This is a genomic window from Flavobacterium frigoris PS1 (genome assembly GCF_000252125.1).
GTDB classification, from domain to species: domain Bacteria; phylum Bacteroidota; class Bacteroidia; order Flavobacteriales; family Flavobacteriaceae; genus Flavobacterium; species Flavobacterium frigoris_A.
In genome coordinates, this window is the sequence record NZ_AHKF01000020.1 from 115,344 (window position 1) to 173,014 (window position 57,671).

The following is a 57,671-nucleotide window of genomic DNA, read 5'->3' on the forward strand; positions in this document are numbered from 1 at the left end:
GTAAACTCATTTCGCAACCTCCACCAAAAGTCATTCCGTGAGGCGCAACCACTACTGGAATTCCAGAGTAACGCACACGCATCATGGTGTCTTGGAACATTTTGATAGCCATGTTCAATTCGTCATATTCTTGCTCAACAGCCATCATGAATATCATCCCGATATTAGCACCAACAGAGAAATTCGCTGCTTGATTCCCAATAACCAGACCTTGATATTCATTTTCAGCCAAATCGATTCCTTTATTGATCGCTTGTAAAACATCGCCACCAATGGTATTCATTTTAGACTTAAATTCTAAGTTCAAGATTCCATCTCCTAAGTCTTCTATAATTGCACCGCTATTGCTCCATACTTTTTTGCTTTCGCGAATGTTGTTCAAGATGATAAATGAATCTTGACCAGGAACTTTAGTTTGTGATTTTGTAGGGATATTGTAGAAATAAGTAGCCCCTTCTTTAATAGAATAGAAGCTTTTGCTTCCGGCAGCTAGCATATCATTTACCCAAGCAGCAGGAGCAAGGCCTTCTGCTTTCATGATTTCAATTCCTTTTTCGACACCTATAGCGTCCCAAATTTCGAATGGACCATTCTCCCAACCGAATCCAGCTTTCATAGCATCATCGATTTTGTATAATTCATCTGAGATTTCAGGAATTCTATTCGAAACATAAGCAAACATACCGGCAAAACTTTTGCGATAAAATTCACCCGCTTTGTCTTTTCCTTTTACCAAAACTTTAAAGCGATCAATTGGTTTATCAATTGTTTTTGTTAGTTCTAAAGTAGCAAAGGATGCTCTTTTAGCCGCTCTGTATTCCATAGTTTCTAAATCCAAAGTCAGAATTTCTTTTCCTTCTTTTTTATAGAAACCTTGTCCCGTTTTACTACCAAGCCATTTGTTTTCCATCATTTTATTGACGAAGTCTGGCAGTTTGAATAATTCGTGTTGCTCGTCATTTGGACAGTTTTCATAAATTCCATTAGCAACATGTACCAAAGTATCTAGTCCAACAACATCCACTGTTCTGAAAGTAGCTGATTTTGGTCGGCCAATAACTGGTCCAGTCAATTTATCTACTTCTTCAATGGTTAATCCCAATTCTTTAACCAAATGGAATAAACTTTGAATTCCGTAAATACCAACACGGTTTCCAATGAATGCAGGAGTATCCTTGGCTACAACTGAAGTTTTACCTAAGAATTTCTCTCCGTATATAGTAAGGAAGTCCAAAACTTCAGTTGAAGTTTGTGGTCCGGGAATAATTTCAAATAATTTTAAGTAACGCGCAGGGTTGAAAAAGTGAGTTCCACAGAAATGTTTTTGGAAATCTTCGCTTCTTCCTTCACTCATAAAGTGAATCGGAATTCCAGATGTGTTTGAAGTAACCAAAGTTCCTGGCTTTCTGAATTTTTCGATTTGTTCGAAAACCATTTTCTTGATGTCCAAACGCTCTACTACCACCTCAATAATCCAGTCAACAGTAGCAATTTTTGCCATGTCATCCGTAGTATTTCCAGTTGTAATTCGGTTAGCGAATTTCTGACTGTAAATAGGAGAGGGTTTTGACTTCAAGGAGTTCGCTAAATGCTCGTTTACCAATCTGTTTCTAACGATTTTACTTTCTAAAGTCAGACCTTTTTTAGTTTCGGCATCCGTAAGTTCTCTTGGAACAATGTCCAAAAGTAAAACTTCAACTCCAATGTTGGCAAAATGGCAAGCAATTCCTGAACCCATAATTCCGGATCCTATCACTGCAACTTTTTTAATTGTGCGTTTCATACGTGGTTTATATTTATTTTATATTAAATCCCAAAAGCTATTGGGAATATTGACATTCTTAATTTTATTTCAGACTGATAATACTATCACTCTCTGAAATCTCAGTTTGAGTAAATATGTTTTTCTCTTGAATCAGTTCGTTGATCGTCTCAGCTACTTCAATGAAATGTTTTAGTTTTTCGTCAGAGATATGCTGCTTCACAGTTTCATTAAACTTCAAAACGGTATTCTTAGATAACTCTCTTTTCTCTTTACCAAAATCAGTTAGGTAAATTAAAACACCGCGACCATCCTCTGGATTTTTCTTTCTGATGATGAGTCCTTTGTCTTCCATTGATTTTAATGTTCTGGTCAAGCTCGTGGCTTCCATCCCCATTTTTGGTCCTAAAGCTGTCGAGGGAGTTCCTCCCTCTTTATCAATGCTCAGCAATGCAAAACCAGTAGCCATACTGGCATCGTATTTTGAAGCTTCCTCGTTATACATTCGTGCAACCGCTTGCCAAGTAGCGCGAAGGATGTAATCTATTGTTTTGTCTTTCATAGGTAACTATATCGATTTCAAATATAATAAAAAAAATACTATGCACGCATAATAAATTCAATTTTTTTTTCATAAAAAGTATTAAATATAGAAAAATACCACTGAATTAGAGTCAATTGATTGGTTATTTAAGGTATTTTTAGGGCATGTCCTTCCTTAACCCCGATTGTTATCGGAGGGCAGGTCGGGCTGTACGTTGTATCTTTTATATCGCTATCGTGCTATAAAAGGATGCCACTTCCATCCCTCATGCAGCTACATTATGGAAAGAAGAGTAGGATTTGTCGATTAAATTAAAAAATGATAAAAGTGTTTTAGTCTGAAATAATATTGAGGAAGGAATCGGTATTATAATATAGTTGCAAATTTATTTATGGGATGATCGCTTCGTAATTATGGAAAGTTTGAAGATAAATTTTGCGGTCGCTTTCGTGGGTATGTATTGCAAAAGTTATTCATAGCATCTCAAAATAATTCGAAAGCCCCAAAAAAACAATTAACCAACTTTCAAAAAAAGACATAAAAAAACCACGAATCGCAATTCGTGGTTTTTCATTTGGTTTTTACTTAGTTGTAAATTTTATAGAATAAGTCAATGTATTTCTGCATCACTATTTTTCGTTTCAGTTTCAAAGTAGGAGTCAATTGTCCACCTTCGATTGACCAGACATCTGGTGTGAGTTCAAATCGTTTTATTTTTTCCCAGTTTCCAAATTTTGCGTTTAAGCCGTCAATTTCTTCTTGGATTCGTGCGATTACTTTTTCATTAGTAATGATTTCCTCATTACTCACTCCCGCATCGATGCCGTGAATTGCAGCCCATTCTTTTACAAAATCAAAATTGGGTTGGATAAAAGCGGCTGGCATTTTTTGTCCATCACCAATAACCATAATTTGATCAATGAAACGCGATTGTTTCATCGTGTTTTCAATAAGTTGTGGTGCAATGTATTTTCCTCCTGAGGTTTTAAACATTTCTTTTTTACGGTCGGTAATTTTCAAGAAGCCTTCCTTGTCAAATTCACCTATATCACCAGTATGGAAATAGCCATCAATAATTACTTCACTGGTTAGTTTTTCGTCTTTATAGTAGCCCATCATCACGTTAGGACCTTTGCAAAGGATTTCGCCGTCTTCGGCAATGATTACCTCTACGCTGTCAATTACTTTACCTACAGTTCCTACTTTGAAACCCTTATTTCTCATGTCATTTACGGAGATCACAGGAGAAGTTTCTGTTAATCCGTAACCTTCCATTACCGGAATTTCGGCAGCAGCAAAAATACGTGCTAATCGTGGTTGTAGTGCAGCACTTCCTGAAACCATTAAATCTAAATTACCACCTAAGCCTTCTTTCCATTTACTGAAAATTAACTTTCGTGCAATTTTAAGTTGCATTTCATACCAAGTACCATTAGCACCATAAGGCTCAAATCGCAATCCTAAATCAATAGCCCAAAAGAATAGCGCTTTTTTAATTCCAGTTAATTCAGCACCTTTTGCGTAAATCTTGTCGTATACTTTTTCAAGAAGTCTAGGAACGGCAGTGATAACCGTTGGTTGTACTTCTTTTAGATTGTCACTAATTTTGTCAATCGCTTCTCCAAAATAGATGGATACACCGTAATATTGGTATAAATACAAAATCATTCTTTCAAAAATATGGCAAACAGGTAGAAAACTTAAAGCTCTACTGCTTCCGGCCTCAAATGGAATTCTTGGAGCACTGTTTAGCACATCAGAAACGATGTTTTTATGTGAAAGCATGACTCCTTTCGGTTTCCCTGTTGTTCCTGAAGTATAAATGATAGTTGCTAATTCGTCTGTTTTAACGTTATTTTTACGAGCTTCAACCTCGTCTTGGTTGCTTGTGTCAAGACCAAGAATAAGTAACTCATTCCAGCTTTTACAACCTTCAATGGTGTTGAAAGAATATACTTCTTTTAGTCTGGGAACCTTATGTTTGATTAGGTTTACTTTATTAAGCACCTCTTCATCAGATACAAAACAATAAATTGCTTCAGAATGATTTAGAATGTATTCGTAGTCATCCTCAGCAATAGTAGGGTAGATAGGAATAGTTTGCGCTCCAGTTTGTAAAATACCAATATCCATGATGTTCCATTCCGTTCGGTTATTGGATGATATAAGAGCTATCTTATCGTTTTTTTGAAGGCCCATTCTCAAAAGTGCCCTCGAGACGGCATTCGCTTTTGCGATATATTCTTGTGTCGAAGTCTTTACCCAAACCCCATCTTGCTTTGTTACTAAAGCGTCAGGAATTGAAGTGAATTTATCTTGCTGATAATAAGGAAAATCAAAGAGTCTGGTTATAGAAGTCATTAATCAAAATGTTGAATTGACTCGCAAATTAAATAAAAAATAGTGAAATTTTTTGTTTTTCAAAAAATAATTGTAAAAAATAACGACATTATTAAAAATTAACGAAATCGATTTCTTTTAGAACTGTTTAAGTGGTTGATAATACGATATTATATGTGATTTTGGACCAATTAGCTAGTTCTGTTAACGAATCTGTATAGTCTTTACTTCTTTCTCCTGAAATGAACATTTTCTTCTTTTGGAAGTGGATAGAGAAGTGTGCATAAGTCCATTGCGCATCATTTTCGCTTTTGTTTTTATACCAAAGTGAGTAAACACCATAGTTAAAGCCCTTCTGGTATTTGGGAGTGCCGTTTTCAAAACATTCCATTCCCCAATCTATATTTGTTTTTGACAAATCATGCAGTTGAAAAACCCCTGTTCCATCAGGATTGAGTTGGACTATTGGCTCTGCTTCTCCTGAAAATAAATAGGTTCCCGTTATGGGATAATCAATAGTTGTAGTGATGTAATGTACGCCGTCTTTGGTTGTGATTTTTTCTGCTTTTTGAGCATAACTGCCAACATTAGAAAGAACTAAGGCTGCAATGAGAAAATTAAGGTGTTTCATACTAGATTTGATTTTAAAGACCGAATCAAATCTAGGTAAAGCTATTTTTTTGAGCAAATATTATCGCATAAAATAACTGTGAAAAGGAAGTTTTGGTCGTTTAATATCGTACTCTGTTTTTATCTAATTTTCTACCTATTGCTTTTGATATGAGATTCAGTCGACATGACTAATTGGTTCGTTTCCTAGTATTTGCTTGCCGTTTTTCTTGTGTTTTTAAGTTTTTAATCAGACGATTAAGATTCTTTTTTTTTAGCGGTGCTCTGTTCTGAATGCAATAGGTCGTATGATAAATGTGAGATTGCAGGAAATTAATTTGCATTTCGTTCCAGTCATCCAAGCTAAGATTCGGATGGAAATATCTCAATTCTAAATACAGGATGTTCCCAAGGTGTTCAAATTTATCTGTTCCCAGATATTCAAGATCAGCATCTGCAAGAATACATTCTAATTTGGTCTTGGGTTTTTGCGGAATAATAGTGGCTCTAATGATTCCGGCAATAGTTTCAATTTCTTTTTTGCTATATCCGTATTCAGGTAATATATTTTCAGCCATTCGAACACCTTCTTCCTCGTGTCCCTCATAAAATCCATTAATAAATCCGGCGTCATGGAGTAGTGCTGCCGTTTTAAGAAGTAGGAGTTCCTCTTCAGTGATATGCTCATAAAATGCAATTTGTTCTGCTAATTCTAGCACATGTTGAGTATGTTTCCAGCGATGGTACATTAGAAAGGGTGACAATTGCTTTTTAAGATCATCCAAAACGTTACAGTACAATGCATTCCAGTTTTTCATGTTTTGATAGTATTAGAAGAGGGTAAAAAGCGAAACGCCAAGAGTTACTTTATCTATTTGCCAGATTATTAAAATGATTAATGTTTCTGCCTGTTTCTTAAAATTCCTCCACTTGCTTCTTTGATGTACTGAATAAACATAAAGGCGGTGGGATCTAATTTTCTTATTTCATCTTTGATGCGCAGTAATTCAAGTCGGGTTACTACAGTGATGATGATATCACAGTCTGCTTTTTGGTCGAAGTTGTCAGGTAAATAGCCGCGCTCACCTTTTATAATGGTAATCCCTTTTCCAAATTTTTTCACAATCAAAGCTTTAATTTCTTCACTTTTAGACGAAATGATATTTAAGGATGTGTATTGTTCTAAACCGTGGGCTATATAATCAAGCGATTTAATGGCTGAGAAGTAAGTAACTATTGAATATAAGGCAGTGGCAATACCAAAGGACCAGGCTGCCGCCAAAAACAACAAAGTGTTCATAGCAAAAATAACTTCAGATACGTTTAGTCCAATTTTCCGCGTCGTTAACATGGCCAGAATTTCTACACCATCAGCAGTTGATCCGCTGCGGATGCACAAACCCATTCCGATGCCAATCAAGCAACCACCAAAAAGCGCAATTAAAAGCCGATCTGTGGTCACAGCATCAATATCAATAAAAGTCATACCTGCAGCTATTAGTAAAAAAGTCATCAAACTTTGTATAGCAAATGTTTTACCCAGCAGCATTTTACCTAAATATAAAAACGGTAAATTAAAGCCTAATACCAGAATTCCAAATGGTAATTGTGTGATTTCATGTACAAGAATTGAAATGCCTATTATGCCACCATCAAGAAATTTATTAGGAATCATAAAGCCTTTTAACGCCAAGGTAATAAACGCTACACCCACTAAATTTAGGAGAATATTTTTTGGATGAAATATTTCTTTCCAGTCTATAGATTGATGGGCAATATTCATGAGGATTATTTTGGATTAAAATCCAATAAATGTACCACTTTATTTTAAAAATAAACAGTATATTTACCTAATAATTAGATAGTTGAGTTGTTTTTTTTTTTTTTTTTTTAGTTTTTTGGTGCCCCAGCCATTTTTTAAATTAATAGTTTTCTATAGTAGAATTTATTAACCTTTAAATAGAGTAATCATGGCAGATGTAATCGTAACGCTACATGTTGACACCAGTAAAATTTCAGAAAAAAACGTGGATTCTTGCAGCAATTTTGGGCAAGGACTAGGAATTAGCAACGAAAACTTTTCAATTTCGGCAAAGGTTGGGGATACTATCATCTGGAAAGGAGTATCCAGTAATGCACCAAAAAAAGACCTAGTCAATATTACTAAAGTACATCATCACAGTGGTAATAATGTTTTTAAAGATAAGGACTTAAAAGGGCATGGCCACCCTGAAAAAGTTTCTGCAGCTGTTAAAAAGGACACAAATGGGGACCATGAAACCTATACTTTGTTTTTTACCGTTTATAATGGTGAAGTAAAACGTGGAGGTCAGTACCATATAGATCCCAAACTAGCAATCAATCCATAATGGAACCGAGTCTTTTTAAATATTACTTCAAAGCCTCCCTTTTTTTTCTTTCTTTTCATTTATCTATGTTTGCCCAAGAGCAAAAAGTGGCTGATAGTCTTGTTGAAATTTACAGGCAAGGGAACCTTGGAAATATTGAAAAGCTTGAATTACTACGAAATTTATCTTTTAATGAAGTAAACGATCTCAACTTATCTCTAAGATATGCTGAAGAGCTAATTAGGCTATCAAAGTTAGAAAATAACTATTTATACCTACACAGAGGGTATTTTCAAAAAGGAACTAAACTGAGAATTACAGGAGATTTACAGCGGTCCTTAGATGCTTTTTTTAAAAGTGAACAAGCTGCTACCAAAGCAAAATATATTGCTGGACAAGGAATTGCATTTTCTTCTATTGCAGATGTATATTCGGTGATGGGAAACTCCAAAAATGCAGGGGAATACTATGATAAGGCAATCAGATTGCTGAGAAAAACGACTAATACTATTGGCTTAGCTTCAGCACTATTAAACGCAGGCGACGAATATTTAAAAGATAAGAAATATGATTTGGCCTTAGCTTACTTTGAAGAGTCTGGGGTTCTTTTCAAGCAGGCTGATTACTTAATTGGCTCGGCTTATAATTTAGGAAACATTGGGATGGTATATGCTGAGCAGGGGAAAAATGATTTAGCTGAAAGCTACATAACTGAAGCCATAAAAATTCTGGAAGACCTGAAAGATTATTATGCGATTTCAGATTATCTAACCTATATGTCAGATATTTATTTGAAGAAAAATGAATGGGCTATTGCAGTCAACTACGCTCAGCGGAGCTTATTGTTAGCGCAAAAATATGGTTTAAAGGAGCAAATCAGCAGCTCAAATCTTAAACTTTCAGAACTATATCAAAACTCAGGGAATGCCAGCGAATCATTAAAATACTATAAAGATCATATTGCATACAGGGATAGTGTCACCAATCTAAAATCAGTACAGCAAATGGCTGACTTGAGAACTAATTTTGAAGTTTCAAAGAAACAGTCCGAAGTCGATTTACTAAATCAAGGAAAAAAAAATAGGCAGATTTTAGCTACTTCGTCCCTTATTTCCCTACTTCTTGTTTTTTTACTTGCATTGGGAATGTATAGACGGTACAAATTCATCAAGAAAACCAATGTCATTATTGAAGAAGAAAAGAATCGATCTGACAGTTTGTTGCTTAATATTCTTCCGGTAGAGACCGCTTTTGAATTAAAGAAAAACGGAAAAGTGTTGGCTAAAAAATTTGAATCAGTTACGGTATTGTTTACTGATTTTGAGAGTTTTACTCATTATGCAGAAAAACTTTCGCCAGAGAAATTAGTCGAAATTGTAGATTATTATTTTTCCAAATTCGATGCAATTATAGAAAAATATAATCTGGAGAAAATCAAAACGGTAGGTGACTGTTATATGTGTGCGGGGGGATTGCCTTTTCCAACAAAAGACCATGCATATAGAATGGTGCTTGCTGCTTTTGAAATGGTTGAATTTGTTAGGGATTCAAAAAATAACAATCCACTAAATCACACTCGTTTTGAAATCCGCATCGGAATTAATTCAGGCCCAGTTGTTGCCGGTGTCGTGGGAACGAAGAAATTTGCTTATGATATTTGGGGCGATTCAGTCAATATCGCTTCCCGCATGGAGTCTAACTCAGAGTCCGGGAAAATTAATATATCTGAAAACACTTATGAGTTGATTAAAGACGCCTTTGATTGTGATTATAGAGGCGAAATTGAAGTTAAAAACAGAGGAATGATGAAGATGTACTTCATCAATGATTCGAAGCATAAAATGATCTAAATGCACTTAAAACGATTCTCTTGTTACTGCAATTCCTTTACAAACCGTGAATTCTGAAACTAAAATGAAAAATTATATAAAAGCCAGAAGTTGTATATGTCGTATTTTTGTAATGTATAAATTCTGTTTAGTAGTGCTGCTACTAATTTGACAGGTTGGCAAAATGGCATCAAGTACATAGAGGTTTTCCGACCTTCCGTCTATGACCAACGAAATGGTACACGAGCTTGATACCCATTGATTAGTTTTAAGGATGGTACCGCTAAGCAGTTTTTTTTATAAAAATTATGGAATGGAGTTCAGGTGACGTGCAAGGAAAACGCCCATGCTAAAGCAAGATTGAAGGAGATAACCGCCAGTAGGTGCATCCAAATCTAGCATTTCTCCAATACAATAGTGATTGTCCATCATTTTTAATTGAAAATTTTCATCCACGGAATTCAATTTAATACCGCCAGTTGTTGATATGGCTTCATCCAATAATGCAGCTCCAGTTATTTCTACAGGGAGTTTTTTGATGTTTTGTGCCAAAAGTTCCGAATTCAGGTAGGTTTCTTTCGAAAGATAGATTTTCAGAAGTCCAATTTGCGCAGGAGTCAATTTGAGCTCTTTTTGTAATTTTTCGCTCGTCTTTTTTATGTTTGATTTTCTGATCTTTTGAAGCAAATCATCATAACTTAATGTTGGTTTTAGATCCAAAAAGATAGTAGCCTTTTGCTTGCTGTTAAGCTCATCCCGAATTTGTGGGCTAACTGCATAAATGGCATTGCCCTCTAAACCAAAACGTGTAATCACAACTTCGCCTTTTTGAGTTTTACTTCCGCAGCTTAGGGCTATATTCTTCAACGGATTTCCTTCAAAGCTATTTATGAAATCGGTATTCCAGTCAACACAGTATGCACAATTTGAGGCTTTAAAAGGAACAACATCGACCCCTTTTTTATGGAAAAGGTCGAGCCAAGTCCCGTCAGACCCAGTTATTTTCCAACTTCCTCCGCCCATGGCAAAAATAGTATGATCAGATTTGATAGCTATATCAGAATTAAAAACAAGATCATCATTCGCATTCCAGCCTGTCCAATTATGTTGAAATTGGATAGCTACATTTCTTTTGTTGAGGACATCAAGAATTGCATTAAGCACTTCAATAGGCTTGATTCCGCTTTCAGGATATACACGTTTGCTGCTGCCTATGTATGTGGGGATTCCCATTAGATCAATCCATTTTTGAAAATCGGCGTTGTCAAAATCGAGTAAGGCTTCCTGGATAAAATGAGATGGAGTATAACGTTCTATCAGTTGCGCTATGGGTTCAGAATGGGTGAGGTTAAATCCGCCTTTTCCGGCCACAAGGAATTTTCTTCCAAGGGTTTTGTTTTTCTCGTAAATGCTAACATTGAACTTCTGCGGATCAAGAAATGCGGCGAGTAAAAATGCTGCAGGTCCTCCTCCAATAATTGAGACTGATTTCTTCACCCTGCAAAAATACTCTTTGTTTAAGGATTAAAGCCGTAATCCTTTTTTTATTAGTTGTTATGATAGCAAAACGGCATGTAATCTAGCGCGGTTTTGTTAGTCTGCCGTACTGTCAATTTAGATATAGGATTCCACTCCGTTCCTTCCGCTCCGATTTCCTTAGTACGTTTGAATTAACAGTTTTTAAATAGAGAATGGTACATCAACAGAAATTGTGTAACGCAGCTAGGAAGGTTTGTTAGATATAAAATGGAAAGAGCTGACTTTTTTTGTGAATAATAGTTTTCATTTGAATAATTGTTAATAATAAGTTAAACAAATCTTCTGCAATCAATATATTGCCGTTTAAAAAGATATTTTTGATTTTTAAAACTATAAATAACCAGTAAGTGAATAAAATTCTCATTTTAACCGCTGTCGCCGCGATTATGCTCGCGCCAACACCACAATTTGCGCAGTCTAAGCGCAAAAAAAATAAGAAAACGGAAGCGGCTGTAACGCCTCCTGCAGAAAAAAAGTCAGAAAGTACTATCAAAGAATACAGCAAGGTAATTACAAAAGACGCAATTTCTGATAAGGGATTGTTTACGGTTCACAAAGTGGATAAGAAATATTATTTTGAAATCCCGAATATCCTCTTAAACAAAGACATGCTTTTGGTAAGTAGATTTTCAAAACTACCTTCTAATTTAGGTGGTGGTTATGTAAATGCGGGTTCAGAAACTAATGAACAACTAATTGTATGGCAACGTTTTCAGGATAAAATACTCATTAAGCTAAAATCTTATAAATCAATAGCTAACGATAGTTTACCCATCAGTATTTCGGTGAAATCAAATAATTATGAGCCTACCTTGTTTGCCTTTGATATTGCCGCATTTAGCAAAGATTCAGCTAACACCGTAATTGATGTGACTAAATTTTATAGTACAGATGTGAAGTCTATTAGCGGATTGTCGTCAGCTATGAGAGAAACATATAAGGTGAAAGGGTTAGATGATTCGAGAAGCTTTATTAATGCGATGCGCAGTTTTCCAATGAATATCGAGGTTGTTCAGGATTTTACCTATAACGCTTCAAAACCACCAGTTTTAGAAGATTCTGAAACGATCAGCATCCAGATGAACCAATCGATGATTTTGCTTCCGGAGCAGTTGATGCAACCCAGATTAGCCGATTCAAGAGTAGGATGGTTTACCATAAGCCAATTTGATTACGGAAGTGATGAATTAAAATCAGACAGCAAAACGTATATCCGTCGTTGGAGGCTGGAGCCCAAAGATCCTGAAGCTTATGCCCGCGGAGAATTAGTAGAGCCTGTAAAACCAATCGTTTATTATTTAGATCCCGCGACTCCTGAAAAGCTGCGTAAATACATCAAAATGGGAATCGAAGAATGGCAAAAGCCTTTTGAAGGAGCTGGATTTAAAAATGCCATCATAGCCAAAGACGCACCAACAAAAGAAGAGGATCCTGATTTTAGTCCGGAAGACATTCGTTATTCTGTGATTCGTTATGTTGCGAGCACAACCCGAAATGCGGTAGGACCAAGTGTTACTGATCCTAGAACGGGAGAGATAATCGAGAGTGATGTGATTTGGTATCACAATCATTTGCGCTCTTACAGAAATAGGTATTTATTAGAAACTGGAGCTGCAAATCCATCCGCACGAACTTTACATACCAGTGACGAGGAAATGGGAGATATGATGCGTATGGTAATTGCACATGAGGTAGGTCATGCCCTTGGTTTTCCACACAATATGGGGGCTAGTTGTGCCTATGAAACTGAAAGCTATAGAAACGGTGCGTTTACGCAAAAAAACGGTATTGCAGCCAGTATAATGGATTATGCGCGATTCAATTACATTGCGCAACCTGGAGATAAGAATATTCGTTTTATACGCCAAATGGGAGCCTATGATCATTATGCTGTTAATTGGGGATATAGGGTAATTCCAAATTCAAAATCTCCTCAAGCAGAGAGTACCACATTGGATAAATGGATTTTGGCAAAAACGGGTGATCCAATGTATAAATTCGGGAAACAGAGCAGTAGTTTTGATCCAACTTCACAAACAGAAGATATAGGTGACAATTCGATGAAAGCCAGTACCTATGGTCTGAAAAATTTACAGTTTGTTGCGGCTCATTTGTCTGAGTGGACCAGTGATGTAACCAATAATTATGAAGATTTAGATGAGTTGTATAAGGAAATGTTGGATGTTTGGAGCAGGTATGTAGGACATGTTGTGACTAATGTGGGTGGAGTGCATGAAAACCTTCAAAAGCCTAACCAAAAAGGGAATGTGTATGAAATTGTTCCCAAAGCACAACAGCAACAAGCGATGCAATGGTTGCAGGACAATGCATTTAACTCACCAACTTGGTTAGTAAATGTATCTACATTAAAAAACATAGATTATGCGGGATACACGGAACTGTTCAGAAACCTGCAAGCGCGCCATTTAAATAATGTTTTAAGTTTTGGCCGTATTGGTAGATTGATGGATGCTGAAATAATGGGGACTACTAATTATAAAGCACTTGATTTGCTCCGTGATATGAGAAAAGGGATCTGGAAAGAAGCAGTTACTGGTACAAATGTGGTCATTTACCGCAGAAATTTACAACGCGCTTATATTGAAAGGATGAACTATTTAATGACCGAAGAAATAAAATCAGATAAATCAGAGGGATATTATAATGTATCGCAATCGGATCTAAGATCTTTGGTAAGAGGAGAACTTAATGTTTTAAAGGGAATGCTCGTGATTGCAAAAAGCAAAGCCCTAAATACCGAAACGAAATACCATTATGAAGACAGTATTAAACGAATTGAACTTATTCTAAATCCTAAGTAGTTTAAATTTAGAAGCAACAAAAAAAATCCGCTACTGGCGGATTTTTTTTGTTGAGGTAATAAAAACACTTTTGTACTGAAGCACTTTTATGCTTTAGAATTGAAAAGTGCTGAATTATTATTTTGATGTTTCAATTTTCTAACTATTTTTGTTAGTTAGCAAAATAAATTAGTAACAAAAAAAAGGTAATGATGAAGAAGTCAATTGTAATAGCGTGCTCGGTTCTGGTATTACTGAGTTGTAAAAAAGAGGATAAAGTTCAGGAAATAACAACGGAAGTGGCATATGCTACTTTTGGAGATAGTATTTCAGATAAAAACGCCTTGTCAAAAGAAGAGATATTAGCCAAATTTAATAAGTTATCTCAAGGAGATACGATTGATGTAAAATTTAAGTCTAAAATAAAAGAAGTTTGTCAGCAGAAAGGATGTTGGATGAGTTTGGATTTAACGAACGATAAAGAAGTGTTTGTTAAATTTAAGGATTATGCTTTTTTTGTTCCAAAAAATTCAGGGAATGCAGAAGTTGTAATTAGTGGAAAAGCCTATGTAAGTGTTGAAACTGTTGAGGATTTAAAACATTATGCAAAAGATGGAGGTAAGTCTCAGGCTGCTATTGACAGTATCGTTGCGCCAAAAACAAAGTATTCGCTTATGGCTGATGGTGTTTTGATAAGAAAATAAATGAAAAACAGTATTCTGTATGACATCTGTTTATTTGATATCGCTCGCTATTCGAGCTGTCGCTCAAATAAAGGTGTTTAAATCTGTATTAGATACTTTGTTATTTTTGCATTTTAAGAAAGATATGAGAGCGTAAATCAAAGCTTAGAATTAATTTCAAAAATCCGCTATTAGCGAATTTTTATTTTCATGAAATATAAAAAGAACCTCGCCAAGGAAGTACTTTTTAGATTATTAAAACGAATGTTTTATTCTACATCTACACATAGTTGAAAAGCGCTAATACTGCCAAATGGACTAATAGCGACAGATTTTAATTAGTGCAAATAAGCGACTTTCTTTCCGATTTTTAATTTGTGAATAATTGCAGTTATTTTCAATCTTCTTAAATATTTTCTCCATTTGAAGTAATTGTTTGTCCATATTCAAATAACACTGGCGCAGGGTATGAACTTTTATCCTGCGACTCAAAGTCTCATGTTTTTGCGCAGTTCACGCGATCGATTTGTTTTTTAGAGTCACTCTTTAGAGAAAGGAGTTCTTTTAATACTAATTAAAATCTAATTATAAAACATATATATTTGACTGTTAGTTATTTAAAATAATATTAAATTAAATATTTCCAAAAAATAAATCTTGGTTTTTGAAATAAAAATGGGCAGCGCAACGGTCACTAAAGTTCGATTTATGCGTTAACATTTGTTTAGGGGAGCTTTTAGTTGTACGTTTGCCCCCCATCAAGAATAAAATTCACAAACAAAATAACGAAAAAGTTGACGGCTTTGCATTTGATCTCAGAGATCAGATGATAGAGTCGAATATTCTTTTATGAACTTAAAGGAATATTAGGTAGTGCAGGACATGTTGAGAACTACATTAATGCAGCGCAAGGAAAAAACCAACCCTGGTTAGGACTGTTTTAGGGGAATACCTTATTTAACAGGACCATTGATGCTGATTGGGAAATGCGCTTCAATCTTAATATCGTTTATTACTTTTAATTAGAAAATAGAGATATTATGGAGGAGAAAAGAAAAATAAAAATTAAGGTTGAGGACCTAACACTGATTTTCGGTAAACGTAAACAGGAGGCTCTTGCTCTACTTGAAAAAGGGATTTCAAAAGAAGAAATCCTGAAGAAAACTAAATGTACTGTTGGGGTCAACAAAGTTAGCTTTGAAATTAAAGAAGGAGAGATTTTTGTTATTATGGGCTTGTCCGGTAGTGGGAAATCTACTTTAATCCGCTGTTTGAACCGACTTAACGAACCTACATCCGGTAAAGTTTTTTTCGATGATCATGATATTACCCGCGAGACAAATAAAGAACTGCTGGAGACCAGACGTACACAAATGAGTATGGTATTTCAAAAGTTTGGTCTGCTGCCACACAGAACTATTCTTGAGAATGCTGCTTTTGGACTAGAGATCAGGGGAGACGAAAAGCAGGAACGGGAAGAAAAAGCCTTGCAGGCACTTGAAACAGTGGGCTTAAAAGGGTATGAATATCAATATCCATCGGAAATGTCAGGAGGTATGCAACAAAGGGTAGGTTTAGCGCGTGCTCTGGCAAATGATCCGGAAGTTTTGCTAATGGACGAGGCATTTTCTGCACTTGATCCACTGATAAAATCGGATATGCAGGATGAATTACTGGCCATACAAAACAAGTTGCAAAAAACAATCGTATTTATTACTCATGATTTAGACGAAGCTATGAAAATAGGTGACCGTATCGCTATTATGAAAGATGGGGTTGTGGAACAAATTGGAACTGCGGAAGATATTCTAACTGGCCCAGCAACTGAATATGTTGAAGCCTTTGTTAATAAAGTAGATCGAAAAACTATTATTACAGCTGAATCGCTGATGTTTAAAAAGATTACGCTAGTCCAAATTGCCAAAGATGGACCTAAAGGATCGATTCGTAAAATGCGCGACATTGGAGTTGACATTCTTCCTGTAGAGGATGAAAAAAGAAGATTTCTTGGTTATGTCTGGTTGCGAGACCTGCTAGAATTAGAAAAAGAAAAAGAAATGTCTATCGAGAAGGCACTGAAGAAAAATGTCCCTAGTGTCTATAAATCCTATTCTGTAGAAGATATGCTGCCCCTGATTATAGGGACTAAATACCCTCTGGCTGTTATAGAGGAAGATACCGGGAAATTACTTGGTCTGATATCTCAAACTTCTCTGATTATTGAAGCTACGCGATTTGAAAAAGAAGAAATAAGTGAACTAAAAGAACGAGCAAACGAAATGTAATATGGAAAAGTTAATTGATCTTGGTAAATATATAGAAATAGGAATTAATAAGTTAGAAAAGAACTTTTCCGGATTGTGGGAAGCTATTGATGGTGTCATTTCCTGGACGGTTGACAGTATGAATGACGTATTGCTGGGCATCCCTTTTTATATCATTATTGCATTTGTAGCCTTGGGGGCTTATTATGCTAATGCTGGAAAAAGTGCCTTTAAAATAGAAGGATTAAAAAAAGGAGCAGGATTAGCAGTATTTGCCGTTTTTGGATTATTGTTGATTTTTGCGATGGGCTATTGGGAAGAATCCATACAAACAACCACCTTGGTTATTGTTTCCACCCTGATTGCGTTACTTTTTGGAGTTCCGTTAGGGATTGTGGCCGCCCGAAGCACAACAGCTGACGTTATTATCAGACCCATACTTGATTTGATGCAAACCATGCCAGCCTTTGTTTATCTGATTCCGGCTATTTTCTTTTTTAGTGTAGGAAATACGCCTGGAGTTGTAGCTACTGTGATTTTCTCGCTGCCGCCCGCTGTTCGTTTAACTAGTCTAGGAATTAGAAATGTTGCAGAAGATGTGATTGAGGCAGGACGCGCTTTTGGTGCAACCGAGAGACAAATTTTATTTAAAATACAATTGCCTTTGGCAAAACCAACTATTTTGGCGGGAATCAACCAAGTTATACTATTGGCTTTATCGATGGTGGTAATCGCTTCGATGGTAGGAGCTAAAGGACTGGGAAGTATTGTTTACCAGGGAATTCAGCAGAACGACATTGCAAAAGGTTTTGAATCTGGATTGGGCATTGTGATATTGGCGATAATTTTAGACAGAACGACACAAGCTATCGCAAAGAAAAAATAAGAGTAATAAGAATAATAATAAATAAATATAATTATGTTGAAATTGAGAAAGTTAGGAATCTTACTTGGAGTTGCACTATTAACTGTTTCAGTTAGTTCATGCAAGAACGGTGAGAAGAAAAAAGAAGAAGGCGAAAATAAGAAAGAAGTTAGCATCTTTTATCCCAATTGGTCTGAAGGAGTTGCGTTTACTTATTTAGCAAAAGCAGCACTTGAATCACACGATTATGAGGTGACATTAACCAATCTGGCACCAGGTTTGATATACGGAGAATTGTCGAAAGACGACTCAAAAGGGGATGTATTTCTTGATGCATGGCTTCCCAATACACACAAAGATTACTGGGCCGATTATGGTGATAAACTGGTAGTATTAGGTGAAGCATTTAGCGAGGGTACAACTGGTTTAGTTGTTCCTACTTATGTTACAATTAACTCTATTGAAGAGTTGAACGCCAATAAAGATAAATTCAAAGGTGAAATTATTGGTATTGGCGGTGGCGCTGGTATTCATGCTAACACGGTTAAAGCAATTGATTTATACGGTTTAGATTATGAACAGATTACATCAAGCGGACCTGCAATGGTGGCTAGTCTTGAGAAAGCAATCAGGGACAAAGAGTGGATTGTAGTAACCGGATGGAAACCACATTTCAAATGGTCTCAAAATGACCTGAAATATTTAAAAGATCCTAAAGGAGTTTATCCAAAAGATGCCTGTACAATTATTTCAAGAAGAGGATTTAAAGAAGACCAACCAGAAGCGGCTACTTTTTTCAAAAACTTTAACCTTGATGAAGGGCAATTGGCTGAATTAATGACAGCTATTAAAGACAAAGGAGAAGAAGCAGGAGCAACAGAATGGTATGAAGCTAATAAAGTATTAGTTGATTCCTGGATGAAATAAGCTGGAAGTTTAAAACTTTGAATGAATATACAAAAGGAGTCATATTATTGAAATGTGGCTCCTTTTGTGTTTTGATTTTAGAAAAGTATGTTGCTATTATTTAAAAACCCTGACGAGATGATTTCACCAAATATATAGATCATATTATGATTGTTTTTGGGACAGCCGCTATAGAAATGATTTTGGTTATAGGGTTCGTTTTCCATAGTTAGAAGATCAGCGTTGCAACCATGGGCCAGAGGGAGCATAATTATTTTATTATGTCAGGCGTGGCGCTTTCCAACTCGACAATAATTTCATTTTTACGATTAAAGAATTCAAAAGGAGGATTGTATCCTAAAAAGTAAAAGCGGTTTGTATAAGTTATTCCTTCAGCATCTAAAGCTGATTTTAATTGCTGTTTGTACTTTTCTATTTTTTCATCATTAGCCCAACCACCAAAGCTGATAGCAGCGACAGTTTTTGCAGGTTCTTCCCGAAATTCAATCTCTGATTGGTCAGGCTGTGGAAGGGTTTCCTTTTTAAATTTCTTTGGAACCATAAACATCATCGTCATGGAATCCTCCAAAGACATAGCTACAGGCGAAGTCATCGCTATTTTTTCATTCTGTTTATTTCCGCCAAAAATATATCCCGCTAAAATGGAAAATCCTTTACTTGAAGCATCTTTATATTTATTACCTGACAGTTGCACAGAAGTAAACAAAGTTGCTTCATAGCTGCGTATTTCAAAAGTATTATATTCTTTATTGACTACATACGGATAGGTTTCAATATTTCTTTGTCCATTTATGGCATAAAGCTGTACAATAATAAAGGCCAAAAGGACCACTGCAAGTATGATTAATAGTGTTTTCATTGCTTAAATTTAAGTATAGAACTATTTCGTTTTTAATGACCACCAACGTTTCTGATTTTCAAGAAGTTTACAGCTTCTGGAAACGACTGTATTCACGATACGAAAATACGAATAAAAATGGTGGTTCCAGTAAATTTGCAAATGCTCGGTTACTATGAATCAAACAAGTAAAAAAGTTATTTTTTAAAATTCAGGAGACTTTTATGACAATTTCTTTTTTAATAACGTAATAAAATTGCGCAGCAGCTATACTTTGCGGAGCTGGCGAAGCAATATCTTCGATCAAGATTCTCTTTTTCGCAATGGGACACGTTGCAAACGCTAGTTTTTGTTTTTTAATTGAGGAAGGTACTCGATGCAATCGAGCACCAGCGGTGTTACCTGCTGGCTTTATTTTATATATTGTTCTAAAATTCCGCTGTCTTTTAAAAATCTGTCATAATCTTCAATATTTAAAATATGATTTACAGCTAATTTCTTATCTTTTGCTTTGTTAAAATAGGCCTTCACAATTTCGTAGCCTATCCAATATCCCAAATCATTGGGTCTATCATCTTTTCCACTAGTTCCATAAAGCCAATCCTGCATATTGTTTCCATGCATTTTTTCCACAAACTCATTGCATAACTCTTTCTTGTGCTCATTTCCGTAGTTGTTTGCTTCTTTATTTCCCTTTTGTCCTGTGACTAGTTCCGCTATAAAGTCTGCCGCTCCTTCAATGATAGAGAGTTGCAGTAAATTTCTTTCTCCATCTTCATTCCATTTTTGTTGGAAATGTATGGATTCGTGAATTACCAATCCAGGAAGATGGTCTAGACTTGTAAGTTTTTCGGCTCCAATTAGTAATCCGTCTTGAGATCTAGTTCCTGCACTATTAAAGCGCCCTACAACAAAATAAACTGGTGGATAAACAGCAGCTGGATACCAATATTCCAATGCATAAAAGTATGGTTTAACCTTTTTTTCCTCTTCTTTGATTTTTACCGCAATACCTCTGATTTTTTCGTAATCTTGTCTTCTTCTATTTACCATATTTAGTAAAGAGTCTGCACTAATTATTCTATAGGGAATAAAATGTTGAAGTCCAATTGTTCCGTTTTTGATATAAGTCTCGAATGGGTTTGCATCTAAGTTTTCTATCGTATCAAACGCTTTCCAAAAATTTTGAATATCTGAAGTATCAAATATAACTTCTTGTGGGTCTTTAGGGAAATTTATCTCTTGTCCAACTACTTTTGAAAGGCATAATACTGTGACAAGTAATAGTATTGTTTTATACATTGCGATTGTGTTTTCAGGTAACGTTATGCCACTTTGAGATGGCTAGAAGTTCGTAACCGCTCAGTTTTCGGCTTAACGAAAACTTGATGCGAAACGGTAATTCGACTAAATTCCAGCTAGCTCAAAACAGTTGTTACAAGCTGGTTGTTTTTTGTCAAAATTATGATTTTAACTGCAAACTTTTCAAATTTATGTTGGCAGATTCCGACTTTTATATTTTCTATTTGCTATTCCAATTTACGTTTCAACGTCATTTCTTTTTAAAATTTCAGTTCTGCTTTTATGTCTTCCGGAATCTGCTGTTTGGTTTCTATTTGTCCATAAAATTTTAAAGCTTTTTGTCTCATTTGTTCGTCATTTTTAATTTCAGAAACTTTGAGTAAACATAATGAATAGTGAATTTTAAAGTTCTCATCTCTTTTATAAGTTGAATAGCATCTTTCTAAATATTCTAAACCTTCATCGTAATTTTTGTTTTGAGATAATAAAACGCCTTTTAGAAATATTACTTCGTCTTTTAATTTTAGATTTGATAATTTGTATTTTTCAATTGCGATATTTATATTTTCTAATCCTTTATCTACATCTCCAAAAATAGTAGAAGTTAATGCAAAACCATAATAACCTTCAGGATTTTCAGGAAATAAAGTAATTAATTCATTATACTTTTTTCTAGCAATTTTTAATGATCTATCTTGACCTAATCTTAATCCTTCAGAAGCTAAATTTATTTTAAATTCTAATGTTTTTTTTGATAGACTGTCAGCCATTATATAGCAAGCTATTGCCTTTTCGTCATTTAATAATCTCAAAGTGTATCCCGTAAAAAAAATTGCATCACAAAATGTCGTGTCGGTTTTGTATGCCTTAAAGAAAATATTTGAAGTTATTTTGAGATATTTTGGGTTTAAAGATTTATTTAAATATAAAGTTTCAATACCTAAATTATAGAGCTTCATCGCTTCGGGATTTTCAGATTTACAATACAAGTTTTTACCTTCAAAGTAATCTTGAGAAAAAGTTAAATTAAAGCTTAATATTAGTAAAATAATAATGATTTTTTTCATTTTAAATATTTCTGTTTTCTGTGCGGTTTTTTGGTTCAACTTGCCTGTAACGTTATGCCACTTTGAGATGGCTGGAAAATCGTAACAGCTCAATTTTCGGTTTAACAAAAACTTGATGCGAAACGATAATTCCACTAAACTCCAGCTAGCTCAAAATGGCTGTTAGCAATAGTTTTTTATATTATTAGTTTGTAAGCAATAATAATTAAAAATGGTAAACTATTATTTAATGCGTGAAAAAAATAAGAATAAAAAATATTATGTTTTCGGGTAATATAACAGAAAAATAAACCAGCAATTATTTTTTCTGTTATGCCTAATAAATTTATATATTCGAAATTATGGAAGTTTGATAAGTGCATAAGACCAAAAATAATTGAAGAAATCCAGATTAAATATTTTAAATTTTCATTAATAAAAAGCAAAAATTTTTCATAGAGTTGATTTTGAAAGGAAATAAAGCATGTTAAGATGATTAATACTATTATCGATGAGTTTCGATAAATGTCGACTTTGATAACTGTTGCTAATAAAATTATTGTAGCGATGACACTAATTATAAAAATCTTTTTGTTCTTAAATCTCAAAAATCCTCGATAACCAAATTCTTCAATTAACGGAATTAAAATTAGATATGGAAAAATTTTTTCAATATTATATAATGTCAAATCACTTTCTTCGATAAATGGTTCATTAGTATAAAAAGATTTGATAAATAAAACCAAGAAATTTAAAATTGTAAGAAAAATAAAAATTATAAAATCTTTTCTAAAATTTCTACTGGTCTTTTTGTAAGGATTATTTATGAATTTTAAAAAATCATTTTTTGTTATGCATTCAAAAAGATTCGTCATTCGATATAGGCAGTTACTATTAAAATTGTTGCTAACTGGTATATAGGCGAAATAAAACGTCGCCAATCTACCCTTTTTTGGGTGTATATACGAAGTCTTGTTTCGCTTTATTTACTCTCAAATATAGTAAAAATGTTCTTACAAATCATCAAGAGCACTCTAATTCCTTCCCATAAAAAAAGCGCTCCTTTTCAGGAACGCTTTCAATATTGTAGATCAAAAATATTATTTTTTATCAATCCATTTTTTGGCATTGACAAAAGCTTCGTGCCAAGGAGAAACTTCATCGTTTCTGCCTGCTGGATAATTCGCCCAGTTCCATTGAAAATTAGAACGCTCAATATGTGGCATCATCACCAGGTGACGACCTGTAGCATCACATAGCATAGCAGTGTTGTAATCAGATCCGTTTGGATTTGCTGGATATCCTTCATAACCGTATTTCCCTACGATGTTGTATTTTTCTTCGGCTAACGGCAAATTGAATTTTCCTTCACCATGCGAAACCCAAACTCCTAATGTCGATCCAGCTAGTGTATGCAACATTACTGATTTGTTTTCCTGTACCGTTACTGAGGTGAATATACTTTCGTGTTTATGGCTGTCGTTATGAAGCATTTTTCCGTGTACTTCATGCTCCGGATTAATCAATTCTAATTCCATAAACAACTGGCAACCGTTGCAAATACCAACAGATAGTGTGTCTTCTCTTTTGAAGAAGTTTTTCAATGCGCTATTTGCTTTTTCATTGTATAAAAACGCTCCTGCCCAACCTTTGGCTGAACCTAAAACATCCGAGTTAGAAAAACCACCCACGATGCCTATGAACTGAATGTCCTCTAGGTTTTCACGACCTGAAATCAAATCGGTCATGTGAACGTCTTTAACATCAAAACCGGCAAGATACATGGCGTTTGCAACCTCACGCTCAGAGTTGCTTCCTTTTTCACGGATGATAGCCGCTTTTGGACGTGGTTTTGAGAAGTCGATTACGGGTTTCTTTCCTGTAAAATGTACAGGGAAAGTAAACTGTAATGGTTGGTTTTTATAATTGTCGAAACGCGCTTGCGCCATTCCGTTTTTAGATTGCTTTTGGTCTAATAAAAATGAAGTCTTAAACCAGATATCTCTGTATTTTGGAATACTTAATGCACAAGGTCCAAAGTCTAACCTTTCATCAGTCGTAACAGTCCCTAATTTATAGAAAGGAACTCCATTTGCATTTAATTTATTTTCTAAAGTAGCATCGTCCTTAGCTTGGAAAACAATTCCTATGTTTTCGGCAAAAAGATATTTGATGATGTCTTTTTCTTCAAAAACAGAGAAGTCAATTTTGGCTCCCAAGTTCAAATCAGCAAAACACATTTCTAATAAGGTTGTAATCAATCCACCACTTCCTATGTCGTGTCCGGCAAGGATTTGATCGTCAAGAATTAATTCTTGCATCGTATTGAAGGCCTTTTTGAAAAAAGCGGCATCTTTAATTGTCGGTGCATCTTTTCCAATAGTATTCAAAGTCTGTGCTAATGAAGAGCCACCTAATTTGAAATCATCTTGCGAAAGGTTGATATAATAGATAGAACCACCGTCTCTTTGTAAAACAGGTTCCACTACTTTATTGATGTCGATACAATTTCCACCTGCCGAAATGATAACCGTTCCCGGTGCGATCACTTCTTCGTTTGGATATTTTTGTTTCATCGAAAGTGAATCTTTTCCAGTAGGGATATTGATTCCCAATTCGATTGCAAAATTAGAACAGCTTTCTACCGCTGCGTACAAACGAGCATCTTCGCCTTCATTTTTACAAGCCCACATCCAGTTAGCCGAAAGTGAAATTCCTTCCAGACCGTTTTTGATAGGTGCCCAAACGATATTTGATAATGCCTCTGCAATCGCAGTTCTACTTCCTGCAACAGGGTCGATCAATGCCGCAACCGGAGAATGTCCTATTGAAGTCGCCACACCTTCTTTACCTAAATAATCCAAGGCCATTACACCACAGTTATTCAATGGTAATTGTAAAGGTCCAGTAGTTTGTTGTTTGGCTACTTTTCCACCCACACAACGGTCTACTTTATTTGTTAACCAGTCTTTACAAGCCACTGCTTCTAGTTGCAATACTTGCTCTAAGTAGGTTGATATGTTCTTTTTATCGTAATGTAAATCAGCATAATTCCTGTCGATAGTTGCGTCAGTCATTACCACTTTTGGAGAACTTCCAAAAAAGTCTTCCAAAGCATAATCCATCGGTTTAGCACCAGTGGTTTTTGATTCGAAAGTAAAACGATGATCTCCAGTAACGTCACCTACCTGATACATGGGAGCGCGCTCCCTGTCAGCGATGCGTTGTAAAGTGTTAATGTCTTTTTGACCAATAACTAATCCCATTCTTTCTTGAGACTCGTTACCGATTATTTCTTTGGCCGATAGGGTAGGGTCACCCACTGGCAATTTGTCTAAATCAATCAATCCACCTGTATCTTCCACTAATTCCGAAAGACAGTTTAAGTGTCCTCCAGCTCCGTGATCGTGAATCGATACAATTGGGTTGTTGTCGCTTTCTACTAATCCACGAATGGCGTTAGCAACACGTTTTTGCATTTCTGGGTTCGAACGTTGGATTGCGTTTAATTCAATTCCTGAACTAAAAGCACCAGTATCAGCAGAAGAAACTGCAGCACCACCCATTCCGATTCTATAATTTTCTCCACCTAGGATAACGATTTTGTCTCCTGTTTGTGGTGTTTTTTTGATTGCTTGTTCTAATTTTCCGTAACCTATTCCCCCTGCTTGCATAATCACTTTGTCGAAACCTAATTTGCGAGCATCTTCTTCATGTTCGAAAGTAAGCACTGAACCTGTAATTAACGGTTGTCCGAATTTGTTTCCAAAATCAGAGGCTCCGTTTGAAGCTTTGATCAAAATATCCATTGGAGTTTGGTACAACCATTTTCTTTCGGTCATTCCTTTTTCCCAAGGTCTGTTTTCTTCTAGTCTTGAGTAAGAGGACATGTAAACTGCCGTTCCTGCTAGAGGCAACGAACCTTGTCCACCTGCTAAACGGTCACGAATTTCTCCACCTGCACCAGTTGCCGCTCCATTGAAAGGCTCTACTGTTGTTGGGAAATTGTGCGTTTCTGCTTTTAATGAAATCACAGAATCGAAATCCTTAGTTTCATAAAAATCAGCTTTGTCAGCACTTTTTGGGGCAAATTGTTGTACACGTGGCCCTTTTACGAACGCCACATTATCTTTATATGCTGAAACAATATCGTGTGGGTTTTCAGCAGAAGTTTTCTTGATCAGTTTGAATAGGGAAGAAGGCATTTCTTTACCATCAATTACAAAAGTTCCGTTGAAAATCTTGTGGCGACAGTGCTCTGAATTGGCTTGTGAGAAAGCAAAAATTTCTGAGTCGGTTAATTTTCTACCGATTTTCACGGCTAAATTATCCAAGTATTCCACTTCTTCCGGGCTCAAAGATAATCCTTCTGATTTGTTATAAGCAGCAATATCATCAATGTCTAATATAGGCTCTGGCGCAACATCCGTGTTAAAAATATCTTGATTTAATTCTGAATATTTTTGAGAAAGCATCGGGTCAAAATCAGTGAAATCAGCTGTTACTTTTTGAAATTCTTCGATTCGAATGATTCCTGAAATCCCCATATTTTGGGTGATCTCAACAGCATTGGTACTCCAAGGCGTAATCATTGTGGCACGAGGACCAACAAAAAAATCCGTCAATACGGATTTTTCTATTTTATCTGAGTCGGCAAAAAGCCAATTTAGTTTTGAAATGTCTTGAGCCGAAATTTCGCTTTGCGTTTGTACTGCAAAAACAGTTTTGCTTTGGTTTTCAAAGAAATGGATCATTGTTGTGTAGTTTGTTGTATTACGGTGCAAATTTAGTTTAAAAAAATAGTAAGCGCAAGTGTGAAATACAAAGTATTTAACAAAATCGAACAATTAAAAAAATACTGAAAATTGCTTAATTTATCTTTGAGTTATACGTTTTATTTCGGGAATGGCTTACTTTGGTAGGCACCCAAATCAGGCGGTAAAATTCTGGTGCTTCCCAAAATGTCAATTGGAATCAGGAAAGCCGAATTCCCTTTTGCGAAAGCGGCAGAAGTAGCTTCAATATTGAGTTTGTTTTGAGCCAGGTTATAAAACTTCGGACTTTCGTTTAAAACTATGGCGTTGTAATGAACAGCGTCTGTTTGAAATTGATAGTCGGGATTCGTTGCAGTCGATTCATATTTTATCAAACAATTATTGAATTGGTAGTTAAAAGCAGCGGTCGTTTTTTTGCTCAAAAGCAATTCGTTAGCATAAGAACCGTAAATAATGCAATTGTTAAAAGTGGCTTGCGTCAAATCTTTAACTTCAGGAATGGCTCCTATGCTGTAATTATTTATGGAAACGGCCACTTGTGAGGAGCTGTTCCAGTTATTATTGAAAGTAGAATGGGTGAATTTATAATCTCCGCCGTAAGAACAGCTTAAAGTAGCCAAGCCAGCAGAATTGATTACCATGTTTTCGCCTTCTATTTTTGCGGTCTGTGCCAAAATACCATAGTTAGATGAATCGTAAATTTGGGTGTTTTTAATGGAAACTGTGGTTCCGTCGTTGTTTTGTATCAACAATCCGATGGTGGCATTTTTGATCGTTAAATGATTAATACTATTGTTTGTGCTTCCGTCAGTAAGCCAGATTGTTCCCCATTGTCCGGGAACATCAGAATATTCCGGTTCCAAGCGATCACCTTCAAAAACAACTTCTTTTTCCAATCCGTCAGTATTTGATTGGGCACCGTTTATGTTTATGGAAGCATTATTGCCTACGATAAATCCTGAATTAGCATGAAAATGGACACGACTTCCAGCTTCAAAAACAGCTTTTTTTCCAGAAGGAACGGCTGCATAACCATAAATCACATAAGGTTTTTTATTAGTAAATAACAATTCGTTGCCATTTACAGGGTCATTTTGATCAAGGTAAAAGCCTTCAGTTTTTTGATCATCAATGGGAAGCGTTTCAGTTGTGCCGTCAGCAAAACGTTTTGGATATAGGAAAACGGCATCTTGGATGAGTGTTACCAGTTCAACCTTTTGAAGATTGGTTCCAGCATCAAACTCAATCTGGTCCGTATAAAGAAAATCAGTAGGGTTTGCGTCAGTAATGTCAGCGGTAGTTTCTATGAAAATATAGAGGCTGTCTTTAGCCAAAAGATCAATGTTATTGAACAGTTTTCCTTCTGTCCCTTGCATGCCATCAACCGTCATTCGATATTTAGAGTTTAATCCCTTTGCTAATTTTATTGTTGGTATGCTGATGTCATTTTTACTGCGGTTGTACACTTTTAGTCTGTAAGTGCTAGAGCCAATATTCGTAAAAACGGTATCCAAGTATATAGTGTCCTTTGAAAAAGTTAAATCCCCCGTGCTGGCTACCGTTTCAAAATCAGAACGGCAAGAGCCAAGAGCTAAAAATAAGCCAATAAAAAGTAAAAAAGAGATTGAACGCATTTGGTTTCATTTTTTGTAAAAATAAGAAAAATCTATTCTGAAATCAGAATAACAATTGTATTTACTGTTTTGTGTCTCATCTTTTATTTATTTTTACATTCTATAAAATAAGACAGATGACATTAGACAAAGATAAAATGCTTCAGTATTGCAATGATTTTTCAAAAAACACACTGATGCAAACCTTAAATATTGAGTTCATAGACGCTGGCGAAGGTTTCCTTGTCGCTAAAATGCCGGTTAACCCATCAGTTCACCAGCCAATGGGATTATTGCACGGTGGAGCTTCGGTGGCTTTGGCTGAAAGTGTGGGAAGTGCAGCTTCCCATTTTTTTATTAATGATAGGGAGCAAGAGGTACGTGGAATCGAAATTTCGGCTAATCATTTAAAAAGCATCCGCGAGGGTTTTGTTTTTGGGACTGCTCGAATTATCCATAAAGGGAGAACGCTACATCTTTGGGAAATTAAGGTTACTGATGAGGCGGGAAATTTAATATCGCTTTGTAAATTGACGAATATGGTTTTGACCAAAGAAAAAAAACAATAAAAAGGGGTCGTGAATTGGGTAAAATTTAATTTTAAACAAATTAATTATGATTGATTTTTTTATAAAAGTAAAACAACAGGAATCACAAAATTTACCTTTTGTGATTTATAGAAAGCCCAATAAAACAAAGTTAATTGGTCTTTTTCAGAAAAATGATCATTTGTATTTTGCAGAAGATTTTAAAGAAACGGGATTTGTGTTTGCGCCTTTTAATGGCAGCCAGATTATCCTTATTCCTAAAAAAGAATCCATATTGTGGGAATCAGAACTAACTGCTTTTAAAGCGGATTACGATTCAGAGAATAAATATCCTGTGAATAATCAAGACAAGGAGCGTTTTGAATCACTGGTACAAAAAGGAGTTGATGCTACAACAAGAGGTGTTTTTAAAAAAGTGGTTTTGTCAAGAAAAGAAATTATTGACCTGCCTAATTTTGATCTGGTTTCAGTGTTTAAAAAATTAATATACACTTATCCAGATGCTTTTTGTTATTGTTGGTACCATCCTAAAATTGGTTTATGGATTGGCGCAACACCAGAGCGCTTGTTAAAAGCCAGTAGGAAGAAGTTTTTTACAATGGCTCTAGCAGGGACGCAAAATTATGAAGATACTATTGATGTTGTTTGGGAGAAAAAGGAAATGGAAGAACAGCAATTTGTGACTGATTTTATTTTGGATAACATAAAGTTACTAACGAGAGAAGTGGCAGTTTCAAGTCCATATACATTGAAAGCTGGTGGTATACTGCATATTAAAACAGATATTGAAGGCAAACTAAATAAGGATTCTAATATGAAACAAGTAGTTTCTGTTTTGCATCCAACTCCTGCAGTTTGTGGTTTACCAAAAGAATCAGCCAGAAATTTTATTTTAGAAAATGAAAAGTACGATAGAGAATATTATACTGGATTTTTAGGAGAGATAAATAAGAAAGAATTTTCTAAAGATACATCTAAAACTGATTTGTATGTCAATTTAAGATGCATGCAAATTACAAATAAGGAGGCTCATTTATATGTGGGTTGTGGTATTACTAAAGACAGTATCCCTGAAAATGAATGGAAAGAAAGTGTCAATAAATCAATGACGATGAAAAGGGTTTTGTAGAGGCTTAGCGTATATAGCATAGAATAGAGAGAACATAGAATAGAGAGTTTAGAATATAAAGGAAAGAGAATGTTTGATAGTGAAATGTTATCAATCACGAATAATAGCAATAAATAATAAAGTAGAATAAAATGAAACTAGATATATTAGCTTTTGGAGCACATCCGGATGATGTTGAATTAGGTTGTGCAGGAACTATTTTAAAAGAAATATCCTTAGGGAAAACAGTTGGGATTGTAGATTTAACACGTGGAGAATTAGGAACAAGAGGCTCGGCAGCCATTAGGGACCAGGAAGCAAATACTGCCGCAAAAATTCTAGGTATTTCCGTGAGGGAAAATCTAGAGATGCGCGATGGGTTTTTTGTGAATGACGAAGAACACCAATTGCAAATCATAAAAATGATTCGGAAGTATAAACCCGAAATAGTATTATGTAACGCTATTGATGATCGCCATATTGACCACGGAAAAGGAAGTAAGTTGGTTTCTGACTCTTGTTTTTTATCAGGATTAATGAAAGTAGAAACGGAACTGGAAGGGGAGAAGCAAACCGCTTGGAGACCTAAACTAGTGTATCATTACATTCAATGGAAAAATATTGATCCAGATTTTGTTGTTGACATTAGCGGGTTTACAGAGACAAAAAACGAATCTATTTTGGCATACAGCTCACAGTTTTATGACCCAACTTCAAAGGAGCCGGAGTCGCCTATATCGTCTAAAAACTTCTTAGAAAGCCTTAATTACCGCACAAGGGATTTAGGAAGACTTGCAGGAGTAGATCATGCCGAAGGTTTTACTGTTGAGAGGTATTTGGCAGTCAATAGTTTAGGTGATTTGAAGTAAAAATGAAGTAAATTTCTAAAAAAAACATTTGCAAAAGTAAACTTTAGTTGTATCTTTGCCACCGCTAAGCAAATGGTGGTTGTAGCTCAGTTGGTTAGAGCATCGGTTTGTGGTACCGAGGGTCGCGGGTTCGAGCCCCGTCTTCCACCCAGAAAGCAAAAGCTTCGAAGAAATTCGAGGCTTTTTTTGTGCTCTTATTTTTTGGGAGAGACAAGTATAAAAAAACCTGCAACTTAAGTTAGTTGCAGGTTTTTGGTTTTATAAAGGGGAGCACTTATTTCAAGCTTCCTACCATATCTTCAGGTTTTACCCATAGATCAAAATCTTCAGCGGTTACATATCCTAAACGAACGGCCTCTTCTTTTAAAGTGGTTCCGTTTTTATGTGCTGTTTGAGCAATTTCAGCTGATTTGTAATATCCTATTTTAGTATTTAATGCTGTAACCAGCATCAATGAGTTATCAACTAATTCTTTGATACGTTTGTAGTTTGGTTCGATACCTTGAGCGCAATGTTCGTCAAAAGACATACAAGCATCTCCTAATAAACGTGCCGATTGTAAGAAGTTAGCAGCCATTACTGGCTTAAACACATTCAACTCATAATGACCCTGCATTCCACCAACAGTGATAGCAACATCATTCCCTATAACTTGAGCGCAAACCATTGTCAGTGCCTCACATTGTGTAGGGTTTACTTTTCCTGGCATGATTGAAGAACCTGGTTCGTTTTCAGGGATGATCAATTCACCAATTCCTGAACGAGGTCCTGAAGCAAGCATACGGATATCGTTAGCAATTTTGTTTAATGAAACAGCTAATTGTTTTAAAGCACCGTGAGACTCCACAATAGCATCGTGAGCAGCTAGGGCTTCAAATTTGTTTTCGGCTGTTACGAACGGATGTCCGGTGAATTCAGCAATGTATTCTGCTACTTTCACATCATATCCTGCCGGTGTATTTAAACCTGTTCCTACTGCAGTTCCTCCTAATGCCACTTCAGATAGGTGAGCTAAGGTGTTTTTAACTGCTTTTAAGCCATAATTTAATTGGGCTACATATCCTGAAAGTTCTTGACCAACAGTAAGAGGTGTAGCATCCATAAGGTGCGTACGACCAATTTTCACTACGTTTTTAAATTCGGTAGCTTTTGCGTGTAAAGTGTCTCTTAGTTTCTCCACTCCTGGGATTGTAATTTCAACCACCGCTTTATAAGCAGCGATGTGCATTCCTGTAGGGAAAGTATCGTTTGAAGACTGTGATTTGTTTACGTCATCATTAGCTTTAATGAATTGTTCTCCTTCGCCAATTTCAAAACCTTTTAATACTTGTGCGCGATTAGCAACTACTTCGTTTACGTTCATGTTACTTTGAGTACCTGAACCTGTTTGCCAGATAACCAATGGAAATTGGTCGTCTAGTTTACCTGCAAGAATTTCTTCGCATACTGCTGCGATTGCATCTCTTTTTTCTGCTGGTAAAACACCTAAATCACAGTTGGCGTAAGCGGCTGCTTTTTTTAGATAAGCAAAACCTTCAATAATTTCTTTTGGCATAGAAGCCGATGGACCTATTTTAAAATTGTTTCTAGAACGTTCTGTTTGTGCTCCCCAATATTTATCAGCTGGAACCTGCACTTCACCCATGGTGTCTTTTTCTATTCTGAATTTCATTTTATTGTTTATTTGTGTGTTTAATTTTTAGTTCAATTTCCATTGATAGCAATGGTATTTTTAATGTTCGAATCTTTTTTAGCCCCGATAGCAGTGAAAATCCCACGTTTTTACGTGGATTGAAACGGATAGCGGGAATAGCTCCTGAAAAAATAAGTGCAAAATCCTTATAATTGAGCTCAAAAATACGGATAAATACTATTTTATGAAAATTGATTTGAATTTTTATTGCTAAGAAAAGATATTACACTTACATTTGTGGCTACATTCAAAAATTCCGGAAAACATGTTTGAATTTTCACAGTACTTAGGCTTTTTACTTTTTTTATCAATTCTAACATTAGGATTTTGGTTAATGTTTTTTTTAGTTAGTTTCGTATCCTATTGGGTAGGTGGCGCAACTTGGGAAGCATATAAAGAAAAGAGAGATAAAAAGAAACAAGAACAATCAGTTTAAATTGATTGTTACTTAAAAAAGGACCCGTTTGCGCGAGTCCTTTTTTTTATACCTTATTTTTAGATAAAAAAATACGGGCCCGTAATGAAACGAACCCGCATTTATGATGAATTAATTAACCCAATTAAATCATTTTTTATCCTGGAAAACCACCACCATCTTCTTCATTGTTTTTTGGAGCATTTTTATCTCTATCCGTTTTCTTTTTATTCAAACGATAGGTAAATGACAAATTGAATTGTCTTTTTCGCCACTGAAACTCACTATAGTTACTTACACTCGATAAATTAGTCTCCGATTTCATTTTTCGTGAATTGAATATGTCACTCACATTAAAAGCGATTGTAGCGTTGTCTTTTAAGATATCCTTGCTAAACGCTGTATTGACCATGTATTGACCTAAACTTTTACCTTGTGCTGTGTTACTTGGTCCAAAGTACATTCCGCTTGCTTGCCATTCAATTTTGTACGGTAACGTTAAACGAGAGTTAACTCTTGCAAACCAAGAGAAAGCTTCATTGTCAAGATTTTGAACAATCACTTTATTTTGTGAATTGGTGTACATAAAATCTCCAGTTGTGTTCGTGTTATAAAGATTGAAACTACTGTTTATTTTCCATTTTTTGATTGGAGAATAATTTAGAGTGAATTCAAATCCAAATTTTTGTTCTTTTCCAATGTTGATTGGAGTACTAAGAATTACCGGAGTTCCATTTACAAATTCACCACTCTCATAACGTACAAAAGAGAACACATCAGTTGTGTTTTCAAAATACATAGACGTATTAAATGTTACTTTGTCCCAACGTTTGATATATCCTAAATCAAATTTATCTGTCAATGAAGGATCTAAATCTGGATTACCTCTAAAGATATTGATATTACTTGAAATGTTAGGAGTAGGGTCTAAAAAACGCCCTCTAGGTCTTGATAAACGCTTACTATAACTTAACGATAGGCTACTTTCATCTGAAATTTCGTAATTTACAAATGCGCTTGGGAAAAACTTGTTGTATTTTTTATTGTTAAATTCGTTTGTATCCAATAAGTTAACGTCGATATTAGTGTCTTCCCAACGTAAACCAAATAGGTAAGAGAATTTATTTATCTTAAAACCATATTGAGTGTAAATGGCATTTATTTTTTCTTTGTATTCTAATGTGTTGGATAAATTAATGTCCGAATTATTTGTGCTTTGACTGCTGAAAATATCATAATTTTTATTTAGGTTGTTGAAATTTCCTTTGTATCCCGCCTCAAACTGGCTTCCTTTTCCAATGGGCAAAACATAGTCTGCCTGAAATTGAAACTGTTTTTGGACTTCGTCATTAAATGTAGTACTTAATGTGTTTTCTGAAGGAAATGTTATGTTAATACCGTCAATTCGAGAAGGATCAACATCGTTGTTTTTAGAATAGGATCCGTCAACTGTCAATTTATGACCGTTATCATTGAAATTTTTGAGGAAGTTAGATGCAAATTCAAAGTTACTTCCTTTGTTAGTACCATTATTTAAACGGTAGCTGTAAGAAGTGAAATTTTGTTGACTATCTAATTCGTTATAAGTAACCAGATCTTCGTTTTCACCGCTATTTTTTCTGTAACTGATCGAGTTCGTCCAGAACGTATTTGGAGCAATTGTCCATTCTACTCCAGTTTTAGTAGAAATTCCTTTTCTAGTTCTCTGGGTTTCCCGATTTTCATAAATGTATTTACTGATGGAACCATCAGGATTGAAATACTGTGAGTTGGTTAATCCGGCACCTTCATTAGTTCTATAGCTATAACCAGTAGAAGTGAAGTAGTTCATCTTCTCTGTTTTGTAATTTAAGTTGGTGCTTAAACCATAAGTTTCAGGAATTCCTCCAGAAACGATGAAAGTACCATTAAACCCTTGGTTTTTTCCTTTTTTCAGAATGATATTCAAAATTCCGGCTCCACCTTCAGCATCATAACGGGCAGATGGATTTGTGATTACTTCAACCTTGTCAATAGCATCAGCTGGAATTTGGCGTAAAGCCTCAGCCATATTTAAGGCATTTGAAGGACGGCCATCAATGAAGATTCGAACATTGTCGCTACCTCTTAAACTTACGTTTCCTTCGACATCAACGGATACAGAAGGAACGTTTTCTAATACATCACTCACTGTTCCACCTTTAACGAGCATATCTTGACCTACATTATACACTTTTTTATCTAGTTTTATCTCTACGGTAGATTTTTCTGCACGGATAACAACTTCATTTAATTGGGCTGCGTCTTCCACTAAAGCAAGTGTTCCTAAATTGCTGCTTTCTTTTAGGTTTTTATCTTTTAATTCAATTGATTTAAAAGAAATAAATTCAATTTTAATATTATACGTTCCAGGGAATACATCAATATTAAATTCTCCTTTTGGATTCGTGATACCTCCAGCAATTACTTTTGCAGTTTTTGAGTTAGTAAACGAAATTGTAGCGTATTCGAGCGGTTGCTTGCTTATTTTCTCAATAACTGTTCCTGTAATTTTTATTCTTTCCGCAGTTGGACCTGGCCTTTGCTGTGCAAAACTCAATAAGAATGTGAAGAACAATGTAAGGGTAAAATAATAATTTAATTTAGAACGCATTATTTTTTTGTTTTAATTATTGTAGTTGGAATGCAAAAATCGGATTTGGTTTAAAGGACAAATCATAAAAATCTGTTAAAAAAACAAATGGAATTTAAATAAAAGCAGTTAATTTATCTAAATCCCTGCCAATGATGGCTTTACCTTCTTTTATTACAATTGGTCTTTCGATCAGAATGGGATTAGAAATCATGGCTTGAATGATTTCATCATCAGTCATTGTTTTATTTTTGAAATTTTGTATCCAAATTTTTTCTTTTTGGCGTACTAATTGCAATGGCTTCATATTTAGTTTTTTTAGAAGAGAAACTAATTCAATGTAAGTTGGTGGCTGTTCTAGATATTTTATGATTTCATGGTCTTGTCCAGAGTCGTCTAACATGGCTAAACAATTTCTGGATTTGCCGCAACGTGGATTATGGTATATTTGAATCATGGTAATTATTTTTTTGAATGAAATAAAAAGGTTATTTTCGGACATACAAAAGTAGGCTTTGAAAGTCTGATTACACATTTAATTAAATAATAATACATGTTTATAGAACAAGGCGTTAATTCAGAAAATAAGTTTTGGAAATATTTGATTGGCTCGGTTGTAATTATAATAGCCTCATTTATTGGACAGGTTCCATTATTATTGGGCTTGTTATATGAAACAATGATTGAAGGGAAAGCCTATCCTTCAGGTAATGATGCAATGATGCATTTTTTCGAGCCTAATTTAACCTTGTTTTTGATTCTTATTTCTTTTGTCTTTACCCTGATAGGGATTTATTTTGTCGTGAGATACCTGCACAAGCAAACGATGCTTTCTGTAACGACATCTCGAAAAAAAATAGATTGGTCCAGATTCTTTTTTGCGTTTTCCACATGGGCAATTTTCACCATTGTTTCCACTTTAATATTTTATTTTGCTAGTCCTGGAGATTTTGTAATCAATTTTAAACCAGTGCCCTTTGCAATACTAGTTGTTATAGGGACGCTTTTGATTCCAATACAAACCAGTACAGAGGAGTACGTATTCAGAGGATATTTAATGCAAGGATTTGCCAATCTTGCCAAGAACAAATGGTTTCCGCTGCTAATGACCTCAGTTATTTTTGGAGGAATGCATTTGTCCAATCCTGAAGTCCTCAAAATGGGGAACATTGTTTTTGTTTATTATGTAGGTACAGGTCTGTTTCTGGGGATAATTACTTTAATGGATGAAGGAATGGAGCTCGCTTTAGGTTTTCACGCGGCGAATAATTTAGTAGGTGCTTTGTTAGTGACTTCTGATTGGTCAGCCTTCCAAACACATTCTATTTTTAAGGACATATCAGAGCCTGAAGCAGGTTTAGATGTTATCTTACCTGTAATTGTAATTTACCCGATACTTTTATTTATCTTTAGTAGAAAATACCAATGGTCTGGTTGGAAAGAAAAGCTAACGGGCAAAATTAATACACAGGAAATCAATAATATTTAAAACAAACAAATTGATAATGAATAAGGTAACCTACAAAAATGTGCACAATCTTTTTAAATTAAATGGATTTCATCTGGATAAAGAAGATTTATGCAGAGTTTCCTATTGTTTGATAAAAGAGGGAGATGAATTTGAAAAATCCATTGGTGATTTTCTATTGGATTGGTTTGATGAAAAATCCTATATCGACTTACAAACTTCTGGCACGACTGGAGCGCCTAAAATTATAAGGACAGACAAGCAGACAATGGTGAACTCCGCTTTGGCTACAGGTGATTTTTTTGAATTGAGCCCTGGAGACAAAGCATTATATTGTTTGCCTACTAAATATATTGCAGGAAAAATGATGCTAGTGCGTAGTTTTATTTTAGGACTGGATATCGATTTTGTGGCGCCAAGTTCTCATCCATTAGCTAAGAATGATACCAAATATGATTTTGTTGCAATGGTTCCGCTACAGGCTCAAAACTCATTGGCGGGAATGAAAAATGTTAAGAAGTTGATTGTTGGTGGTGCTAAAATGAGCAAATCGCTCGAAAAAAGCCTTTTAAAAGTAAATACCAAAGTATACGAAACCTATGGTATGACAGAAACAATCACACATATTGCCGCTAAAAAAGTAGGGGAAAAAGCTTTTGCGCTTTTACCCAACATCCAAATTTCGCAAAATGATCAAAATTGTCTTGTAATCGATGCACCAAAAATTTCTGTAGAACCAATTGTTACTAATGATCTGGTTGAAATAATAAATGGAAACCAATTTGTGTTTTTAGGACGTAGTGATAATGTAGTTAATAGTGGTGGGATTAAGTTAATTCCAGAGCAAATTGAAGAGAAGTTATCAAACGAAATCCATTCTCGATTTTTTGTAGGTGGTATTGCAGATGCGGATTTAGGTGAGAAATTAATTCTTGTTATAGAGGGTGAAAAACCAGCTTTGAATGGAGTTACTTTTGAAATGTTGGATAAATATGAGAAACCAAAAGATGTTTTTTATGTTTCTAAATTTATGGAAACGGAGAACGGGAAAATCAAGAGAAAAGAGATTTTATTGAGTATTTAAATTAATAAAATCCCTTAAAAAAAGAAGCATTATGTTCCGGCATTATGCTTCTTTTTTCTTTATACTATTTTTACATTTTATTAAAAATAGTATAAAGAAAAAATAATTGGAGATGAATAGTACTACTAGCTTTTGTTTTCTTTTGAAGTATCAGAGTCTTGGTTTTTTATGTCCTTTAGTACCCACTCAAGTTCAGGATCGATTCCTTTGATGCGGTCTTCAATTGTGGGAATTACTTCCTTGTCGGGGAAAATACCATGGCCTTCATTAGCCATTTTGAATTTGGATCCCATCTGCATGATACCGCTGCGAATTTGTAAATCACTATTTGGTAGTTTTATTATAGGCATAAATCCGGCAACAGTTCCGTTATAGGCGCCACCGGTTTCTGCACCTACAAAAAAGGCTCTTTTTGATCCTTGTAGATTTGTGGAAAGAATGCTTGATGCTGAAAAGCTGCCACCATTTATAAGGACATAGATTTTTCCTTGAAAAGCATCTTTATTCACTTTGTGTAGTCTGGTATGAGTTGCATAATAATTTTTACCGTTTTCTTGCTTATGTACAGTCAATAATAGATAGCCATATACCAGAGGTGAGTAAAATACTTTTAATGCTTTGATGGGAAATGAACCACCAAACCAATAAGCTCCATTGAATAAACTAGATTTTGATACCACTTCTGATTTGTCCAAAAAGACGAAGCTGGAGTCTGCCAAATAAGAGTATAAATTTACAATTTCGCTTAGACGACCGCCGCCATTATCACGTAAATCAAGAATAAGTGTATTTGATTTGTACTCTTCAATTTTACTGAAGCTTTCCTTATAAAAAGTTCTAAAGTTCCCTTTTTTAAAACCGCTGATTTTCATTATCGCAACACTACTGTCCTTTTCTAAAAAACGAAGATCGTGAATGTAATTTTTTTCATCTTTATTGTATCCGTTAACTCTTTTCTTTCTTTGAATTTCCCTCGATTTTACTTTATCAATTGAAACTACTTCCTTTTTGTTTTTTTTGTCAAGTTTAGAAAGGGTATCTTCCTTTTTCCTTGAGATTGTAACCGTTTTTAGGCTGTCGTTGAATTTGAAATTAAATTGGACACTGTCCTTGATTCCATTTTCGTTTGTGAAATAGGAAGAGAATCGTTTGCCAGCGCTACGGTTCTTGAAAGTAGTATTGAAACCGTCTGAGCTAAAAAAGTGACTGTTTTTATTAATTAAATCAATGGCATTTACTCCGTTTGCGGCAATAACTTCGGTTCCTGCTTTTATGGTTTTGTTGTTCGATTTGTTTTTAACAACATATAATTTGTTGTTTAAAAGCTCATAGTCGAATTGGGAAAAGGGACCTATTCCTTTTTTAAGTAGTGCTTTGACTTCCTTCTTTGTGAATTTTTTGCTGGGAGCAATGACTGTCAGATGACCTTGTCGAACTGCAGCAACCACAGGACTCAATGTGGTATAGAAATCAAAAGGGAGCATGGGTTTAGTAATACTTGATTTTAGGCTGTCGAACTTATAATCAAGTTCTTTTTTGCTGATATACCAATACAGATTAGGATGTAGCTTTTGTAGTTTTCGATAGGTGAAAGCAACATCTGACTTCAGATTTTTTATTGAAATTGAATCATTCAAATGTACATTGTGCTTTTTTACGGAAGCGCATTGTACAAAGAGTAACATTGTGAGGACAAGTAATATTGCTTTTCTCATGTTTTATATTTACACGAAGGCTTTAAAAAAGTGTTTAGGCAGTAGTATTAAGAACACCATTGCCTAAACACTGATCATTATAAACTATACCTGAATGACTCCTAAATTAAATTTCTTTTCAATAGGAGAGTGGTTCGCTGCTTCAATACCCATAGAAATCCATGTACGTGTGTCTAAAGGATCAATTATCGCATCTGTCCATAATCTGGAAGCGGCATAATAAGGAGAAACTTGCTCGTCGTATCTCGCTTTTATCTTCGCGAATAATTCAGCTTCTTTGGCTTCATCAACTACTTCTCCTTTTGATTTAAGTGAAGAGGCTTCAATTTGCGCCAGAACTTTTGCCGCTTGCGTTCCACCCATTACGGCAAGTTCTGCGCTAGGCCAAGCAAAAATTAACCTTGGATCATACGCTTTTCCGCACATTGCGTAGTTTCCTGCTCCATAAGAATTTCCAACAATTACTGTGAATTTAGGGACAACGGAGTTGCTTACTGCGTTTACCATTTTGGCACCGTCTTTTATGATTCCGCCTTGTTCTGATTTAGAACCCACCATAAATCCAGTGACATCCTGAACGAAAACCAAAGGGATTTTTTTCTGATTGCAATTCGCAATAAAACGGGTAGCTTTATCAGCACTATCTGAATAGATAACTCCGCCAAATTGCATTTCACCATTTTTGGTTTTTACCACTTTTCTTTGATTGGCGACAATTCCCACAGCCCAACCGTCAATTCTGGCGTAACCAGTAATAATTGTCTGTCCATAACCATCTTTATAGGCTTCGAACTCTGAATTGTCAACTAAACGATTGATGATTTCCATCATATCGTATTGCTCGTTTCTAGCTTTTGGTAATATGCCGTATATATCTTTTTCTTCCAATGCGGGCTTTACAGATTTCACACGGCTAAAACCGGCTTTATCATAATCACCTATTTTGTCTACAATATTTTTTATTTTGTCTAAGGCGTCTTTATCGTCTTTGGCTTTGTAGTCCGTAACACCTGAAATTTCGCAATGCGTTGTAGCACCACCTAATGTTTCATTGTCTATGCTTTCGCCAATGGCTGCTTTGACTAAATAACTTCCGGCTAAAAAGATACTTCCTGTTTTATCGACTATTATGGCTTCGTCACTCATAATGGGAAGGTAAGCACCACCGGCAACACAACTTCCCATAATGGCCGAAATTTGGGTAATTCCCATACTGCTCATTTGTGCATTATTTCTGAAAATGCGCCCAAAGTGCTCTTTGTCTGGAAAAATTTCGTCTTGTAAAGGCAAATAAACACCAGCACTATCTACTAGGTAAATAATAGGCAATCTGTTTTCCATTGCAATTTCCTGTGCGCGTAAATTTTTCTTAGCTGTAATAGGAAACCAGGCTCCCGCTTTTACGGTAGCATCATTAGCAACGACAATACATTGTTTGCCTTTTATGTACCCTATTTTCACAATCACACCGCCAGATGGGCAGCCACCGTGTTCTTTATACATTCCTTCTCCCACAAAAGCACCAATTTCTATGCACTTGGCTTTTGGATCAAGTAAGTAATCAACGCGTTCACGTGCGGTCATTTTACCTTCAGCATGTAGTTTTTGAATACGCTTTTCACCACCGCCCAATTTTACTTTAGAAAAATTCTGTTTTAATTGAGAAAGTAGAAGTTTATTGTGATCTTCATTTTTATTGAAGCTTAAATCCATGATATTATAATTTTTTGTGAGAAAATAGATGGCTAAAATACAAAATTCGCTGAGATAAATTTAAGGATTGGACTAGTTTAGAACCGAAATTTAATATTTGTTTGTGTGCGAATAAATACAAAAAAGAAAACAGTTATTGATTTCTGTTTTCTTTTTGTTGTTTTTATAAAAAAGTATCGATGTTATTGCTAGTAGGGATAATTACTTTTTAGATTCATTAACCAATCTTTTTAAAATGGCCCATTGTTTCAGCGCATCTCGAGCTTCAACAGCAGGATAACCCAACATGGTTTTTCCAGCTGGAATGTCACCAGTTACACCAGAACCTGCACCTACAATAGCGCCATCACCAATAGTAGTATGGTCTTTTATAGAAGCACTTCCTCCTATAATAACACCATTTCCTAAAGTCACTGAGCCTGCCAATCCGCTGTTTCCTGCCATGATGCAAAAACGTCCTAACTTACTGTTGTGGCCTATTTGAACTAAATTATCTATTTTGCAACCATCACCCAAAACGGTAGAACTGAATTTACCGCGATCTACGCAGGTATTAGCACCAATTTCGACACCGTTTCCAATGATGACATTTCCAATTTGGGGTATTTTGACCAAACCTTTTTCAGGACAAGGACGAAAACCAAAACCATCAGCCCCAATTGTTGCATTGGGATGTATGATACAATCATTACCAATATGGCAACGCTCTCTGATTACAGTTCCAGACCAGATTATAGTATTTTTCCCTATCGTGGACTCATCCAGGATAGTTGTGTTTGGATATATAGTGGTATTTTCTCCAATTTTTACATTTGGGCCAACGTAGCATCCTGCACCTATTTTAGTACCAACTCCTACTATTGCTGTTTTGTCTACAACGGCAGTGGGGTGTATATCAATGTAAAAGGAAGGCATTGGTTTTGCAAAAAGTTCCAAAACTTGTGACATGGCTAAATCCGCATTTTTTACTTTAATAAATGCTCGGTTTTCTCCGGGTTCTATTGAAATGTCTTCATTTACAACAGCAACGCAAGCTTTAGAACTAGACCAAAGTTTTTCGTATTTTTTGTTTCCTATAAACGATATTTCAGAATCAGAGGCAACTTCTAATTGCTCAGGTGCAGTAATTGATTGTAAAGTATTACCAAAAATAACACCATTTAAGACTTCGTTTATTTCTTGTACGGAATAGGATTTCATAACGTTGTTTAAAGATTGAGTTAGGGTATAATTCTCAAATAAAGTGATTTAGACTTAAAGTTCCTAATGTTTTTTAATTCTTTAACACGATTAAAAGTGGTAGTTATATAAACATTTAAAATAAATATGTAACTGTCTGATTTGCTAATCAATTACTTTTGTCAGTTAACGTCCAATTAAATATTATGAAGCTACTGCAAATAAAGTTTTCTGTTTTTATACTGCTATTTTCTTGTTTTACTGCAAATGCACAGTTACAGGCTTTATTCAATAATAAAACCCAACAGCGAAACTTGACAGAGCGCTGGGAACTAGATACAACTTCAGTTAGAGGGACTTTCTTAGTAACACCTTATAAGTCTATGTATGTTTTACCTGTTCACTGGACTAGTTTGCCTAATGAACAACCCAGTTCTGGCAATACTGACCCTGATTATATTGCGCCTGCAGGTGTTGATTATGATAATGTGGAAGCTAAATTTCAATTGAGTTTTAAGACAAAAGTATTACAAAGTTTTTTATTTGGCCGAGGCGATTTATGGGTTGGTTATACACAAATCTCACATTGGCAAATTTATAATAATGATTTATCGCGCCCTTTTAGAGAGGTCAATTATGAACCTGAAGTAATTGTGAATTTCCCTGTTAAATTTAATTTTCTTGCGCTCAAAACACGAATGGTTGGTGTGGCATTGAATCATGAATCAAATGGGAAAAGTGATCCCTATTCGAGAAGTTGGAACAGAGTTATTTTTCATGCTGGATTTGAATATAATAATCTGACTATCTATGTCAGACCATGGCTTATTTTACCTGCAGCTAAAAATGACAATCCAGATATTGGGGAGTTTATAGGAAGGGGTGACGTGAATATAATTTACGCTAAAAACGGGAATATTATATCATTTATTGGAACCCATAACTTGAATTTTAATTCAAAAGCAAGAGGCAGTGGGATGTTTTCTTGGTCTTATCCAATAAAAAATAATTTAAAAGGATTTCTGCAGATAACACATGGCTATGGTGAAACGTTAATCGATTATAATCATTTGCAAACAACCGTAGGTTTTGGAGTTTCTTTAATCGAATGGTTGTAGAAAATATAGTAGCTATAATTGTAAGAGTTAAAAGTGATGGTTATAAGTCTTGTACATAAAGAGTAAAAGAGGAAAACAAAACGAAAAACACCACTAATTTCTTCATTGAAGGGCCTGGGTTTAAGATTGTAAATTAAAAATAAAATCCTACAAAAAGTAGATACTAGCTGTAGGATTATAATTGTTTATAAGATGTATAATTTACGTAAAACCAATTTATATTTTCGTTCTGAAATCATTTATAATTCCTCCTTTTGCAAGAACATTAATCTGACGATCACTTAAACTGTGTTTGGTTTCAAATTCTAAAATACTTCCGTCCGCTTTTTCAATATTTACTTGAATGTTTTTTCTATTTATAACATCATCACGGAGATTTTTAAAACTAATTAAGTCTCCTTGTTCCATTTTGTCATAATCAGAAGCGTTTATGAATTCTAAAGGCACAATCCCAAAATTGACTAAATTTTGCCAAGCAATACGTGCATAGCTTTGAGCTATAACAGCCACTTGTCCCAAGAATTTAGGAGCAAGAGCAGCATGTTCCCGGCTAGAACCTTGGGCATAATTTTCCTTTGCAATAACGATATGTCCACCGAATTCTTTTTTAGACTTCATGGCTCGGTCATAAAAACTAGGGTCAATCACACTGTACGAATATTTACTGATTTCAGGAATATTACTTCTTAAAGGCAGTACGTCAGCTCCTGCTTTCAAAATTTCATCCGTCGAAACATTGTCTCCCATTTTTAATAGGATAGGAATTCGATAGTCCTGCTGTAAAGCTTCGATTTCAGGAATCGATTTGATATTTGGTCCTTTGTGTAATTCAACTCCTGATCCATCTTCTAAGGGCGCCACGAGCATATCGGTATTGATGATTTCTATTTCAGGATTTTCAAACTTAGGATACTTCATACCATAGATTTTTTCTAAATCTCTAGGGTCGGTTATCTTTCCGGTTAGTGCAGAGGCGGCAGCCGTTTCGGGACTACACAAATAAACCTCATCATCTTCTGTTCCAGATCGACTTGGGAAATTTCGTGGCATCGTTCTTAAACTGATTGTTCCGGTAGCAGGTGCTTGGCCCATTCCTATACAACCCATGCAACCCGATTGATGAAACCGAGCGCCTGCTGTAATCAAATTAGCAAAAGTAAAATTCTTTAGCATGTTTTGAATTGTTTGTCTTGAAGTTGGATTGACATCAAAAGAAACAGCACTGTTTATCGTTTTATCTTTTACGATGGCTCCGGCAATCCAAAAATCTCGTAGTCCAGGATTGGCAGAAGAGCCTATTACGACTTGCCCAATTGTTTTACCGGCAACTTCGCTCACAGGAACTACATTTCCCGGACTCGTAGGAAGGGCAATTAATGGAACTAAATCGTCCAAATTGATTTCATCATATTCATCATAAGTAGCTTCTGAATCGGCAATTAATTCCGTCCAATCAGATTCCCTTTCTTGCGAAATTAAAAACCGTTTGGTTTCCTCATCACTAGGGAATACGGTCGTTGTAGCACCTAATTCGGCACCCATGTTAGCAATAACATGTCGATCCATCACACTCAGATTTTTCACTCCTTCACCATAATATTCTATAATTTTTCCTACTCCACCTTTTACATCATAGCGTCTTAGCATTTCTAAAATAACATCTTTGGCACTTACCCAATCGGGTAATTTACCAATGAGTTTTACACCCATTACTTTTGGCATTTTGACAAAATAGGGTTGACCGGCAATAGCAGCGGCAACATCTAAACCACCGGTTCCGATGGCTAGCATTCCCAAAGATCCTGCAGCGCAGGAATGACTATCGGATCCAACAAGTGTTTTCCCTGGTTTTCCAAAACGTTCCATATGTACTGGGTGACTTACTCCATTTCCAGGACGACTGTACCAAAGACCAAATTTTTGTGCTGCCGAAAGTAAAAATAAATGGTCATCGGCATTTTTAGAATCAGTTTGCAGTAAGTTGTGATCGACATATTGCACAGCAACTTCTATTTTGGCTTTTTTTAAGCCCATAGCTTCTAATTCTAATTGAACCAATGTTCCGGTCGCATCTTGTAATAATGCCTGGTCTATTCGGATTCCAATTTCCTGACCAGCGATCATTTCACCATGTAAAAGATGCGACTGAATTAATTTTTGACTTACGTTTAATTTTGACATGTTTTGGTTTTTTATGTGCTTTCAAATAATTAAAAATACTAGGTATTGTCTCATTCTAGAAAGGATCAGATAGTCCACTGACACGAATTAGCTTTTTATTTATAAATTCATGAATTCCAATTTCAGAAAGTTCTCGACCATAACCGGAACCTTTTGTTCCACCAAACGGTAAGTCAGCTTGTGTCCAAGTTGGGTGATTGATAAATATCATTCCAGAATCAATTTGATCTGCAATTTGTTTTCCGCGTTCGATATCTTTAGTAAATATGGAGCCTCCTAAACCAAAATCAGAATCATTAGCTAATACAATTGCCGCCGCTTCATCTTTTACTCTGTAAAAAGAGGAAACTGGTCCAAATAATTCTTCGTGATATGCTGGAATTTCAGGATTTAGATCTGTTAAAATAGTTGGTTCCATAAAGGCTCCCGGACCATCTACTCTTTTACCACCTAATAAAACCGTAGCTCCAGCAGCAACTGATCTTTCAACTTGATCTACCAAGTGTAATAAAGCTTCTTCACTACTCAGCGGACCTAGTTCGGTGCTTGGATCCATTGGATCTCCTACTTTTAGTTTTGCTAGTTTTGCGGTAAATTTTTCGATAAATTCATCGGCAATAGCCTCAACAGCAATAATTCGTTTGGAGGCTATACAGCTTTGTCCATTATTGTTCATTCTACCTACTACTGCCCATTCTACGGTTTTATCAATATCGGCATCTGCTAAAACTATTAAGGCATCATTACCTCCTAATTCTAAAACTGATTTTTTGATATTTTTACCAGCTTCTGAAGCTAAACTTGCACCAGCAGCTTCGCTACCAGTAAGTGAAACTCCTTTAATTCTTTTGTCAGAAACAATTGCTGAAGCTCTTTTTCCAGAAATTAACAAATTGGTGTATAATCCAATTGGCGCTCCGGCTTCTTTAAATAAATCTTCAATTGCAATAGCACATTGAGGAACCATAGAAGCGTGTTTTAATAATATGGTGTTTCCAACCATGATATTCGGTGCTACAAAACGTGCAACCTGATAAAAAGGGAAATTCCAAGGCTGAACACCCAGTAAAACTCCTATTGGGCTTGATCTGATAATGGCTTCACCATATTCAGGCTCTAACTTTTTATCGGCTAAAAAAGCTTCACCGTTTTTAGCATAATAATCTAAAATGTCGGCACTCAATTCGACTTCACCTTCTGCCTGTGAAAGGATTTTTCCCATTTCCAAGGTAATCAAAGTTGATAAAGCCGCTTTATTCTCTCTCATCAAAGAAGCTACTTTGCTTAAAACAGCTGCTCTTTCTGGATAAGATGTTTTTTTCCAGTCCTGAAAGCTGTTTGAAGATTGTGCAATAGCATCGTCTACTTGTTTATCCGTCATTTCATCAAATGATTTCAGGACTTTGTTTGTTGCGGGATTTGTTGTTTGTATTGACATGATCTTTTTTATATTTAAAGAAGATTAATTTTTTTGGCGTCTGCCAAAGTAATTTATAATGCAAAACAGATAGTTTTAACATGTATAATATTCAACAATTAATTAGGGGGTTTTTACGAAGCACATTGTTTTTATTAAAAAAAATGCTGTAGAGTATAAAACAAAACCGTTGAATATCAAAGATAGAGATATAGTTAAGAAGAAGTGTTGTACAATTTTGGAAATAACTTACATCATTCCCACATTAACGTTTTTATAACAAGAATGGGTATTCCTTTTTGGGTACTATTGCATTTCTTTTTACAGTTTTTGCTTAAAGATGGCTGGCATTTAGTTTTGTCGAAATTTCTACTTAAATTATCAAGGAAAAATTGAAATAAAGGAGTTTAGATTAATCAAAAAAAGGTATTTTTAGATTCTTGAAAACTGAGATAAAAAACAAAAATGACATGAGATTTTTAAATAAGTTTATCTTTTTACCTTTAGTATTGTTTTCGTCCAATAATTCAAAGGCTCAGGCCAATCCTACTGCAGTTAAAAATGCATTAGTGATTGCAGAGAATAATAGGAGTAAACTAGAAAATGTAGAGCAATTGCTGGTAGTTTACAATTATCAACCAGAAAACTATAGTGCTATTTTTGTAGCATTAGAGAAAAAGGATAAAAATTGGGTCTTAAAATTTGATCCCGTAGAAGTGGGTATTGGTAAAAATGGTTTTGCATCGCCTGCTGACAAGAGGGAAGGTGACGGAAAGTCTCCAACTGGAGTATTTCGTTTGGGTAAATTATTTTCTTATGAAAAGCAATTAAATACGCTATTGGAAAATCAACAAACTACTGCAGAAGATAAATGGATTGATGATCCCAATTCAGAGGATTATAATACCTATATAAAAGGACCTACTACTGCAAAATCATATGAAAATTTATTGCTAAAGAATGATGCCTATAAATATTGTATGGTTGTAGAATACAATACGAATCCCATTTTAAAAGGAAAAGGGAGCGCTATATTTTTTCATTTAGGTATAAAAAAGCCTTATTTCACTGCTGGTTGTGTTGCAATTGATGAAGAGAACATGAAATCGATAGTAAACTGGTTAGATCCTAAACTGAACCCCTCAATTATTATGGGAAATTTTACTGTTTTGAATAACGGTTTGTAAACAGTATTAAAGCATCGGCTTTAAAGGGGCTGTTAATAATTAAAAATCCTCGCAACATTTCGATAGACGAAAGTGGAGAGGATTTTTTATAGAAATTTAGAACATCAAACGATGGCTTTCGGAGTAAATTACTCCTCCTCCTCCTTTTGTCCCATCATCATTAGATATGCTTTTAAGAATTGATCGATTTCACCGTTCATAACGCCATCAACATCGCTGGTTTCGAAGCCAGTGCGGACATCTTTGACGAGTTTATACGGTTGCATTACATAATTCCGGATTTGGGAACCCCATTCAATTTTCATTTTACTGGCCTCGATATTGGCGCGTTCAGCCTGTTGCTTCTTTAATTCGATTTCGTACAATTGAGATCGTAGCATTTGCATCGCACGTTGTCTGTTGTCTTGTTGAGAACGGGTTTCAGAGCATTGAATTTGGATTCCTGTTGGTTTGTGGACTAACTGTACTTTAGTCTCCACTTTATTTACATTTTGTCCTCCGGCACCACTGGACCGCGAAGTCGTAATTTCAATATCAGCAGGATTAATATCAATTTCGATACTATCATCAACTAAAGGATACACATAAACAGACGCAAAAGAGGTATGCCTTTTAGCATTACTGTCAAAAGGAGAAATACGGACTAAACGGTGAACACCATTTTCGCCTTTTAGATATCCAAAAGAATAATCCCCTTCAAACTCAAGTGTTACGGTTTTAATACCTGCAGACTCTCCTTTTTGGAAATTCAGTTCTTTTATTTTGTAGCCTTGTTTTTCGCCCCACATCATATACATGCGCATGAGCATTTCGGCCCAATCGCAACTTTCAGTTCCACCAGCCCCAGCAGTTATTTGTACAACGGCGCTTAGAGTGTCACCTTCATCTGAAAGCATGTTCTTGAATTCTATGGCTTCAATATGATTTTCTATCAATGCGTATTGCTCATCAAGTTCTTCTGAAGTAAGTTCTCCTTCCTTATAAAACTCGTATGCTAATTGCAATTCGTCAGTCATTTCGACTGCTCTATCGTAATCTTCAATCCACTTTTTCTTGTTTCTGAGATTTTTGACAATGGCCTCCGCTTCCTTTGGATTATTCCAAAAATCAGGGGCAAAAGTCTTTTCTTCTTCGTTTGAAATCTCAATTAGTTTGGCATCAACGTCAAAGATACCTCCTCAACGCACCAAGGCGCTCTACAATACCTTTAATTTGTTCGGTAGTTGTCATAAATTATGTAATTTTGTTGGACAAAAATAAGATATAGTTTTTAGAATATGGAAATAAATTTAATTAGCGATACGATTACCAAGCCTACACACGAAATGTTACAGTATATGTTTAATGCCGAAGTGGGTGATGATGTATATAAGCAAGACCCAACGGTGATAGCTTTAGAGGCAAAAGTTGCCGCTATGTTCGGGATGGAAGCGGGATTATTCTTTCCGTCAGGAACGATGGCAAACCAAACTGCCATAAAACTGCATACGCAGCCGGGAGAGCAATTAATAGCGGATAAGTACGCACATGTTTACCATTATGAAGGTGGCGGTGCTTCTTTTAACAGTGGAGTTTCTTGTTGTTTGCTTGATGGGAATCGCGGAATGATAACTGCTGAACAAGTTGCAGGAGCTATTAATGATCCAGAATTTTATCATAGTCCTTTAACGAGTTTGGTTTGTGTGGAGAATACAACGAACAAAGGGGGAGGAGCTTGTTATGAATTAGAAGACTTAAAAAAGATAAAAGAGGTTTGTGTTGCCAATAATTTAAAGTTTCATCTTGATGGAGCCCGAATTTGGAATGCTTTGATAGCCAAAAAACAAAATCCTAAAGCGTTTGGCCAACTGTTTGACACCATTTCTGTTTGTTTATCAAAAGGACTTGGTGCGCCAATAGGTTCTGTTTTACTGGGCGATAAAGCTACTATTCACCGTGCGTTAAGAATACGAAAAATTCTAGGCGGAGGAATGCGTCAAGTAGGATATTTGGCTGCAGCCGGAATCTATGCTTTAAATCATAATTTAGAGCGCCTTAAAGAAGATCATAGGAGAGCCAAAGAAATAGCTAATGTACTTGAAAAAGCAAGTTGGGTCTCTTCGGTTGAGCCTGTCGAAACTAATATTTTGATTTTTTCCTTAGCAGCTAATTGCAGTGATCAAGTATTGATAGAGAAATTAAAGCAAAAAAATATTTCTATCAGCTCAATGGGGCATGGAAAACTTAGAATTGTTACGCATCTTGATTACAGAGAAGTGATGCATACCTATGTGTTGGAGACTTTAGGAAAGTTGACATTTTAGTTTAAAATTTCAGGTTTAAAGTTTTAGTATTATCCAAAACTTTAAACCTGAATATATTTTTATTTAAACATATTTTCCATTCCTGGAATCATTGGCATATCCATTTTTGCGACAGCATCAAGTTCAGCTTCGTTTACCTTTGTTGCTTTCTCGATTGCTTTGTTCATCACTAATATCATATAGTCTTCCAGTTGTTCTTTGTCTTCAAGCAAAGCATCTGCAATTGTGATTGATTTTATTGTTCTGTTAGCAGTAATAGTTACTTTTAATAAACCATCTGAGCTTTGTTCATCTACAAGAACTGAATCCAATCGTTTCTTTGTTTCTTCCATTCTTTGTTGGGTTTCCTTAAGTTTTCCCATCATTCCCATTAAATCCATTTTGATAATTTTAAAATTATATAAGTACGAAATTACAAAATTTGGAACAATACACAATGTTAAATTAGATGAAAAAAGCTGCCGTTTTGCAGTGGCTTTGTATTATTTTTGTAGCTTGTTTTAAAAATTTGAAAGCTCAGAAAATGATAGAAAAGATACAGCCACCAGTTGCTAAAATTATACCCACAATATTAGAGAAATTCGGAGATGTTAGAATTGACAATTATTTTTGGCTAAAAGACAGAGAAAACCCTGAAGTCATTGATTATCTTAATAACGAAAACGAGTATTATCAAAAAATGACTGCTCATACTGAGGGGTTCCAAAAGGAATTGTTCGAAGAAATGAAAGCTAGGATTAAGGAGGATGACGAATCGGTACCATATTTATATAATGGCTATTTTTATATTACCCGATTTGAAAAAGGAAAGGATTATCCTATTTATTCTCGAAAGAAAGAGAGCCTTTCGGCAAAAGAAGAGATTATGTTCGACTGTAACGAACTGGCAAAGGGGAAAAAATATTTCAATTTGAGCGGTTTAAGCATCAGTATTGACAATCAGTTTGCGACTTATGCGGTTGATACAGTAGGGAGAAGAATCTATACCTTACATTTTAAGAATTTGCTTTCGGGTGAGGTTTTAGTAGATAAAATAGAAAACACCACGGGGAATTCGACTTGGGCAAATGATAATAAAACTATTTTTTACACCAAACAAGATGAGAATACCTTGCGTTCTGATACAGTGTTGAAACACATTTTAGGAACCGAAACAGCAAATGATAAGTTGATTTATTTTGAAAAAGATGATACGTATGACGTTGCTGTAGGAAAGGAGAAATCAAAAAAATACATCTTGATAAGTTCTTCAAGCACCTTAACATCAGAATTCAGAACTTTATTGGCAGACAAGCCGGAAGGTAAATTCTCTGTTTTTCAAAAAAGAAAAAGAGGCTTGGAATATAGTATTTCTCATTATGGAGACAGCTTTTATATTTTAACCAATAAAGATAAAGCGACTAATTTTAAGCTAATGAAGGCTCCAGAATCAGCAACGAAAATGGAGAATTGGGAAGATGTTATTGAGCACAGGGAGGACGTCCTTTTGGAAGATATTGATATTTTTAAAGACTATCTAGTTGTATCAGAGCGAAGCAATGGTCTGAACAAAATTAGAATTATGCCATGGAGCGGAATAGGGGAGTACTACCTGCCTTTTGAAAGCGAGACTTATACGGTGCATCCAACTTCAAATGTTGATTTTGACACAGATATTTTACGTTATGCCTACCAATCAATGGCTACACCGGCTTCGATTATTGATTTCAATATGAAGACCAAAGAAAAGGAAATCAAGAAAGAACAAGAAGTTCTTGGAGGTAAATTCGATAAAGAGAATTACATTGAAGAACGTTTATGGGCTACTGCTAAGGATGGTACTATAGTTCCTATTTCAGTAGTGTATAAAAAAGGTATGAAGAAAGACGGTACAAATCCGTTATTATTATATGCTTACGGTTCTTATGGACATTCTATGGATGCCCACTTTTCATCAACAAGATTGTCATTATTGGATAGAGGTTTTATCTATGCAATAGCACACATTCGTGGTGGGGAAGATTTAGGAAGAAAATGGTATGAAGACGGAAAATTATTAAAAAAGAAAAATACTTTCACTGATTTTATTGATTGCTCTAAATATTTAATCAAGGAAAAATATACTTCTCCTGAGCATTTATATGCTGAAGGAGGATCCGCTGGAGGATTATTGATGGGAGTTGTTTTGAATATGGCGCCAGAATTATATAATGGGGTAATTGCTCAAGTTCCTTTTGTAGATGTTGCAACCACGATGCTAGATGATACAATTCCGTTGACGACAGGGGAGTATGATGAATGGGGAAATCCAAATTTGAAGAAATATTATGGCTACATGAAGTCGTATTCTCCCTATGATAATGTGAAAGCTCAAGCCTATCCTAACATGTATATATCGACTGGTTTGCATGATTCTCAGGTGCAATATTGGGAACCTGCTAAATGGGTTGCCAAATTACGAACTTTAAAAACAGATGATAATCTTTTATTTCTTGATACGAACATGGATGCTGGGCATGGAGGTGCATCTGGCAGGTTTGAAGCTCTTAAAGAATTGGCAAAGGAATTTAGCTTTTTATTAGATTTAGAGAAAATTAAAAACTAATTCAAAATTTTTTGTTAAATTTGTCATGTTTCGAAGTTTAATAAAATGGACTTTGATTAACTATTTTTTTATGAAAGAAGAAATAAACGCTTATAATAATGTCTTAGAATTAATAGGTAACACACCACTTATTAAGCTAAACAGAGTCACCGAAAAGTTAGAAGGTAATTTCTATGCAAAGGTAGAAGCTTTTAATCCTGGGCACTCCTCTAAAGATAGAATTGCATTATACATCATAGAAGAGGCTGAGAAAAAGGGAATACTATCTCCTGGAGATACCATTATAGAAACCACTTCTGGTAACACTGGTTTTAGTTTGGCTATGGTAAGTATCATCAAAGGTTATAGTTGTATTCTTGCCGTAAGTTCAAAATCATCGAAAGATAAAATTGATATGCTTCGCAGTTTAGGCGCAAAGGTTTATGTTTGCCCAGCACATGTCTCTGCAGATGATGAACGTTCTTATTATAATGTAGCCAAAAGATTGCACGAGGAAACTAAAGGATCAGTTTATATTAATCAGTATTTCAATCAATTAAATATTGACGCACATTATAAATCAACAGGGCCAGAAATTTGGAAGCAAACTAATGGTAAAATCACCCACCTAATCGCTTGTAGCGGAACTGGAGGTACGATTTCTGGGACAGCTAAATATTTAAAAGAACAAAATCCTAACATCAGAGTTCTTGGTGTTGATGCTTTTGGTTCTGTATTGAAGAAATATCACGAAACAAGAGAATTTGATAATGATGAAATTTACCCTTATAGGATAGAAGGACTTGGTAAAAACCTGATTCCATCTGCTACTGATTTTGACATGATTGATAAGTTCATGAAAGTATCTGATGAAGAAAGCGCACATTCAGCAAGAGAAATAACTAGAAAAGAAGGATTATTTGTAGGTTATACTTCTGGAGCGGTTTTACAAGCAATAAAACAATATGCTGAAGATGGCGAATTTGACGAAACAAGTAATGTTATTGCCATATTTCCAGACCACGGTTCACGTTATATGAGTAAAGTATTTAGTGACGACTGGATGAACGAACAAGGTTTCTTTGACAGTGTAAACCAAGAAGAAGTTCAAAAAATTGAAATGATCAAATAAGTTTAAAATTATAAATTTAAAAGTCCCATTTGCATTTGCAAATGGGACTTTTTTTTAGCCATTGATAACAATACTTATTTAATCTAATCTAATAATTGAGGATTACTTAGTATTAATTCTATCTTTTTAATAGTGATTGTGATCTGATTCATTTGCAATTCTATATTTCTAAAAAATAGACTAATATCTCTATTTACCCAACTTTCAGAAATAACTCTTGCACCCAAACTAATTCTTAAAATGGCACTTTCAATTTCATTAGTATATTTTACATTAACCGCCTGACCTATGTGGCATTTTTGCGCAGCAAGTCGAATGATTTCTAAAGAAGAATCTGCAAACTGATCAGATAAATCAGAATTTAATAAAGTGTACATTTTTTTTACTTTATCAACTGATAAGACTTCATTATCTTGAAAAATAAAGAAGGGAAAAATGGTACGGATATTTCGTATTCCAAATTCTTTGCTGCTGTAACACTTCGTTTTAGTTTCATCACCATAGATAGGTTGTAAAAAAGTGGCCTCTTTTATGGAATCATCAACAAAATTGCAAAACATCTCAATACCCATATTTCGATATAAAATAGGTGTTTTGTAATATCGGTCCATTTCAACTACAGCTGCATTCCACCGCATATAGGAGCCATAGTTATAACCATCAGATAATTCATTTGAACAGAACCAAGAAGTAGGCCAATCAGAATGATTGTAATATTGGGTTAAACCTTTGGGTAATGTGTTTTTTACAGAATGGATTAATTTATTTACATTTTCAGGTAGAATTAATGCACCGCAATAGGGAGGGCCAGTGAAGAATTTACTCCCTGTGATGGTAACAATATATCCTTTATTTAAATAATTTTGTATGTCTTTTGGATCTAATCTAAGCTGTGAGCCATCTACAATTATCTGGATAGATAAGTCTTCAAGTGTATTTAGTTTTTTGATAAATTCATCACTAGGAGCTTGATAACCTAACTTCGATTGGTCCATGGTGTGCAAAACTACATGTCTGCCCTGATCTTTAGTTTTAGAAACAGCATTAAGTACTTCTTCATCTAACTGTTTAGTAGACTTTAAGGCGCCATTTTCATCTCTAAAAGGAATTTTAATTACATCAACATCTCTAAAACCTTCTATTTTATCTCCTTTTTTAATTGGATAATTAAGAGCCGTCGTATTTTCAAAATGACATCCTTTTAAGGCCGCAGCTACCCCGCTACCAGTTTCGTCAGAGGCAACTAAAATATGTGTAATTTCTTTATCAGAAATAATTTGTGTTATAGCTGCTATTTGAAGAGAAGAATCGGTACCTGATGGTGAAAAAATTATTTCACATTCTTCATTTAGTTTGAATATTTTTCTAAGGTTATTTTTTAATAATTCAGAAAAATCGATAGTGGTATTTTTAAAACCATTTTTCAAGCTATTTCTAATTAATATACTTCTAACTTTATCTGTTTTGTCAAAAGCAAAATTTGAGACGCTCGTCGCTGTTGACGAGGCAAAAGTAAAGGCGTCAGGTCTTGGGAATGGTCGACATCCGTATTTATTTAACAAATGAATTTCGTCAATATTCAATCTGAGATCACCTCCGGACATCAATAAGTATTCTGTAGGCTTTGCTAGATTTTCAACAATTGGTTTCCAAGAGTCTTTAAGTTCGGCGTTTGAATTTTTCAAACCATGAAAAGACTGTAGCTCTTCGTTTTTTAGTAAAGATTCCGTATTTAAAGAGGTGTTGTTTTTGATTAAGTTAATTAGAAGGTAATCAAGGTCTTCTAGTTTTTCTTTATCGTCTTTAGGTAGTAAATTATAAAATATTCGAATCACTTCAAGTGCTGCGATATCACATAAAACAGCATCTTTTTTTTCATTATTCAAAGCTTTATACCATAGCTGCCATTCGATACCATATCTTAAATAAACTAAAGCTAATATGGGCTTATCTAAAAAGGAAGTACCTATAATAATCGATTTATTGGGTACAATTTTGAAAATAGTAGGCGCACTAGTTGAAGTAATGATATTAATGTTGTTTATCTTTGGTACGGTATTAAATCTTTTTAAAATGCGAACTAAATAGTTCACATTTTCTTTTTCAAATAAACTTGTTCTTTTATATTGATTTTCAATCAGAATGTTGTTTGTCATAGGTGTTATAATTTAAAACGTTCCTTAGAACGATATACTTTAATAGGAATAATTGTCTGATTAATTTGATTCAATCAGCAGTTTTATCCTTTAGGTAGTCATCATTAAAAAAATGATTTTACCTGGTGTATTCTTTGTTTGTATTGGTAATAATCTGTTTGTCAAGTAATTGTTGTTTGAAATAACATAGCACAGCAGCTGTTATAAAGGCTTCACATTCGACAAACATGATGCAAATATAATGAACTTGCTATCATGTAAAAAAATACTCGTTTGCTAAAGCTCGTCTGTCATATTTGAAAACCTTAATTAAACTGTATTTATAAAATAGTTTAAGAGGTAATATACCAATTATAAGTAGTATTTGGCGCATAATTGTTTATTAAGTCACAACTTGAGAAATGTTGATAAGCACAATAGCGACTATGGCTAGTAGTAAGCCAAAATAGTTGTAGCGACTAACTTTCTCTTTAAAAACAATTATCCCTATGATGCTTCCTATAATAATCACGCCCATATTCATAGCAGCAAATACTGTAGATGGATTTTCGGCGAAAGCCTGATGTGCTTTAAGATAAAATAATATATTCCCAAAGTTAAACAGTCCTACAAGCGCGCCAAAAAGTAAATTGTTACTTTTAAATTGGGCTTTTTTAAAGACTATTTCGTAAAGTGCTACTGCCAAAATTAGGATGAGCGAAATGCCAAAAACAATAAATAGCGAAGTTGTAAAAGGCAAACTAGTAGTTAAAGCTATTTGTTTGAACAAGATGTCTATTACTCCAAAACCCACTAATACGACCGCTGGATAAATCCATTTGTTGTTTATATTGTCAGTTTTTTTTGAAAGTATTAATAACAAAGCGGGTAGGGCTATCAGGAAGGCAAGCAGTTTGATACTATTGAAATCTTCATTGAATAATAACCAAGCCGCGAGTATAGGAATAAAGAGGGATAGACGTTGTGCAGCATCTGTTTTTACAATCCCCATATGTTTGATGGAAGCAGCCAAAAACAAAAATATTGTAGGCAATAAAATCCCTAACGGAATATAAATACTCCAGGGTGCTGATGTGTCAATTGCACTTAAATCAGGGCTGTAAAAGAAATAACAAAGCAATAGGGC

At 35.1% G+C, this 57,671-nt stretch carries 43 protein-coding genes and 1 tRNA gene (2 of these 44 cut by a window edge); 19 read left to right on the plus strand and 25 right to left on the minus strand.

The genetic code is table 11. The features are described 5' to 3' along the window. The 6 genes from HJ01_RS13060 to HJ01_RS13085 all read right to left on the minus strand — a co-directional run. Positions 1-1,783, minus strand: the 5' portion of a protein-coding gene (locus HJ01_RS13060) for a 3-hydroxyacyl-CoA dehydrogenase/enoyl-CoA hydratase family protein (protein ID WP_007138928.1). 608 nt of this gene lie to the left of the window's left edge; the window shows 1,783 of its 2,391 coding nt (coding positions 1-1,783); the start codon lies at positions 1,781-1,783; its stop codon lies off the left edge, out of view. A gap of 64 nt (positions 1,784-1,847) precedes the next feature. Then, a complete protein-coding gene (locus HJ01_RS13065; RefSeq protein ID WP_007138929.1) occupies positions 1,848-2,324 on the minus strand; it encodes a MarR family winged helix-turn-helix transcriptional regulator in 477 nt (158 codons plus the stop codon). Between the two features lie 567 nt (positions 2,325-2,891). After that, complete coding sequence (locus HJ01_RS13070) at positions 2,892-4,667, minus strand: AMP-dependent synthetase/ligase (protein WP_007138930.1); 1,776 nt, start codon at positions 4,665-4,667, stop codon at positions 2,892-2,894. Positions 4,668-4,794: 127 nt separating this feature from the next. Beyond that, positions 4,795-5,277 (minus strand): hypothetical protein, encoded by a 483-nt coding sequence (locus HJ01_RS13075; protein WP_007138931.1) that lies wholly within the window; start codon positions 5,275-5,277, stop codon positions 4,795-4,797. A 169-nt stretch (positions 5,278-5,446) separates the two neighbouring features. After that, positions 5,447-6,073, minus strand: coding sequence for an HD domain-containing protein (locus tag HJ01_RS13080; RefSeq protein WP_007138932.1), 627 nt, complete (start codon positions 6,071-6,073; stop codon positions 5,447-5,449). A 77-nt stretch (positions 6,074-6,150) separates the two neighbouring features. Further along, positions 6,151-7,038, minus strand: a complete 888-nt coding sequence (locus HJ01_RS13085) for a YitT family protein (RefSeq protein ID WP_007138933.1) — start codon at positions 7,036-7,038, stop codon at positions 6,151-6,153. Between the two features lie 187 nt (positions 7,039-7,225). Between HJ01_RS13085 and HJ01_RS13090 the strand changes: the two genes are divergently transcribed. Continuing rightward, positions 7,226-7,624 carry a secreted protein gene (locus tag HJ01_RS13090; RefSeq protein WP_007138934.1) on the plus strand — a complete coding sequence of 133 codons (399 nt, stop codon included), beginning with the start codon at positions 7,226-7,228 and terminating at the stop codon, positions 7,622-7,624. After that, entirely contained in the window at positions 7,624-9,453 is a 1,830-nt protein-coding gene (locus tag HJ01_RS13095) for an adenylate/guanylate cyclase domain-containing protein (RefSeq protein ID WP_007138935.1), read from the plus strand. Before HJ01_RS13090 ends, HJ01_RS13095 begins: the two co-directional genes overlap by 1 nt. Before the next feature lie 285 nt (positions 9,454-9,738). Here HJ01_RS13095 and HJ01_RS13100 read toward each other — a convergent pair whose 3' ends face one another. Further along, the gene (locus tag HJ01_RS13100) at positions 9,739-10,929 is read right to left on the minus strand and encodes an aminoacetone oxidase family FAD-binding enzyme (protein WP_007138936.1); all 1,191 of its coding nucleotides are present in this window, start codon (positions 10,927-10,929) and stop codon (positions 9,739-9,741) included. Positions 10,930-11,318: 389 nt separating this feature from the next. Between HJ01_RS13100 and HJ01_RS13105 the strand changes: the two genes are divergently transcribed. The 5 genes from HJ01_RS13105 (at position 11,319) to HJ01_RS13125 (ending at position 18,511) form a co-directional block, all read left to right on the plus strand. Then, positions 11,319-13,793, plus strand: coding sequence for a zinc-dependent metalloprotease (locus HJ01_RS13105; RefSeq protein WP_007138937.1), 2,475 nt, complete (start codon positions 11,319-11,321; stop codon positions 13,791-13,793). Between the two features lie 188 nt (positions 13,794-13,981). Beyond that, positions 13,982-14,476: a DUF4920 domain-containing protein gene (locus HJ01_RS13110; protein WP_007138938.1), complete on the plus strand. Its 495-nt coding sequence runs from the start codon at positions 13,982-13,984 to the stop codon at positions 14,474-14,476. Positions 14,477-15,495: 1,019 nt separating this feature from the next. Continuing rightward, on the plus strand, positions 15,496-16,740 hold the full coding sequence (locus HJ01_RS13115) for a glycine betaine/L-proline ABC transporter ATP-binding protein (RefSeq protein WP_007138941.1): 1,245 nt from the start codon (positions 15,496-15,498) through the stop codon (positions 16,738-16,740). A 1-nt stretch (position 16,741) separates the two neighbouring features. After that, complete coding sequence (locus tag HJ01_RS13120) at positions 16,742-17,605, plus strand: ABC transporter permease (RefSeq protein WP_007138942.1); 864 nt, start codon at positions 16,742-16,744, stop codon at positions 17,603-17,605. Positions 17,606-17,638: 33 nt separating this feature from the next. Continuing rightward, complete coding sequence (locus tag HJ01_RS13125) at positions 17,639-18,511, plus strand: glycine betaine ABC transporter substrate-binding protein (protein WP_007138943.1); 873 nt, start codon at positions 17,639-17,641, stop codon at positions 18,509-18,511. Between the two features lie 250 nt (positions 18,512-18,761). On the opposite strand, the gene HJ01_RS13130 is transcribed toward HJ01_RS13125, so the two are convergent. The 6 genes from HJ01_RS13130 to HJ01_RS13155 form a co-directional block, all read right to left on the minus strand. Continuing rightward, positions 18,762-19,370, minus strand: coding sequence for an SOUL family heme-binding protein (locus HJ01_RS13130; protein ID WP_007138944.1), 609 nt, complete (start codon positions 19,368-19,370; stop codon positions 18,762-18,764). Between the two features lie 390 nt (positions 19,371-19,760). Beyond that, complete coding sequence (locus HJ01_RS13135; protein ID WP_007138946.1) at positions 19,761-20,651, minus strand: DUF2268 domain-containing putative Zn-dependent protease; 891 nt, start codon at positions 20,649-20,651, stop codon at positions 19,761-19,763. Between the two features lie 260 nt (positions 20,652-20,911). Then, positions 20,912-21,718, minus strand: a complete 807-nt coding sequence (locus tag HJ01_RS13140; protein WP_157999922.1) for a tetratricopeptide repeat protein — start codon at positions 21,716-21,718, stop codon at positions 20,912-20,914. A gap of 176 nt (positions 21,719-21,894) precedes the next feature. Then, positions 21,895-22,572, minus strand: a complete 678-nt coding sequence (locus HJ01_RS13145) for a type II CAAX prenyl endopeptidase Rce1 family protein (protein WP_040473961.1) — start codon at positions 22,570-22,572, stop codon at positions 21,895-21,897. Positions 22,573-22,797: 225 nt separating this feature from the next. Further along, complete coding sequence (gene purL / locus HJ01_RS13150) at positions 22,798-26,451, minus strand: phosphoribosylformylglycinamidine synthase (protein ID WP_007138949.1); 3,654 nt, start codon at positions 26,449-26,451, stop codon at positions 22,798-22,800. 140 nt (positions 26,452-26,591) lie between these two features. Continuing rightward, positions 26,592-28,106 carry a hypothetical protein gene (locus HJ01_RS13155; protein WP_007138950.1) on the minus strand — a complete coding sequence of 505 codons (1,515 nt, stop codon included), beginning with the start codon at positions 28,104-28,106 and terminating at the stop codon, positions 26,592-26,594. A gap of 116 nt (positions 28,107-28,222) precedes the next feature. Between HJ01_RS13155 and HJ01_RS13160 the strand changes: the two genes are divergently transcribed. The 4 genes from HJ01_RS13160 to HJ01_RS13175 all read left to right on the plus strand — a co-directional run bounded on the left by HJ01_RS13160 (position 28,223) and on the right by HJ01_RS13175 (position 30,760). Next, entirely contained in the window at positions 28,223-28,654 is a 432-nt protein-coding gene (locus HJ01_RS13160) for a PaaI family thioesterase (RefSeq protein ID WP_007138951.1), read from the plus strand. Positions 28,655-28,700: 46 nt separating this feature from the next. Beyond that, positions 28,701-29,762, plus strand: coding sequence for a chorismate-binding protein (locus tag HJ01_RS13165; RefSeq protein ID WP_007138952.1), 1,062 nt, complete (start codon positions 28,701-28,703; stop codon positions 29,760-29,762). Positions 29,763-29,893: 131 nt separating this feature from the next. Continuing rightward, positions 29,894-30,610: a bacillithiol biosynthesis deacetylase BshB1 gene (gene bshB1, locus HJ01_RS13170; protein ID WP_007138953.1), complete on the plus strand. Its 717-nt coding sequence runs from the start codon at positions 29,894-29,896 to the stop codon at positions 30,608-30,610. Between the two features lie 74 nt (positions 30,611-30,684). After that, positions 30,685-30,760 (plus strand) — tRNA-His (locus tag HJ01_RS13175). A gap of 124 nt (positions 30,761-30,884) precedes the next feature. Here HJ01_RS13175 and fumC read toward each other — a convergent pair. Next, positions 30,885-32,282, minus strand: a complete 1,398-nt coding sequence (gene fumC, locus HJ01_RS13180) for a class II fumarate hydratase (protein ID WP_007138954.1) — start codon at positions 32,280-32,282, stop codon at positions 30,885-30,887. Between the two features lie 286 nt (positions 32,283-32,568). On the opposite strand from fumC, the gene HJ01_RS17770 reads away from it, so the two are divergent. Beyond that, positions 32,569-32,739, plus strand: a complete 171-nt coding sequence (locus tag HJ01_RS17770) for a hypothetical protein (protein ID WP_007138955.1) — start codon at positions 32,569-32,571, stop codon at positions 32,737-32,739. Positions 32,740-32,875: 136 nt separating this feature from the next. On the opposite strand, the gene HJ01_RS13190 is transcribed toward HJ01_RS17770, so the two are convergent. Continuing rightward, complete coding sequence (locus tag HJ01_RS13190; protein ID WP_007138956.1) at positions 32,876-35,350, minus strand: outer membrane beta-barrel family protein; 2,475 nt, start codon at positions 35,348-35,350, stop codon at positions 32,876-32,878. Between the two features lie 94 nt (positions 35,351-35,444). Further along, the gene (arsC, locus tag HJ01_RS13195; protein ID WP_040473985.1) at positions 35,445-35,786 is read right to left on the minus strand and encodes an arsenate reductase (glutaredoxin); all 342 of its coding nucleotides are present in this window, start codon (positions 35,784-35,786) and stop codon (positions 35,445-35,447) included. A gap of 96 nt (positions 35,787-35,882) precedes the next feature. On the opposite strand from arsC, the gene HJ01_RS13200 reads away from it, so the two are divergent. Together HJ01_RS13200 and HJ01_RS13205 are read left to right on the plus strand one after the other, a co-directional pair. Further along, positions 35,883-36,818 (plus strand): CPBP family intramembrane glutamic endopeptidase, encoded by a 936-nt coding sequence (locus HJ01_RS13200; protein WP_007138958.1) that lies wholly within the window; start codon positions 35,883-35,885, stop codon positions 36,816-36,818. 16 nt (positions 36,819-36,834) lie between these two features. After that, positions 36,835-37,881, plus strand: a complete 1,047-nt coding sequence (locus HJ01_RS13205) for an AMP-binding protein (RefSeq protein ID WP_007138959.1) — start codon at positions 36,835-36,837, stop codon at positions 37,879-37,881. A gap of 125 nt (positions 37,882-38,006) precedes the next feature. On the opposite strand, the gene HJ01_RS13210 is transcribed toward HJ01_RS13205, so the two are convergent. The 3 genes from HJ01_RS13210 to lpxD all read right to left on the minus strand — a co-directional run bounded on the left by HJ01_RS13210 (position 38,007) and on the right by lpxD (position 42,509). Continuing rightward, positions 38,007-39,596 carry a S41 family peptidase gene (locus HJ01_RS13210; RefSeq protein ID WP_007138960.1) on the minus strand — a complete coding sequence of 530 codons (1,590 nt, stop codon included), beginning with the start codon at positions 39,594-39,596 and terminating at the stop codon, positions 38,007-38,009. Between the two features lie 84 nt (positions 39,597-39,680). After that, on the minus strand, positions 39,681-41,309 hold the full coding sequence (locus HJ01_RS13215; RefSeq protein WP_007138961.1) for an acyl-CoA carboxylase subunit beta: 1,629 nt from the start codon (positions 41,307-41,309) through the stop codon (positions 39,681-39,683). A gap of 201 nt (positions 41,310-41,510) precedes the next feature. Next, positions 41,511-42,509: a UDP-3-O-(3-hydroxymyristoyl)glucosamine N-acyltransferase gene (gene lpxD, locus HJ01_RS13220; RefSeq protein WP_007138962.1), complete on the minus strand. Its 999-nt coding sequence runs from the start codon at positions 42,507-42,509 to the stop codon at positions 41,511-41,513. Between the two features lie 185 nt (positions 42,510-42,694). On the opposite strand from lpxD, the gene HJ01_RS13225 reads away from it, so the two are divergent. After that, positions 42,695-43,606, plus strand: a complete 912-nt coding sequence (locus HJ01_RS13225; protein WP_007138963.1) for a phospholipase A — start codon at positions 42,695-42,697, stop codon at positions 43,604-43,606. A gap of 216 nt (positions 43,607-43,822) precedes the next feature. On the opposite strand, the gene HJ01_RS13230 is transcribed toward HJ01_RS13225, so the two are convergent. Both HJ01_RS13230 and HJ01_RS13235 read right to left on the minus strand, forming a co-directional pair. Then, positions 43,823-45,787 carry an aconitate hydratase gene (locus tag HJ01_RS13230; protein WP_007138964.1) on the minus strand — a complete coding sequence of 655 codons (1,965 nt, stop codon included), beginning with the start codon at positions 45,785-45,787 and terminating at the stop codon, positions 43,823-43,825. Positions 45,788-45,842: 55 nt separating this feature from the next. Further along, positions 45,843-47,225, minus strand: coding sequence for an NAD-dependent succinate-semialdehyde dehydrogenase (locus tag HJ01_RS13235; RefSeq protein ID WP_007138965.1), 1,383 nt, complete (start codon positions 47,223-47,225; stop codon positions 45,843-45,845). A gap of 449 nt (positions 47,226-47,674) precedes the next feature. Here HJ01_RS13235 and HJ01_RS17185 point away from each other — a divergent pair, with 449 nt between their 5' ends. Beyond that, positions 47,675-48,391, plus strand: coding sequence for a L,D-transpeptidase (locus HJ01_RS17185; RefSeq protein ID WP_007138966.1), 717 nt, complete (start codon positions 47,675-47,677; stop codon positions 48,389-48,391). A gap of 128 nt (positions 48,392-48,519) precedes the next feature. Here HJ01_RS17185 and prfB read toward each other — a convergent pair. Continuing rightward, positions 48,520-49,621 (minus strand): peptide chain release factor 2 gene (gene prfB / locus HJ01_RS13245; RefSeq protein WP_138984273.1). Its coding sequence is split into 2 segments (ribosomal slippage): positions 48,520-49,557 and positions 49,559-49,621, totalling 1,101 coding nucleotides; the frame shifts between segments, so codons are not numbered across the junction. A 47-nt stretch (positions 49,622-49,668) separates the two neighbouring features. Between prfB and HJ01_RS13250 the strand changes: the two genes are divergently transcribed. After that, positions 49,669-50,694, plus strand: coding sequence for a threonine aldolase family protein (locus HJ01_RS13250; protein WP_007138968.1), 1,026 nt, complete (start codon positions 49,669-49,671; stop codon positions 50,692-50,694). Positions 50,695-50,753: 59 nt separating this feature from the next. On the opposite strand, the gene HJ01_RS13255 is transcribed toward HJ01_RS13250, so the two are convergent. Then, a complete protein-coding gene (locus HJ01_RS13255; RefSeq protein WP_007138969.1) occupies positions 50,754-51,074 on the minus strand; it encodes a YbaB/EbfC family nucleoid-associated protein in 321 nt (106 codons plus the stop codon). A 143-nt stretch (positions 51,075-51,217) separates the two neighbouring features. On the opposite strand from HJ01_RS13255, the gene HJ01_RS13260 reads away from it, so the two are divergent. Both HJ01_RS13260 and HJ01_RS13265 read left to right on the plus strand, forming a co-directional pair. Continuing rightward, positions 51,218-53,278 carry a S9 family peptidase gene (locus HJ01_RS13260; RefSeq protein WP_100208578.1) on the plus strand — a complete coding sequence of 687 codons (2,061 nt, stop codon included), beginning with the start codon at positions 51,218-51,220 and terminating at the stop codon, positions 53,276-53,278. Positions 53,279-53,348: 70 nt separating this feature from the next. Next, complete coding sequence (locus HJ01_RS13265; RefSeq protein WP_007138971.1) at positions 53,349-54,389, plus strand: PLP-dependent cysteine synthase family protein; 1,041 nt, start codon at positions 53,349-53,351, stop codon at positions 54,387-54,389. 83 nt (positions 54,390-54,472) lie between these two features. On the opposite strand, the gene HJ01_RS13270 is transcribed toward HJ01_RS13265, so the two are convergent. Continuing rightward, complete coding sequence (locus HJ01_RS13270; protein WP_007138972.1) at positions 54,473-56,545, minus strand: hypothetical protein; 2,073 nt, start codon at positions 56,543-56,545, stop codon at positions 54,473-54,475. 382 nt (positions 56,546-56,927) lie between these two features. Further along, positions 56,928-57,671 carry the 3' portion of an EamA family transporter gene (locus HJ01_RS13275; protein WP_007138973.1) on the minus strand. The gene runs 114 nt beyond the window's last position, so 744 of the gene's 858 nt are visible here — the last part of the coding sequence; the start codon falls outside the window, past its right edge; the stop codon is at positions 56,928-56,930.

Excerpts from the sequence above, each read along its gene's own strand:
- HJ01_RS13065 (WP_007138929.1), bottom strand. The coding sequence starts at position 2,324 with ATGAAAGACAAAACAATAGATTACATCCTTCGCGCTACTTGGCAAGCG.
- HJ01_RS13070 (WP_007138930.1), bottom strand. The coding sequence starts at position 4,667 with ATGACTTCTATAACCAGACTCTTTGATTTTCCTTATTATCAGCAAGAT.
- HJ01_RS13075 (WP_007138931.1), bottom strand. The coding sequence starts at position 5,277 with ATGAAACACCTTAATTTTCTCATTGCAGCCTTAGTTCTTTCTAATGTT.
- HJ01_RS13080 (WP_007138932.1), bottom strand. The coding sequence starts at position 6,073 with ATGAAAAACTGGAATGCATTGTACTGTAACGTTTTGGATGATCTTAAA.
- HJ01_RS13085 (WP_007138933.1), bottom strand. The coding sequence starts at position 7,038 with ATGAATATTGCCCATCAATCTATAGACTGGAAAGAAATATTTCATCCA.
- HJ01_RS13090 (WP_007138934.1), top strand. The coding sequence starts at position 7,226 with ATGGCAGATGTAATCGTAACGCTACATGTTGACACCAGTAAAATTTCA.
- HJ01_RS13095 (WP_007138935.1), top strand. The coding sequence starts at position 7,624 with ATGGAACCGAGTCTTTTTAAATATTACTTCAAAGCCTCCCTTTTTTTT.
- HJ01_RS13110 (WP_007138938.1), top strand. The coding sequence starts at position 13,982 with ATGATGAAGAAGTCAATTGTAATAGCGTGCTCGGTTCTGGTATTACTG.
- HJ01_RS13115 (WP_007138941.1), top strand. The coding sequence starts at position 15,496 with ATGGAGGAGAAAAGAAAAATAAAAATTAAGGTTGAGGACCTAACACTG.
- HJ01_RS13120 (WP_007138942.1), top strand. The coding sequence starts at position 16,742 with ATGGAAAAGTTAATTGATCTTGGTAAATATATAGAAATAGGAATTAAT.
- HJ01_RS13125 (WP_007138943.1), top strand. The coding sequence starts at position 17,639 with ATGTTGAAATTGAGAAAGTTAGGAATCTTACTTGGAGTTGCACTATTA.
- HJ01_RS13130 (WP_007138944.1), bottom strand. The coding sequence starts at position 19,370 with ATGAAAACACTATTAATCATACTTGCAGTGGTCCTTTTGGCCTTTATT.
- HJ01_RS13135 (WP_007138946.1), bottom strand. The coding sequence starts at position 20,651 with ATGTATAAAACAATACTATTACTTGTCACAGTATTATGCCTTTCAAAA.
- HJ01_RS13140 (WP_157999922.1), bottom strand. The coding sequence starts at position 21,718 with ATGAAAAAAATCATTATTATTTTACTAATATTAAGCTTTAATTTAACT.
- HJ01_RS13145 (WP_040473961.1), bottom strand. The coding sequence starts at position 22,572 with ATGACGAATCTTTTTGAATGCATAACAAAAAATGATTTTTTAAAATTC.
- purL (WP_007138949.1), bottom strand. The coding sequence starts at position 26,451 with ATGATCCATTTCTTTGAAAACCAAAGCAAAACTGTTTTTGCAGTACAA.
- HJ01_RS13155 (WP_007138950.1), bottom strand. The coding sequence starts at position 28,106 with ATGCGTTCAATCTCTTTTTTACTTTTTATTGGCTTATTTTTAGCTCTT.
- HJ01_RS13160 (WP_007138951.1), top strand. The coding sequence starts at position 28,223 with ATGACATTAGACAAAGATAAAATGCTTCAGTATTGCAATGATTTTTCA.
- HJ01_RS13165 (WP_007138952.1), top strand. The coding sequence starts at position 28,701 with ATGATTGATTTTTTTATAAAAGTAAAACAACAGGAATCACAAAATTTA.
- bshB1 (WP_007138953.1), top strand. The coding sequence starts at position 29,894 with ATGAAACTAGATATATTAGCTTTTGGAGCACATCCGGATGATGTTGAA.
- fumC (WP_007138954.1), bottom strand. The coding sequence starts at position 32,282 with ATGAAATTCAGAATAGAAAAAGACACCATGGGTGAAGTGCAGGTTCCA.
- HJ01_RS17770 (WP_007138955.1), top strand. The coding sequence starts at position 32,569 with ATGTTTGAATTTTCACAGTACTTAGGCTTTTTACTTTTTTTATCAATT.
- HJ01_RS13190 (WP_007138956.1), bottom strand. The coding sequence starts at position 35,350 with ATGCGTTCTAAATTAAATTATTATTTTACCCTTACATTGTTCTTCACA.
- arsC (WP_040473985.1), bottom strand. The coding sequence starts at position 35,786 with ATGATTCAAATATACCATAATCCACGTTGCGGCAAATCCAGAAATTGT.
- HJ01_RS13200 (WP_007138958.1), top strand. The coding sequence starts at position 35,883 with ATGTTTATAGAACAAGGCGTTAATTCAGAAAATAAGTTTTGGAAATAT.
- HJ01_RS13205 (WP_007138959.1), top strand. The coding sequence starts at position 36,835 with ATGAATAAGGTAACCTACAAAAATGTGCACAATCTTTTTAAATTAAAT.
- HJ01_RS13210 (WP_007138960.1), bottom strand. The coding sequence starts at position 39,596 with ATGAGAAAAGCAATATTACTTGTCCTCACAATGTTACTCTTTGTACAA.
- HJ01_RS13215 (WP_007138961.1), bottom strand. The coding sequence starts at position 41,309 with ATGGATTTAAGCTTCAATAAAAATGAAGATCACAATAAACTTCTACTT.
- lpxD (WP_007138962.1), bottom strand. The coding sequence starts at position 42,509 with ATGAAATCCTATTCCGTACAAGAAATAAACGAAGTCTTAAATGGTGTT.
- HJ01_RS13225 (WP_007138963.1), top strand. The coding sequence starts at position 42,695 with ATGAAGCTACTGCAAATAAAGTTTTCTGTTTTTATACTGCTATTTTCT.
- HJ01_RS13230 (WP_007138964.1), bottom strand. The coding sequence starts at position 45,787 with ATGTCAAAATTAAACGTAAGTCAAAAATTAATTCAGTCGCATCTTTTA.
- HJ01_RS13235 (WP_007138965.1), bottom strand. The coding sequence starts at position 47,225 with ATGTCAATACAAACAACAAATCCCGCAACAAACAAAGTCCTGAAATCA.
- HJ01_RS17185 (WP_007138966.1), top strand. The coding sequence starts at position 47,675 with ATGAGATTTTTAAATAAGTTTATCTTTTTACCTTTAGTATTGTTTTCG.
- HJ01_RS13250 (WP_007138968.1), top strand. The coding sequence starts at position 49,669 with ATGGAAATAAATTTAATTAGCGATACGATTACCAAGCCTACACACGAA.
- HJ01_RS13255 (WP_007138969.1), bottom strand. The coding sequence starts at position 51,074 with ATGGATTTAATGGGAATGATGGGAAAACTTAAGGAAACCCAACAAAGA.
- HJ01_RS13260 (WP_100208578.1), top strand. The coding sequence starts at position 51,218 with ATGATAGAAAAGATACAGCCACCAGTTGCTAAAATTATACCCACAATA.
- HJ01_RS13265 (WP_007138971.1), top strand. The coding sequence starts at position 53,349 with ATGAAAGAAGAAATAAACGCTTATAATAATGTCTTAGAATTAATAGGT.
- HJ01_RS13270 (WP_007138972.1), bottom strand. The coding sequence starts at position 56,545 with ATGACAAACAACATTCTGATTGAAAATCAATATAAAAGAACAAGTTTA.